The organism is Nocardioides sp. (genome assembly GCF_047607365.1).
In the GTDB taxonomy this organism is placed as follows: Bacteria; Actinomycetota; Actinomycetes; order Propionibacteriales; family Nocardioidaceae; genus Nocardioides.
Map to the genome: position 1 here is coordinate 1 of NZ_JASGDD010000219.1, position 57,265 is coordinate 57,265.

The 57,265-nt window shown below is 70.8% G+C and carries 52 protein-coding genes and 2 tRNA genes (1 of these 54 cut by a window edge); 22 read left to right on the forward strand and 32 right to left on the reverse strand.

What is annotated here, in order from left to right; translation table 11 throughout:
• A partial coding sequence (locus QM572_RS16895) for a PASTA domain-containing protein (protein ID WP_415095140.1) occupies positions 1–707 on the forward strand: 707 nt, incomplete at its 5' end.
• The gene (gene pknB / locus QM572_RS16900) at positions 704–2,473 is read left to right on the forward strand and encodes a Stk1 family PASTA domain-containing Ser/Thr kinase (RefSeq protein ID WP_415095141.1); all 1,770 of its coding nucleotides are present in this window, start codon (positions 704–706) and stop codon (positions 2,471–2,473) included. The genes QM572_RS16895 and pknB, both read left to right, overlap by 4 nt.
• A 158-nt stretch (positions 2,474–2,631) precedes the next feature.
• Here the strand turns inward: pknB and QM572_RS16905 are convergent, their stop codons facing one another.
• Positions 2,632–3,087, reverse strand: a complete 456-nt coding sequence (locus QM572_RS16905) for a cell division protein CrgA (RefSeq protein ID WP_415095142.1) — start codon at positions 3,085–3,087, stop codon at positions 2,632–2,634.
• Positions 3,088–3,106: 19 nt separating this feature from the next.
• On the opposite strand from QM572_RS16905, the gene QM572_RS16910 reads away from it, so the two are divergent.
• Positions 3,107–3,874 (forward strand): DUF881 domain-containing protein, encoded by a 768-nt coding sequence (locus QM572_RS16910; RefSeq protein ID WP_415095143.1) that lies wholly within the window; start codon positions 3,107–3,109, stop codon positions 3,872–3,874.
• Here the strand turns inward: QM572_RS16910 and QM572_RS16915 are convergent.
• The 6 genes from QM572_RS16915 to QM572_RS16940 form a co-directional block, all read right to left on the reverse strand.
• Complete coding sequence (locus QM572_RS16915) at positions 3,867–4,694, reverse strand: rhomboid family intramembrane serine protease (RefSeq protein WP_415095144.1); 828 nt, start codon at positions 4,692–4,694, stop codon at positions 3,867–3,869. The genes QM572_RS16910 and QM572_RS16915 overlap by 8 nt on opposite strands.
• A gap of 103 nt (positions 4,695–4,797) precedes the next feature.
• Positions 4,798–5,292, reverse strand: coding sequence for a peptidylprolyl isomerase (locus QM572_RS16920; protein ID WP_415095145.1), 495 nt, complete (start codon positions 5,290–5,292; stop codon positions 4,798–4,800).
• A complete protein-coding gene (locus QM572_RS16925) occupies positions 5,289–5,645 on the reverse strand; it encodes a DUF3817 domain-containing protein (protein WP_415095146.1) in 357 nt (118 codons plus the stop codon). The genes QM572_RS16920 and QM572_RS16925 overlap by 4 nt, the downstream gene beginning before the upstream one ends.
• The gene (locus QM572_RS16930) at positions 5,642–6,421 is read right to left on the reverse strand and encodes an SURF1 family protein (RefSeq protein ID WP_415095147.1); all 780 of its coding nucleotides are present in this window, start codon (positions 6,419–6,421) and stop codon (positions 5,642–5,644) included. Before QM572_RS16930 ends, QM572_RS16925 begins: the two co-directional genes overlap by 4 nt.
• Positions 6,422–6,478: 57 nt before the next feature.
• Positions 6,479–7,633, reverse strand: coding sequence for an acyl-CoA dehydrogenase family protein (locus QM572_RS16935; RefSeq protein WP_415095148.1), 1,155 nt, complete (start codon positions 7,631–7,633; stop codon positions 6,479–6,481).
• A gap of 61 nt (positions 7,634–7,694) precedes the next feature.
• Positions 7,695–11,114, reverse strand: a complete 3,420-nt coding sequence (locus QM572_RS16940; protein WP_415095149.1) for an indolepyruvate ferredoxin oxidoreductase family protein — start codon at positions 11,112–11,114, stop codon at positions 7,695–7,697.
• A 159-nt stretch (positions 11,115–11,273) separates the two neighbouring features.
• Here QM572_RS16940 and QM572_RS16945 point away from each other — a divergent pair, with 159 nt between their 5' ends.
• Positions 11,274–11,708, forward strand: coding sequence for an Lrp/AsnC family transcriptional regulator (locus tag QM572_RS16945; RefSeq protein ID WP_415095150.1), 435 nt, complete (start codon positions 11,274–11,276; stop codon positions 11,706–11,708).
• A gap of 158 nt (positions 11,709–11,866) precedes the next feature.
• Here QM572_RS16945 and QM572_RS16950 read toward each other — a convergent pair whose 3' ends face one another.
• Both QM572_RS16950 and QM572_RS16955 read right to left on the reverse strand, forming a co-directional pair.
• The gene (locus tag QM572_RS16950; RefSeq protein ID WP_415095151.1) at positions 11,867–12,283 is read right to left on the reverse strand and encodes a GNAT family N-acetyltransferase; all 417 of its coding nucleotides are present in this window, start codon (positions 12,281–12,283) and stop codon (positions 11,867–11,869) included.
• A gap of 116 nt (positions 12,284–12,399) precedes the next feature.
• On the reverse strand, positions 12,400–13,059 hold the full coding sequence (locus QM572_RS16955) for a hypothetical protein (protein ID WP_415095152.1): 660 nt from the start codon (positions 13,057–13,059) through the stop codon (positions 12,400–12,402).
• Positions 13,060–13,309: 250 nt separating this feature from the next.
• Between QM572_RS16955 and QM572_RS16960 the strand changes: the two genes are divergently transcribed.
• Together QM572_RS16960 and QM572_RS16965 are read left to right on the forward strand one after the other, a co-directional pair.
• Positions 13,310–14,227: an HNH endonuclease gene (locus QM572_RS16960; protein WP_415095153.1), complete on the forward strand. Its 918-nt coding sequence runs from the start codon at positions 13,310–13,312 to the stop codon at positions 14,225–14,227.
• Positions 14,228–14,240: 13 nt separating this feature from the next.
• The gene (locus QM572_RS16965) at positions 14,241–15,092 is read left to right on the forward strand and encodes a hypothetical protein (RefSeq protein ID WP_415095154.1); all 852 of its coding nucleotides are present in this window, start codon (positions 14,241–14,243) and stop codon (positions 15,090–15,092) included.
• Positions 15,093–15,109: 17 nt separating this feature from the next.
• Here the strand turns inward: QM572_RS16965 and QM572_RS16970 are convergent.
• From QM572_RS16970 to QM572_RS17020, 11 genes are all read right to left on the reverse strand, one after another.
• A tRNA-Ala gene (locus tag QM572_RS16970) sits at positions 15,110–15,182 on the reverse strand.
• Between the two features lie 12 nt (positions 15,183–15,194).
• Positions 15,195–15,326, reverse strand: coding sequence for a DLW-39 family protein (locus tag QM572_RS16975; protein ID WP_415095155.1), 132 nt, complete (start codon positions 15,324–15,326; stop codon positions 15,195–15,197).
• Between the two features lie 57 nt (positions 15,327–15,383).
• Positions 15,384–15,457 (reverse strand) — tRNA-Ile (locus QM572_RS16980).
• Positions 15,458–15,534: 77 nt separating this feature from the next.
• Positions 15,535–16,035: a DUF3566 domain-containing protein gene (locus tag QM572_RS16985; RefSeq protein ID WP_415095156.1), complete on the reverse strand. Its 501-nt coding sequence runs from the start codon at positions 16,033–16,035 to the stop codon at positions 15,535–15,537.
• Positions 16,035–18,674, reverse strand: coding sequence for a DNA gyrase subunit A (gyrA, locus tag QM572_RS16990; protein WP_415095157.1), 2,640 nt, complete (start codon positions 18,672–18,674; stop codon positions 16,035–16,037). Before gyrA ends, QM572_RS16985 begins: the two co-directional genes overlap by 1 nt.
• Positions 18,674–20,752, reverse strand: a complete 2,079-nt coding sequence (locus QM572_RS16995; protein ID WP_415095158.1) for a DNA gyrase subunit B — start codon at positions 20,750–20,752, stop codon at positions 18,674–18,676. The genes gyrA and QM572_RS16995 overlap by 1 nt, the downstream gene beginning before the upstream one ends.
• Positions 20,753–20,943: 191 nt before the next feature.
• Entirely contained in the window at positions 20,944–21,510 is a 567-nt protein-coding gene (locus QM572_RS17000) for a DUF721 domain-containing protein (protein ID WP_415095159.1), read from the reverse strand.
• Positions 21,503–22,681, reverse strand: a complete 1,179-nt coding sequence (gene recF / locus QM572_RS17005; protein ID WP_415095160.1) for a DNA replication/repair protein RecF — start codon at positions 22,679–22,681, stop codon at positions 21,503–21,505. The genes QM572_RS17000 and recF overlap by 8 nt, the downstream gene beginning before the upstream one ends.
• Positions 22,682–22,719: 38 nt before the next feature.
• Positions 22,720–23,610 (reverse strand): phosphogluconate dehydrogenase (NAD(+)-dependent, decarboxylating), encoded by an 891-nt coding sequence (gene gnd / locus QM572_RS17010; protein ID WP_415095161.1) that lies wholly within the window; start codon positions 23,608–23,610, stop codon positions 22,720–22,722.
• Positions 23,611–23,653: 43 nt separating this feature from the next.
• Positions 23,654–24,793, reverse strand: coding sequence for a DNA polymerase III subunit beta (gene dnaN / locus QM572_RS17015; protein WP_415095162.1), 1,140 nt, complete (start codon positions 24,791–24,793; stop codon positions 23,654–23,656).
• A gap of 353 nt (positions 24,794–25,146) precedes the next feature.
• A complete protein-coding gene (locus QM572_RS17020) occupies positions 25,147–25,563 on the reverse strand; it encodes an organic hydroperoxide resistance protein (protein ID WP_415095163.1) in 417 nt (138 codons plus the stop codon).
• Positions 25,564–25,616: 53 nt separating this feature from the next.
• Here QM572_RS17020 and QM572_RS17025 point away from each other — a divergent pair, with 53 nt between their 5' ends.
• Positions 25,617–26,060: a MarR family winged helix-turn-helix transcriptional regulator gene (locus QM572_RS17025; protein ID WP_415095164.1), complete on the forward strand. Its 444-nt coding sequence runs from the start codon at positions 25,617–25,619 to the stop codon at positions 26,058–26,060.
• Between the two features lie 4 nt (positions 26,061–26,064).
• Here QM572_RS17025 and dnaA read toward each other — a convergent pair whose 3' ends face one another.
• Positions 26,065–27,564, reverse strand: a complete 1,500-nt coding sequence (dnaA, locus tag QM572_RS17030) for a chromosomal replication initiator protein DnaA (protein WP_415095165.1) — start codon at positions 27,562–27,564, stop codon at positions 26,065–26,067.
• Between the two features lie 307 nt (positions 27,565–27,871).
• On the opposite strand from dnaA, the gene rpmH reads away from it, so the two are divergent.
• The 8 genes from rpmH (at position 27,872) to QM572_RS17070 (ending at position 33,293) form a co-directional block, all read left to right on the forward strand.
• Positions 27,872–28,009 carry a 50S ribosomal protein L34 gene (rpmH, locus tag QM572_RS17035; protein ID WP_091126038.1) on the forward strand — a complete coding sequence of 46 codons (138 nt, stop codon included), beginning with the start codon at positions 27,872–27,874 and terminating at the stop codon, positions 28,007–28,009.
• 22 nt (positions 28,010–28,031) lie between these two features.
• A complete protein-coding gene (gene rnpA, locus QM572_RS17040) occupies positions 28,032–28,427 on the forward strand; it encodes a ribonuclease P protein component (RefSeq protein ID WP_415095166.1) in 396 nt (131 codons plus the stop codon).
• Positions 28,424–28,651, forward strand: coding sequence for a membrane protein insertion efficiency factor YidD (gene yidD / locus QM572_RS17045; RefSeq protein ID WP_415095167.1), 228 nt, complete (start codon positions 28,424–28,426; stop codon positions 28,649–28,651). The genes rnpA and yidD overlap by 4 nt, the downstream gene beginning before the upstream one ends.
• A 6-nt stretch (positions 28,652–28,657) precedes the next feature.
• Positions 28,658–29,602, forward strand: a complete 945-nt coding sequence (gene yidC, locus QM572_RS17050; RefSeq protein ID WP_415095168.1) for a membrane protein insertase YidC — start codon at positions 28,658–28,660, stop codon at positions 29,600–29,602.
• A gap of 85 nt (positions 29,603–29,687) precedes the next feature.
• Positions 29,688–30,215 carry a protein jag gene (locus QM572_RS17055; RefSeq protein ID WP_415095169.1) on the forward strand — a complete coding sequence of 176 codons (528 nt, stop codon included), beginning with the start codon at positions 29,688–29,690 and terminating at the stop codon, positions 30,213–30,215.
• A 113-nt stretch (positions 30,216–30,328) separates the two neighbouring features.
• Positions 30,329–31,111 (forward strand): 16S rRNA (guanine(527)-N(7))-methyltransferase RsmG, encoded by a 783-nt coding sequence (gene rsmG, locus QM572_RS17060; protein WP_415095170.1) that lies wholly within the window; start codon positions 30,329–30,331, stop codon positions 31,109–31,111.
• 179 nt (positions 31,112–31,290) lie between these two features.
• Positions 31,291–32,280: a ParA family protein gene (locus QM572_RS17065; RefSeq protein ID WP_415095171.1), complete on the forward strand. Its 990-nt coding sequence runs from the start codon at positions 31,291–31,293 to the stop codon at positions 32,278–32,280.
• On the forward strand, positions 32,280–33,293 hold the full coding sequence (locus QM572_RS17070) for a ParB/RepB/Spo0J family partition protein (protein ID WP_415095172.1): 1,014 nt from the start codon (positions 32,280–32,282) through the stop codon (positions 33,291–33,293). The genes QM572_RS17065 and QM572_RS17070 overlap by 1 nt, the downstream gene beginning before the upstream one ends.
• Before the next feature lie 184 nt (positions 33,294–33,477).
• On the opposite strand, the gene QM572_RS17075 is transcribed toward QM572_RS17070, so the two are convergent.
• A complete protein-coding gene (locus tag QM572_RS17075; protein WP_415095173.1) occupies positions 33,478–34,794 on the reverse strand; it encodes a PLP-dependent aminotransferase family protein in 1,317 nt (438 codons plus the stop codon).
• 43 nt (positions 34,795–34,837) lie between these two features.
• Between QM572_RS17075 and QM572_RS17080 the strand changes: the two genes are divergently transcribed.
• Complete coding sequence (locus QM572_RS17080; protein WP_415095196.1) at positions 34,838–35,506, forward strand: GNAT family N-acetyltransferase; 669 nt, start codon at positions 34,838–34,840, stop codon at positions 35,504–35,506.
• Positions 35,507–35,537: 31 nt separating this feature from the next.
• Here QM572_RS17080 and trxA read toward each other — a convergent pair whose 3' ends face one another.
• Complete coding sequence (gene trxA / locus QM572_RS17085; RefSeq protein WP_415095174.1) at positions 35,538–35,870, reverse strand: thioredoxin; 333 nt, start codon at positions 35,868–35,870, stop codon at positions 35,538–35,540.
• A gap of 134 nt (positions 35,871–36,004) precedes the next feature.
• On the opposite strand from trxA, the gene QM572_RS17090 reads away from it, so the two are divergent.
• The 3 genes from QM572_RS17090 to QM572_RS17100 are packed head-to-tail and all read left to right on the forward strand — an operon-like array spanning position 36,005 to position 39,707.
• The gene (locus QM572_RS17090; RefSeq protein ID WP_415095197.1) at positions 36,005–37,351 is read left to right on the forward strand and encodes a M20/M25/M40 family metallo-hydrolase; all 1,347 of its coding nucleotides are present in this window, start codon (positions 36,005–36,007) and stop codon (positions 37,349–37,351) included.
• Between the two features lie 5 nt (positions 37,352–37,356).
• Positions 37,357–38,778, forward strand: coding sequence for an MFS transporter (locus QM572_RS17095; protein ID WP_415095175.1), 1,422 nt, complete (start codon positions 37,357–37,359; stop codon positions 38,776–38,778).
• A complete protein-coding gene (locus QM572_RS17100; RefSeq protein WP_415095176.1) occupies positions 38,775–39,707 on the forward strand; it encodes a nucleoside hydrolase in 933 nt (310 codons plus the stop codon). The genes QM572_RS17095 and QM572_RS17100 overlap by 4 nt, the downstream gene beginning before the upstream one ends.
• A gap of 115 nt (positions 39,708–39,822) precedes the next feature.
• Here the strand turns inward: QM572_RS17100 and trxB are convergent, their stop codons facing one another.
• The 4 genes from trxB to QM572_RS17120 all read right to left on the reverse strand — a co-directional run bounded on the left by trxB (position 39,823) and on the right by QM572_RS17120 (position 46,594).
• Positions 39,823–40,797: a thioredoxin-disulfide reductase gene (trxB, locus tag QM572_RS17105; RefSeq protein ID WP_415095177.1), complete on the reverse strand. Its 975-nt coding sequence runs from the start codon at positions 40,795–40,797 to the stop codon at positions 39,823–39,825.
• A gap of 174 nt (positions 40,798–40,971) precedes the next feature.
• Positions 40,972–42,699 (reverse strand): protein kinase family protein, encoded by a 1,728-nt coding sequence (locus QM572_RS17110; RefSeq protein WP_415095178.1) that lies wholly within the window; start codon positions 42,697–42,699, stop codon positions 40,972–40,974.
• A gap of 59 nt (positions 42,700–42,758) precedes the next feature.
• On the reverse strand, positions 42,759–44,381 hold the full coding sequence (murJ, locus tag QM572_RS17115; RefSeq protein WP_415095179.1) for a murein biosynthesis integral membrane protein MurJ: 1,623 nt from the start codon (positions 44,379–44,381) through the stop codon (positions 42,759–42,761).
• Positions 44,378–46,594: a DUF6049 family protein gene (locus QM572_RS17120; protein WP_415095180.1), complete on the reverse strand. Its 2,217-nt coding sequence runs from the start codon at positions 46,592–46,594 to the stop codon at positions 44,378–44,380. The genes murJ and QM572_RS17120 overlap by 4 nt, the downstream gene beginning before the upstream one ends.
• A gap of 101 nt (positions 46,595–46,695) precedes the next feature.
• Between QM572_RS17120 and QM572_RS17125 the strand changes: the two genes are divergently transcribed.
• Positions 46,696–48,123: a CCA tRNA nucleotidyltransferase gene (locus tag QM572_RS17125; RefSeq protein WP_415095198.1), complete on the forward strand. Its 1,428-nt coding sequence runs from the start codon at positions 46,696–46,698 to the stop codon at positions 48,121–48,123.
• 60 nt (positions 48,124–48,183) lie between these two features.
• Positions 48,184–48,870 carry a GntR family transcriptional regulator gene (locus QM572_RS17130; RefSeq protein ID WP_415095181.1) on the forward strand — a complete coding sequence of 229 codons (687 nt, stop codon included), beginning with the start codon at positions 48,184–48,186 and terminating at the stop codon, positions 48,868–48,870.
• Here the strand turns inward: QM572_RS17130 and QM572_RS17135 are convergent.
• Entirely contained in the window at positions 48,867–49,742 is an 876-nt protein-coding gene (locus QM572_RS17135; protein ID WP_415095182.1) for a helix-turn-helix domain-containing protein, read from the reverse strand. The two genes, QM572_RS17130 and QM572_RS17135, sit on opposite strands and share 4 nt — an antisense overlap.
• 92 nt (positions 49,743–49,834) lie before the next feature.
• Between QM572_RS17135 and QM572_RS17140 the strand changes: the two genes are divergently transcribed.
• A complete protein-coding gene (locus QM572_RS17140) occupies positions 49,835–50,317 on the forward strand; it encodes an SRPBCC family protein (RefSeq protein WP_415095183.1) in 483 nt (160 codons plus the stop codon).
• Positions 50,318–50,334: 17 nt separating this feature from the next.
• On the opposite strand, the gene QM572_RS17145 is transcribed toward QM572_RS17140, so the two are convergent.
• The 4 genes from QM572_RS17145 to QM572_RS17160 all read right to left on the reverse strand — a co-directional run.
• Positions 50,335–51,045 carry a GntR family transcriptional regulator gene (locus QM572_RS17145; protein ID WP_415095184.1) on the reverse strand — a complete coding sequence of 237 codons (711 nt, stop codon included), beginning with the start codon at positions 51,043–51,045 and terminating at the stop codon, positions 50,335–50,337.
• A gap of 10 nt (positions 51,046–51,055) precedes the next feature.
• Entirely contained in the window at positions 51,056–51,760 is a 705-nt protein-coding gene (locus QM572_RS17150; RefSeq protein WP_415095185.1) for an aspartate/glutamate racemase family protein, read from the reverse strand.
• 6 nt (positions 51,761–51,766) lie between these two features.
• Positions 51,767–53,335 carry an NCS1 family nucleobase:cation symporter-1 gene (locus QM572_RS17155; protein WP_415095186.1) on the reverse strand — a complete coding sequence of 523 codons (1,569 nt, stop codon included), beginning with the start codon at positions 53,333–53,335 and terminating at the stop codon, positions 51,767–51,769.
• Between the two features lie 112 nt (positions 53,336–53,447).
• On the reverse strand, positions 53,448–57,265 hold the 3' portion of the coding sequence (locus tag QM572_RS17160) for a PKD domain-containing protein (RefSeq protein ID WP_415095187.1). Its footprint extends 553 nt past the window's final position; only the last 3,818 of its 4,371 coding nucleotides appear in the window; the start codon falls outside the window, past its right edge — the gene reads right to left on this strand; it ends in the stop codon at positions 53,448–53,450.

The following is a 57,265-nucleotide window of genomic DNA, read 5'->3' on the forward strand; positions in this document are numbered from 1 at the left end:
CCGCCGCGACCGCGATCGCCGGGGCGGTGCCGCCGGTCGTGGCCGGCGGCGCGATGGCCGACGAGGGCCCGGCCACCCAGGCGCTGCCTCCCGTGACCGGACCGGTCACCACGACGACCCGGACGACGACGGAGGAGGACGCCGCCAAGCCGGTCGCCGCCATCGTGATCACGGTGCTCGTCGTCCTGGTCATCGCGCTGCTCGGCTGGCTGCTGCTGCGCGGCTCCTCCGACGACGACGCGCCGACGACGCCGACGACCTCCGCGACGACGCCCACCAGCACGACCACCAGCGCCTCTCCCACCGACGAGGCGTCGACGTTCGACATCGACGCCGACGACTACATCGGCGAGAACGTCGACGACGTGCTGGCGGCGCTGCGCGCCAAGGGGCTCGATCCCGATCCCCAGGTCGTGGACAACCCCGGGGACAAGACCAAGGACACGGTCAAGTCCGTCTCCCCGACCGAGGGGCTCAGCGAGGGCGACTCGGTCGAGGTCACCTACTACGGCGCGGCCGCGTCGACCGCGTCGTCGACCCCGTCGACCTCCTCGAGCTCGAGCGCGTCGGCCACCCCCAGCAGTAGCAGCGCGAGCACGTCGTCGACCCCGTCCGCCAGCGCGAGCACGCAGACCAGCTCGGCGGCGACCAGCAGCACCACCACCGCGGAGACCTCGTCTCCGGCGGCCCGGAAGGAGACGCCATGACCGACACCCCCGGAAACGCGGGAGGACCGCCGACCGTCGGTGGCCGCTACGAGCTCGGCGAGCTCCTCGGCCGCGGCGGCATGGCGGAGGTCCGCAAGGGCACCGACCGGCGGCTCGGCCGCGTGGTCGCGGTGAAGCGGCTGCGCCCCGACCTCGCCTCCGACGCGACCTTCCAGGCGCGGTTCCGGCGCGAGGCGCAGTCCAGCGCGAGCCTCAACCACCCCGCGATCGTCGCCGTCTACGACACCGGCGAGGAACCGACGCCCGACGGCGTGATGCAGCCCTACATCGTGATGGAGCACGTCGCCGGGCGCACCCTGCGCGACATCCTCCGCGAGGGCCGCAAGATCCTCCCCGAACGCGCCCTGGAGATCACCTCCGGCGTCCTGTCAGCGCTCGACTACAGCCACCGCGCGGGCATCATCCACCGCGACATCAAGCCCGGCAACGTCATGCTGACCCCGAGCGGCGACGTGAAGGTGATGGACTTCGGGATCGCCCGCGCCATCTCCGACGCGTCGTCCACGATGACGCAGACCGCCGCCGTCGTCGGCACCGCGCAGTACCTCTCCCCCGAGCAGGCCCGCGGCGAGCAGGTCGACTCCCGCTCCGACGTCTACTCGGCCGGCTGCCTGCTCTACGAGCTCCTCACGGGCCGGCCGCCGTTCGTCGGCGACTCCCCCGTCGCGGTGGCCTACCAGCACGTCCGGGAGCAGCCGCAGCCGCCGAGCGACCACGACCCGTCGCTGCCGAAGGCGATCGACGCCATCGTGCTCAAGTCGCTCGCCAAGCGGGTCGAGGACCGCTACCAGTCGGCCGCGGCGATGCGCGCCGACATCGAGCGCTACCTCGACGGCCAGCCGATCACGACCACGCCGCCGCCCGTCGTCGCCCCGGCCGCCGCGACGGCCGTCGCCGGCGCGGTCCGCGCCGACACCGGGCCGGTCCCCTTCAACGATGACGACGAGTACGACGACGCGCGCGGCCGGACGGGCCTGGTGATCGGGATCGCCGTCCTCATCCTCGCGATCATCGTCGGCGGCGTCCTGCTGTGGCCCAAGCTCTTCCCGGGGGCGCCCGACCAGGTGCAGGTGCCGCAGCTCGTCGGCCTCACCGAGGACCAGGCCCGGGTCGAGATCGGCGACGCCGGCCTGGCCGTCAACGTCTCCGGCTACGAGAACTCCGACACCGTGCCGAGCGGCAGCGTCATCTCGCAGGAGCCGGCGCAGAACTCCTACGCCGACCCCGGCTCGGCGGTCTCCATCGTGCTGTCGAAGGGGAAGCCGCAGGTGAGCGTCCCCGACGTCGTCGGGCTCTCGCTCGACGCGGCGACGAGCCGGCTCACCGAGCTCGGCCTCACCGTGAAGAGCCAGGAGGTCGAGAGCGACGAGCCCGCCGGCCAGGTGATCGAGGCCAACCCCTCGGCGGGCCAGATGGTCAACGACGGCACCGAGATCACGCTCAAGGTGTCGAAGGGCCCGAAGAAGGTGCCCAACCTCGTGGGCAGGACGCAGGAGAACGCCGAGGAGGTCATCCGCAACAAGGGCTTCGTGCCCCAGGTGACCACCGACCCGTCCTCGACCGAGCCCGCCGGCACCGTCACCGCGCAGTTCCCGGCAGCCGGCACGACCCTGCCGCAGGGCCAGACCGTCCAGATCTCGGTGTCGAGCTACACCCCCGCCCCGACGACGTCCGCCGCCACCTGCATCACGCCGACACCCGGGGTGGAGCTGCAGTCGGGCGACCTCCCCCCCTGCGCCGAATAGGGCCTCCCCGCCCGCCGAGTGGGGGCTCCCCTCAGCCCGAATAGGGCCTCCCCTCAGCCCGAATGGGGCCTCGCCCCGGAGACAGTTATCCCCACCTGTGCACACAGGTGGGGATAACTACCTCCATGTAATTCACCGCGTGGACGGTGACCTGAGGCTCACTCCCAGCGGGTGGCGTACGCGAATCCCGTCGCCATGAACGCGATGCCGACGATCAGGTTCTTCTGGCCGAGGTCGTTCATCACCCAGATCGGCGACAGGTCGTCGCTGAAGACGTAGAAGACGCAGATCCACGCGAGTCCCGCCAGGAAGCAGCCCAGCATCCCGACCACGACGCCGCGGCCGCGGCCGAGGGGGGTCGAGGGGTGCGCGGCCACGAAGAGGCCGACGAAGAAGAGCGCGAACCCGATCAGGTAGTTCCAGTGGTGCCACTCCATCATGAAGTGCGGGCCGTGCGGGTGCAGGCGCTCGGGCCGCGGCACCAGGTAGTAGTAGCCGATCCAGGCCACGCCGGCGACGACGAGGAGGAGCGCGAGGACGGAGCGGACCGTGAAGATCGGCTCCCGCGCCCCCGCCAGGACATCGATCTCGCGCTTGCGCTTCAGAGGTGACACGGCGCATACCCTAGGCCATGTGACTGAGCCGGCCAGCACTCACGGGCCCCACGCGCACCGCGCGCGGATGCGGCGCTGGCGCCTCGGCACCCCCCTGGTCGTCGCGGCGTGCGGCGCGCTCTTCGTCGTCAGCGCGCTCAACAGCCAGGGGACCGACCTGCGTCCCGGCCGCTACACCGACCTCTCCCAGCTCGTCGGCTCGGAGTCCCGGCAGTACCAGCGGCTCGAGGAGCAGGTGAAGAGCCTCAACGAGGAGGTCACCGACCTCACCAACCAGGTGGCCGACACCAGCGTGCGCAAGCTCCGCCGCGAGGCCGAGGCGCTGAAGGACCCGGCCGGCTTCGTGGAGGTCTCCGGCCCGGGCGTCACCATCACGATGAGTGACGCCCCCGACGACCTCATCGAGGCGGCCGACGCCGACGACGGCAACGCGATGGTGGTCCACCAGCAGGACATCCAGGCGGTGGTCAACGCGCTGTGGCGCGGCGGCGCCAAGGCGGTCACCATCGCCGGCCAGCGGGTGATCAGCACGACCGGGATCAAGTGCACCGGCAGCACCGTCACCCTGCAGGGCGTCCCGTACCCCGAGCCCTTCGTCATCGAGGCGGTCGGTGGCATCGACGACCTCGTCGCCTCGATCGACGGGGACGACTACGTCGCCGCCTACCGCGAGGACGCGGACGATCCGGCCATCCAGCTGGGCTGGGACATGACGCCGTCGGCGCACGTCGTCGCGCCGGCGTACGCCGGTCTGAGGGATCTCAGCTACGCCAAGCCGCTCACGTGACGGGGGTCCCGCCGCTCAGGTCGACGATCCGGACGACGGTGAGCAGCGCGATGACCACGACCACGGCGGCCACGGCACCCCACTGCACGAGCCGGCGGCGCGCTCCGCGCGGCGCCCAGGCGAACGCCGCCGCCACGAGGAAGCCGCCGACGAGCCCACCGAGGTGGCCCTGCCACGAGATGTTGGGCACCGCGAAGCTGTAGCCCATCGAGAGCACGATCCAGATCAGCATGCCCTGCGGGGGCTGCCGCGAGCGGAGTACGACGACCAGCAGCGCCCCGAGCAGCCCGAACACCGCGCCCGAGGCGCCGATGGTGTCGCCGTACTCCGGGCCGAGCCACAGCACGGTCACCGATCCGGCGAGCCCGGCGACCGCGTAGACGGCCAGGAAGCGCGCCCGGCCGAAGACGGCCTCGAGCTGCGGCCCGAGGATCCAGATGTTGAGCACGTTGAGGAACAGGTGCAGCGGCTCCACCTGGGTGAAGACCGAGGTCACCATGCGCCAGATCGCGCCGTCGGCCACGCCGGGGATCCAATCGCCGACCGTCGAGCACGACGCGCCGCTCATCCCCGAGTAGTAGCCCCCCTCGACGTCGCACCGGCCCTTGGGGAGCAGGCTCAGCCACTCGACGACCCACGAGGAGTCGCCTCCGGTCGCCTGGATGACGAGCCAGACGACCACGTTGAGACCGACGAGGACGAGCGCGACGCTGAGGCCGCGCGGCACGAGACCGCCGTACGACGTCCGCACCTGTCGCACGCCCTTGTTGCCCTCGCGGACGCACTCGGGGCACTGGAAGCCGACGGAGGCGCTGTTCATGCAGTCGGGACAGATCGGCCGATCACAGCGCTGGCAGCGGATGTGAGACTCCCGCCCCGGGTGCCGATAGCAGGTCGGCGACTCCGGGGCGGGCGAGGGAGACTCAGTCGACAATCTCGACGCTGTCGATCACGACCGGGTCGACCGGCTTGTCGCCGGGCTTGGTCGGGGTCGTGGCGATCGCGTCGACGACGCCCTGGGAGGCCTCGTCGGTGACCTCGCCGAAGATCGTGTGCCGCATGTTGAGCCACGGGGTGGCGGCGACGGTGATGAAGAACTGCGAGCCGTTGGTGCCGGGGCCGGCGTTGGCCATGGCCAGGAGGTAGGGCTTGCCGAAGGTGAGCTCGGAGGTGAACTCGTCCTTGAAGGTGTAGCCCGGGCCACCGGTGCCGGTGCCGAGCGGGCAGCCGCCCTGGATCATGAAGCCGTCGATGACGCGGTGGAAGCCGAGCCCGTCGTAGAACGGGCCGGACTTCACATCCTGGCCCTTCTCGCCCTTGGCGAGCCCGACGAAGTTCTCGACCGTCGCGGGCGCCTGGTTCTCGAAGAGCTCGATGGTGATGTCGCCGCGGTTGGTGTGGAGGATCGCTGAAGTCACGCCGGTGAGCCTACCGGGCCGTAGATGTCGGGATGCTCGCGCTTGTAGCGCTGCGACACGTGATGCTCGACGAAGAACATGAGCACCGGCACGAGGCCCGCGGCGATGATGAGGAGCACGAACGACAGCGGCCAGCCGGCCTTGCGGGTGAACGGCACCGCCACGACGAGGTAGGCCATGTAGACGTAGCCGTGGATCATCCACAGCCACCACAGGTCGGGCACCGAGTCGCTGACGAGGTGCACGAGCAGCCAGTCGATGCTCGCCACGAGGAGGAAGATGCCGACCGCGATCGCGAGGATGCGGTAGGCGGCGAAGAGCCGGGGGTGGGGCCGGCGATCCAGCTGGGTCACGCGTTCGAGGGTACGGCGGGGGCCTGGCTGTCCTGGGAGTCGGGGTCGTCCGGGTGGCGCAGCTCCTGGACGTACTTCCACCACAGGTAGATCGCGAAGCCCCCGAAGAGCCACCACTCGATCGCGTAGAGGAAGTTGCGCAGTCCCTCGCCCGCGCCGGCGTCGGGGAGCTGGGAGAGGTCGGCCGGCTCGAGGCCGGAGGTCGGCTCCTGATCGATCGCGTAGCCGCCGTACAGGTCCTGGTCGACGAACTGGATGAGGTCGGCGAGCCGCATCTGCGACAGCACCCGCGGATCGCCAGAGTCGGCGGCCGTGAGGTCGCCCTCGCCGGGCTGCAGCCATGCGGTGAGGGTGACCGCCCCCTCGACGCCGAAGGGGGCCTCCCCTGAGCCCGAGGGGGGGATCTCCTCGGTCCAGCCGCGGACGACGTAGATCGCCGAGCCGTCCGGATCGTCGCCCACCGCGACCGGGGTGGCGACCCAGTAGCCCTCGTGCCCGTCGTGCTCGCGGCCCGACACGTAGACCGTGGCGTCCGGCACCCAGGTGCCGGCGATCGTGACCGGCCGGCCGACGGCGTCGCCCGGGAACGGGTCGTCGGGGCCGAGCACGTCGTCGAGCGGCTTCGGGTTGGCGTGGGTCAGGTCGACCTTGGCGGCGGCGCGGTGGTCCTGCCAGACGCTCAGCTGCCAGTAGCCCAGCAGGATCGCCGCCGCCAGGAGCACGAGCCCGAGCAGGTGCGCCCCCCACAGGCGGCGACTCCACCACGGTACGGGCATGCCCTCAGCGTACGGCGGCGGCTCGGAGCCCCCGGGCTCCGCCCGTCGTCCCCGGGCTCAGAGGCCGAGGAACCTGCTGATGATCAGCTTCTGGATCTCCGTCGTGCCGCCGTAGATCGTCTGGATCCGGCTGTCCACGAAGGCCTTCGCGATGGGGTACTCCATCATGTAGCCGTAGCCGCCGTGGATCTGGACGCCCTTGTCGACGGTCCTCTTCTGCAGCTCGGTCGTCCACCACTTGGCCATCGACGCGAGGACGGTGTCGGCGGTCCCGGCGTTGAGCTGCGTGATGGCGTCGTTGATGAAGAGCCGCGCGATGTAGGCGTCCGTGGCCATCTCGGCGAGGTCGAAGCTCATCGTCTGGAAGCGGCCGATCGGCTTGCCGAACGCCTTCCGGGTGCGGGCGTACTCCAGGCTCAGGTCGAGCACGGCCTCGATCGCCGCGACGGCGATGGAGGCGACCGAGATCCGCTCCTGCGGCAGCAGGGTCATCAGGCTGATGAAGCCCGAGCCCTCGTCGCCGAGGCGGTTCTCGACGGGCACGCGGACGTCGGTGAAGGACAGCTCGGCGGTGTCCTGGGCCTTGAGGCCGACCTTGTCGAGGTTGCGGCCGCGCTCGAAGCCCTCCATCCCGCGCTCCACCACCAGGAGCGAGATGCCGTTGGCCCCGGCCTCGGGGTCGGTCTTGCAGACCACGATGACAAGGTCGGCGTTGATGCCGTTGGAGATGAAGGTCTTGGAGCCGTTGAGGATGTAGTGGCTGCCGTCCTCCGACAGCACCGCGCGGGTCTGGATGCCCTGGAGGTCCGACCCGGCGGCGGGCTCGGTCATCGCGACCGCGGTGATCGTCTCACCGCTCACCGTCCCGGGCAGCCAGCGCTGCTTCTGCTCCTCGGTGCCGAGGTGGGAGATGTAGGGGACGATGATGTCGGTGTGGACGAAGAAGCCCGGTCCACTGCACCCAGCGCGGGCCAGCTCCTCGTGGAAGACCGCGTTGAAGCGGAAGTCCTTGATGCCGGGGCCGCCGTACTCCTCGTCGACGTCGAAGCAGAGCAGGCCGGCCGCGCCGGCCTTGGTCCACAGCTCGCGCGGGACGATGCCGTCCTTCTCCCACTGGTCGTGAAAGGGCACGATCTCGCGCTCGATGAACGTGCGGCACGTCGTGCGGAAGTCCTCGTGCTCGGCTTCGTAGATGGACGGCTTGGCAGGCATGGGTGGGCCCTCCCCGGTTGGGCCTAGGCACGTGACCTAGGTGACAGTGACAGCGTCACTGTCACGGTAGCAGGGCTCGTCCCGCTGCGGGAGTGCTTGCCTCGGGTACGCCGGCGGCGGCCCGCTCGACCTCGGCCAGGAGCTCCGCGACGCGGGCGCGATGGCGCTCGACGTTGCGGAGCTTGACCTGCTCGTAGCCGCGGACGAGGTCGGCGGTGGCCGCCAGCTCGAGGACCAGCGGGAGCGTCGCGGGCGTGAGGTGGTCGAGCACCGCGTGGACGGCGTCGCGGTAGTCGGCGGCGAGCCGGCGCTCGGTCCGGCGGACCTCGCCGAGCCCGAACGGGTTGAGCCGGCTGCGACGCAGGCCGCGCAGGGCGTAGAGCAGGCGCAGCACCGGCAGGATCCACGCTCCGAGGGCGATCTTCCGCCTCATGCCGAGCGCACGGAGCACCGGCGGGTGCAGCAGGATCCTGACCGTGGCATCCTCCCCGAACTGGTCGGCCAGCCTGGCGCGCTCGACGCCGTCGAGGTGGAGGCGCGCGACCTCGAACTCGTCCTTGTAGGCCGTCAGCTTGAAGAGCCCCTCGGCATAGGCGCCGGCGACCTCGGCCCCGGCCCGCGCCTCCACCCCGCGTACGTCGTCGAGGAACCGCTCCGCCGTCGCCCGGTCCTGCCACGCGGTGAGCTCGGCGGCGAGCACGCCGAGCCGGCCCTCCCCTCCCGCCGAATGGGGCCTCCCCTCACGCGAGTCGGGCCTCCCCTCAAGCGAGTGGGGGCTCGCGACGGCGATCCGCCCGAGCCGGAAGGCCGCGAGGTTGGTCTCGACCGCTGTCCCGTTGAGCCGGATCGCCTGCTCGATGGCCGCGGCGCCGATGGGCAGCACACCGTGCTGGTAGGCCGCGCCGACGACGATGAGGTTGCTCGGGAGGTGGTCGGCGAAGTGCCGCTCAGCGAGGCGGTCGGCGTCGACGTACACGTTCTGGGCGGCGGTGGTGGCGGCGTCGATCCGGGAGCGGAGGTCCTGCCAGGGTGGCATCGTGACGCCGGGGTCCTGGACCATGACGGCGGTCGCGACCTCGCCGGTGTTGACGACCGCGATGGCGCTCTCGCGAAGCGCGTCGAGCATCGGCTCGGTGGATCCGCCGAGCGGGTCGAAGGCCAGCAGCACGTCGACGGTGCCCCGGCCGGCGCGGATCTGGCCGGTGACCGGGCGGTCGGAGAAGCGCAGGTCCGAGATGACCGGGCCGCCCTTCTGCGCCAGCCCGATCTGCTCGATGCCGGCCGCGAATCCGCCCTCGAGGAAGGCCGCTATCTGGAGCACCGCGGAGACCGTGACGACGCCGGTGCCCCCGATCCCGGGCATCCTCACCAGGACGTCGTCTCCCACCCTCCGCTGCGGCTCGGGCAGCGCGACATCCGGGACCGGCGCCGTCCGTGGCCTCGACGACGGGACGACCGAGACGAAGGAGGGGCAGTCGCCCGCCAGGCACGAGGCGTCCTGGTTGCAGGAGGACTGGTGGATCCGGGTCTTGCGTCCGAAGGCGGTGTCGACCGGCACCACAGAGAGACATGTCGACTTATAGCCACAGTCGCCACAGCCCTCGCAGACCCGCTCGTTGATCCAGATCCGCTCCTTCGGCGCCGCCACCTGGCCGCGCTTGCGGAGCCGTCGCTCCTCGGTGGCGCAGCGGTCGACGTGCAGCAGCACCGTGACGCCGTCCTCCCGCTCGAGCTCGCGCTGGACCTCCGGGATCCGGTCGCGGTGGAGCACCCTCACGCCGGGTGCGAAGCGGACCGCCCGCCAGGCCTCGGGATGCGCGGTCGTCACCACCGTCCGGCGTACGCCCTCGAGGGCGAGCCAGCGGGTGAGCTCGGGGATGTCCATCTGCCCCTCGGGCCGCTGGCCGCCGGTCATCGCGACCGCGTCGTTGAAGAGGAGCTTGAAGGTGATCGTGCTGCCCGCCGCGACCGCGGCCCGGATCGCCAGCGACGCCGAGTGGTAGAAGGTGCCGTCGCCGACGTTGGCGAAGAAGTGCCGGTCGTCGGTGAAGGGCTCGAGCCCGAGCCACTGCGTCCCCTCGCCGCCCATCTGGGTGATCCCGACGAGCTTGCCGCGCTTGGGGCCGTCGGCGACCTGCTCGAGCGCGACCATCGCGTGGCAGCCGATGCCGACGCCGACGAGCTGGTCCCCCTCCGCACGGGTCGAGACGCTGTGCGGGCAGCCCGAGCAGAAGGCGGGCGTGCGCGCGGGCAGCACCTCCAGCACCCGCGTACGCCGTCGCGGAGCCGGCACGCGGAAGGCCGGTGAGGCCAGGCCCGGGACGGCCCGGACCAGCGCGGCGACGATGTCGTCGGCGAGCAGCTCGCTGCGGTGGCTGAGCAGCGGGGCTCCGTGCTCGTCGTGCTTGCCGATGACCACGGGCTGATGGGAGGTGCCGTAGAGCGCCTCCTTGATCAGTCCCTCGACGAAGGCGGTCTTGTCCTCCACGACGAGCACCCGCTCGACGCCGGCGAGGAGGCGGCGGGTGAGCCCGGGCTCGAGCGGCCACGGCATGCCGAGGCGGACGAGCCGGATGCCGTGCTGGTCGAGCGCCTCGTCGGTGACGCCCAGGTCGGCGAGCGCGCGGAGCAGGGACTGGTGGCTGAGGCCGGCGGCGACGATCGCCGTGCGGGCTGCCGGCGGCTCGTGCACGATCCGGTTGAGGTCTGCGGCCTCGGCGTACTCGCAGGCACGGGCGAGCCGCTGCGTCATCAGGTCGTGCTCGGCGTCGAGGTTGGTCGGCGGGAGCAGGGTCGGAGGGGTGAAGCGTCGCTCGCGGCCCAGATCGGGGATGCGGTCGAGCAGGCCGTCGACGCTGACGATCGCGGAGGAGTCGGCGACGTCGGCCACGATCTTCACCCCGGTCCACAGCCCGGCGTGGCGCGACATGGCGACCGCATGGAGGCCGAGCTCGAGGATCTCCGCGACGCTGCCCGGGGCGAGCAGCGGCAGGTGGAGGCTGCGGCACATCGGCTCGCACGAGCTCGGCACGGTGGAGGACTTCGACGACGGGTCGTCCCCGATCCACGCCACCGCTCCCCCGAGCGGGTGGGTGCCGCTGATGGTGCCGTGCCGGATCGCGTCGGCGGCCCGGTCGAGGCCGGGGTTCTTGCCGAACCAGATGCCGGTGACCCCGTCGACGGTGCGGTGCTCGAGCTCGCCGACCAGCTGGGTGCCGGCGACGGCCGTCGCCGCGAGCTCCTCGTTGAGGCCCGGGCGGAAGACGATGCCGGCGTCGTCGGCCATCGTGTGGATGCGGGCGACCTCGCGGTCGATGCCGCCCAGCGGCGAGCCCTGGTACCCCGAGATGAAGAGGCCGGTGTCCCGCTGGTGGCGCGCGTCGAGCCGGCGCTGGTCGAGCAGGGTCCGCACCAGCGCTTGGATACCGCTGAGCATCACCTCGCCGTGGGTCGCCGTGTAGCGCTCGTCGAGGCTCGTCACCGACCGCATCCGCCACCTCCGGTTGTGTTCTGGATCACACTCCCGCGCTCACCCAGGTTGAGGCAAGATTCGCGCACGATTCCATCAGATCCCGCATCGCCGCTGCGATCATGTGCCGCCGGAAACCATGATTCGCGCTCTTGTTTGTAGGATTCGTGCGTGGACGCGATCGACCGCCAGATCCTCTCCCTGCTCACCGAGAACGCCCGCCGACCGGTGGCCGACATCGCCCAGCGCGTCGGTCTCTCGCCCGCGCCGGTCACCCGCCGGATCGACCGTCTCGAGCGCGACGGTGTGATCGAGGGCTACACGACGGTGGTGAGCAGGTCCCGCGACGGCGCCGGCATCGAGGCCTTCGTCGAGATCAGGCTCCTCGGATCGATCGAGACCTCGGAGGTGTGGGCCGACCTGGAGGCCATGCCGGAGGTGGTGCAGATGCTCACCATCGCCGGCGACCCCGACGCGCTCATCCGGGTGCGGGTCGACAACGTCGACCACCTCGCGCGCGTCGTCAACCAGATGCGCAAGACCGGCAAGCTGATCGGCACGAAGACCCTGATCGTGCTGGACGAGCTGCGACCTGATCGCTCCTAGGGCATGTCTCCTTACTCGGGCGAAGCGCATTCCGTGGTGTCCGCGCCCGGTCCGGCGAGGCGGAGGCGCGAGAGCGCAGCGTGCTGCGCCTCGCGTCGACAACGAAGCCGGGCGGGATGCGGCGCCGCGGAGGCGCCGCCCGAGTAAGGAGACATGCCCTAGCGCCTCAGCCGCATGGGGGTGTGGGGGATGTCGTCCTCGAGGAACTCCGGTCCGTCCGCGACGAACCCATGCTTGGCATACCAGCCGGCGAGCGGCGTCTGAGCGTCGAGTACGACGTCGCGCCCGGCCGTCAGCGTGAGAGCGTGCTCCATGAGGCGGTCCGACAGCCCGCGGCCGCGGGCCGCGGGCGCCAGCACGACCCGCCCGATCCGCCACTCGGGGCCGTCGTCGAGGACGCGGAGGTAGCCGAGCACCTCCTGGCTGTCCGCGTCGGGGGCGTCTTCGGTGAGCACCACGTGGCGAGTGCCGGCCTCGGTGTCGCGGCCGTCGAGATCGGGGTAGAGACACGCCTGCTCGAGGATGAAGACGGCCTGGCGCAGCCGCCAGACGGCGTACGCGGTCTCGGGGGGCATCTCCGGCAGCCTGTAGTCCGCGATCACCCCCGCACCGTAGCGGCCCGCCACGGCACGGCACGCAACTGCTGGTGAAACCGCGCGCTTCGGCCGCCGGCGCTCCTCTTCACCAGCACTTATGGACGCGGAGGACCACTCGGAGGACCACTCGTCGGCCGGCGCGGGCCGCGCACGCGGGGCGGACGCAGGCCGACGTCACGCAGCTCCAGCTCGGCCAGCCGGTCGAGCACGGCGACGTCCCCCCGGCGCCAGGCGCCGGCGGGGTCGTCGTCGATCCGGGCGAGGACGTGCAACGGCTGATGCGCCATCGCGCGCAGCGCGAAGAGATCCAGGTCGGCGCCGGAGTCGATGAACCGCTGGCCCGCCGTCGCCCGGCGTACGAACCTCACCCGCGCCGGCAGGTAGTAGATGAGCAGGAGCAGCACCGGGATGAGGAACACCGTGACGCCGATCCAGTTCGCGAAGGTCGTCGCCGCGCGGACGAGGTTCTCGCCACCGGTCGCGAGGCCCTCGGCCGCTCCGCTCGCGCCGTCGAACGGCTTGCTCGCCGCGTCGCCGACCAGCGGCACGTCGGAGAGCGTGCTGCCCGCATCCCGCAGCCGACCTGCCAGATCATTCGCCGAGGACTCGATCGTCCGCCCCGGCGCCGCCAGCTTGAGCGCCGCCTCGTGCACCTTCCGCGCGACGACGAGGCAGACCACGACGAACGCCACCGCCGCCACGTCCGTGAGCACCTGCCCCACCCGCCGCGCCGGCATGTCCGCATACAGCTTCATGGCGGGAAGGTTCCCCGGACGACCCGGCGGCATGCCTCCTCGCCGCCCGTCACCACCCGTCGACGACCGCGCTCCACCCTGAACCCGCACCCGCACGACCACCCGCCCGGGGCGCGTCACCTCGCCGCGGTCGACTCATCGGCGGGATCGTCCGGATCCGTCGCGTAAAAACCACGGAACGATCGCCACGGCCGGGCACGAGTTCAACAACTTGCCACCTATCGCAGCGGGCGGCTGCGATGATCCGGTGGTGACTCCAGCTGAGCGACTGCGTGAGCTGGCGATCAGGCACGCTGCCTTCACATGGCTCGACCGGCAGCGGGCGGCCGGCAAGGAGACATTCACCCAGGAGGACACGACTGGCCTCCAGCTGGCGGGCGAGACCATCCGATTGATGCCCACCCAGCAGGGCATTTGGAAGCCTGGACAGCTCGCCGCGGCGCCAGCCGTCAGGACCGTCTACCGCCCCGACGGAGCCGATCGCCCGTACGACGATGCGGTAGGAACCGATGGCTTCTACCGGTACAAGATGCGCGGCGACGACCCGAACCACTTCGAGAACCGCGCTTTGCGCGAAGCGATGATCGAACGCTTGCCGCTGATCTGGTGGCTCGGAGTCCAGGGCGGCGGATACAGCGCTCTCTACCCGATCTTCCTCGTGGGCGAAGAGCGACCTGATCTCCAGTTCGTGGTCGACATCGACGCCGTCCCCCAGCCCGACATCGTCTGGCCCTCCGTTGAGCTCGAGCTTGATCCCTCCTACCGGCAGCAGCTCACGAAGATCCGGCTCCACCAGCGGCCGTTCCGGGCGGCAGTCCTGCGGGCCTACAAGACTTCGTGTGCGGTCTGCTCCTTCCGGCACAGCGATCTCCTCGACGCCGCGCACATCCACGAGGACAGCACCGGCGGCCGTCCGGTGATCACCAACGGGCTCACGCTCTGCAAGATGCACCACGCCGCGTACGACCGGCAGATCCTCGGCATCACCCCCGACTACGAGGTGCGGATCAACTCCGACGTCCTTGCAGAGGTCGACGGACCGATGCTGCGCCACGGCATCCAGGAGTTCCACGGCCAACAGCTGATGGTCCTCCCTGAGCGACGCACCCAACGCCCCGACCGGCTCCTCCTCGATCAGCGCTATCAGGCCTTCCTCACCGCAGGCTGATGAGCTGAGATCGATGGCGAAGTACAGCCCGTTCCCGCGGCGTGAGTACCGGGGCCAGTTTCGCCTGTGGGTAGCGCGGCACAGGAAACTCCTCTTCGCCACAGGTTCCGGTGTCGTCGCGCTGCTCATTGTGGAGACCGCCCTCCTCCTGGCCGAGCCCCTGGGGCCGTTCCGCTGGTGGCTCCTCGGCGTGCTTCAGTGCGTGGTCGTTGCCGTACCACTGCACATCGTCTCCGTCGCCTTCCTTGTACAGGAGCAGGCCGCCATCCGACAGCTCCGCGGTGCGTGGGGCGAAGAGGCGACGCGCGACGAGCTGGAGCGAGCCCAGCGAAAAGGCCTGATCTGGGGCTGGGTCGACAGCATCAATCTCGAGATCGGCGATCTCGACCATCTCGTCGTCGCACGCGAGGGTGGGCTCGTAGCCATCGACTCGAAGTGGCGAAGCGATGGCACCGACGTGCACGAGATGGCGCGCTCAGCATCACGAGCACGGACCCGCGCCGAAGGCATCGCCATCGGGCTCCACAAACGCGAGAAGGGTTCGCACCGCGCGCGGCAACTCCCGCCGATGGTCAAGCCCCTCGTCGTCATTTGGGGCCCTGCGCAACACAGGGTGACCGAAGGCTATGAGCTGGACGGCATCCCCTTCGTCGCTGGACGGAATCTGGTCTGTTGGCTGGCGCAGATTTCGGGTGACGCGGTCGACGAGGCGACTGCGGCCGACGTGCTCCGACAGCTCCAGAACTTCCGGGCTGGCGCATGGGCGAGTAATCGAAGCCGTCAGTCGAGTCCCCCACCAGTCCCTCATAGCTGCCGGCGGCGGATCCAGAAGGAAGCCAAAGAAATGACGAAAACCCCAGGCTGACCTGGGGTTTTCCTCTGTGGAGCGTAGGGGACTCGAACCCCTAACCCCCTGCTTGCAAAGCAGGTGCGCTACCAATTGCGCCAACGCCCCGTCGTACGACGGTCAGCTCTGGGGCTCCACCGGGTCCGTGGCCTCGGCCCAGAGGGCGCGCTCGGCGTTGGACTTGTCGAGCTGCTTCTTGGCGACCACCGCGCCGGCGACGGCGGCGACGACCAGGAGGAGACGCTTCACCATGTAAGACCCCTTAACTGACTGACGACCCGCATCCTCGAGGAAGCGAGCCGTCGTGCGTGCGCTTAGGAGGACTTGAACCTCCGACCCCCACATTATCAGTGTGGTGCTCTAACCGTCTGAGCTATAAGCGCAGGTGGCCGTCGGGTGGAAGCCCCTCAGGCCGAGAGGGAACGTTACCCGAGGGTGACGCCGAGCCCCAAAACGGGGATCAGCGGTCCTCGGTCAGCGTCACGTCGATGCCGCCGACGAGGGCGGCGGCCATGTTGTAGAGGAAGGCGCCGAGGGTGGCCACCGCCGTGAGGAGTACGACGTCGATGACCGAGACGAGCACGGTGAAGCCCATCACGCGCCCGGTGCCGAGGTAGTCCTCCACATTGAACGTCGAGGTGTCCTGGCCGCCGACGATGTCCTGGACCGAGGAGTTGATCGAGTCCCACACACCGGCGGCGCCGAGGACCGTCCAGACGATGAACACGGCCACGATCGTGACGATCGCGAGCGCGATCGAGAGCAGGAAGGCCGCCTTCATCACCGACCAGGGGTCGATGCGGGACAGCGTCAGGCGCGCCCGGCGGGGCGACTTCCCGCTCGGCTTGACCGGGCCCGGCTGCCCGACCGCGGTGGTCTTGAACTCGTCCGCGGCGGCCTGCAACCGGTCCTTGATCTGCTGGCCCAGACCTGCCCGCACCGCGGTGTCGTCGTCAGCCATCAGTCCTCCGAGTCGGGGGCCGCGTCGGCGGACGCGGCGTTGTCGTCGTTCCCGCCGACATTAGCGTCGGATGCCAACGGAGTCTCATCCGCGCCGGTGTCCGGGTCGCCGTCCGGGCCGGCCTCGATGCCGGCGTCCTCCTCCTGCGCCTCGACCGAGCGGGTCACCACGACGACGCTGTCGGACTTCTTCGGCGACACGAACTTCACGCCCATGGTGGAGCGGCCCTTGGGGGCGAAGTTGTCGTCGATGGGGGAGCGGACCACCTGGCCCGTGGCGGTGATGGAGAGGATCTCGTCGCCGTCCTTGACGATGAACGCGCCCACGAGGGAGCCGCGCTTGTCGTCGGTGAGCTGCATGGCCTTGATGCCCAGGCCGCCGCGCGACTGCAGTCGGTACTCCGAGATCCGGGTGCGCTTGGCGAAGCCGCCGTCGGTGATCGTGAAGACGTACTGCACGTCGACGTCGCTGTTCTCGTGGGCCACGTCGGCCGCGCGGATGATCGACATCGACAGCAGCGCGTCGTCGTCGCGGAACTTCATCCCCGAGACGCCCGAGGTCGCGCGGCCCATGGGCCGCAGCTGGCCGTCGTCGGCGGTGAACCGGATCGACTGACCGCGGCGGGAGACGAGCAGGATGTCGTCGTCGGAGTTCACCAGCTCGGCGCCGATCAGCTCGTCGTCGTCCTCGCGGAAGTTGATCGCGATGACACCGGCCTGGCGGGGGGAGTTGTAGTCGCCGAGGCGGGTCTTCTTGACCAGGCCGCTGCGGGTGGCGAGCACGAGGTAGGGCGCCTGCTCGTAGTCGCGGATGGCGAGCACTTGGGCGATCTTCTCGTCCGGCTGGAACGAGAGCAGCCCGGCGACGTGACCGCCCTTGGCGTCGCGCGCCGCCTCCGGGAGGTTGTAGGCCTTGGTCCGGTAGACCCGGCCGGCGGTGGTGAAGAAGAGCAGCCAGTGGTGGTTGGTCGTGGCGATGAAGTGCTCGACGACGTCGTCGCCGCGCAGCGTCGCGCCGCGAACGCCCTTGCCGCCCCGCTTCTGCAGGCGGTACTGGTCGGCGCGGGTGCGCTTGGCGTACCCACCGCGGGTGATGGAGACGACGAGGTCCTCGTCGGGGATGAGGTCCTCCATCGACAGGTCGCCGTCGGCTGCGATGATCTGGGAGCGACGGTCGTCGCCGTACTTCTCCACGATGTCACCGAGCTCCTCGATGACGATCTGGCGCTGGCGGGAGACGTTGGCGAGGATGTCCTGGAGGTCGGCGATCTCGAGCTCGATCGCGGCGAGGTCGTCGATGATCTTCTGCCGCTGCAGCGCCGCGAGCGAGCGCAGCTGCATGTCGAGGATCGCCGTGGCCTGCAGCTCGTCGATGTCGAGGAGCTCGATCAGCCCGGCGCGCGCCTCGGCGACGTCGGGCGAGCGGCGGATGAGCGCGATGACCTCGTCGAGCGCGTCGAGGGCCTTGACCAGACCGCGCAGGATGTGGGCCCGCTCCTCGGCCTTGCGCAGCCGGAACTCGGTGCGCCGGCGGATGACCTCGATCTGGTGCTCGACCCAGTTGCTGATGAACTGGTCGATCGACAGCGTGCGCGGCACGCCGTCGACCAGGGCCAGCATGTTGGCGCTGAAGTTGGTCTGCAGCTCGGTGTGCTTGAGCAGGTTGTTGAGCACGACGCGGGCGACCGCGTCGCGCTTGAGTACGACGACGAGCCGCTGTCCGGTGCGGTCCGAGGTGTCGTCGCGCACGTCCGCGATGCCCTGGACCTTGCCCGAGTCGGCGAGCTCGGCGATCTTGAGGGCCAGGTTGTCGGGGTTGACCATGTAGGGCAGCTCGGTGATGACCAGGCAGGTGCGGCCGCGGTTGTCCTCGTCGACCTCGATGACCGCCCGCTGCGTGATGGAGCCGCGGCCGGTGCGGTAGGCCTGCTCGATGCCGGCGTGGCCGACGATGAGCGCACCGTTGGGGAAGTCCGGGCCCTTGATCCGCTCGATCAGGGCGTCCTGGAGCTCCTCCCGCGTGGCGTCGGGGTTCTCCAGCGCCCACGTGGCGCCGGCTGCCACCTCGCGGAGGTTGTGCGGCGGGATGCTCGTCGCCATGCCGACCGCGATGCCGGCCGAGCCGTTCACGAGGAGGTTCGGGAAGCGGCTCGGCAGGACGGTCGGCTCGGAGGAGCGGCCGTCGTAGTTGGGCTGGAAGTCGACGGTCTCCTCGGTGATGTCCCGGACCATCTCGAGCGCCAGCGGCGCCATCCGGCACTCGGTATACCGCATCGCCGCGGCGGCGTCGTTGCCCGCCGAGCCGAAGTTGCCCTGACCGTGGATGAGCGGTGCGCGCATCACCCACGGCTGCGCGAGGCGCACGAGGGTGTCGTAGATCGCGGAGTCGCCGTGCGGGTGGTACTGACCCATCACGTCGCCGACGACACGGCTGCACTTGGAGAAGCCGCGGTCGGGGCGGTAGCCGCCGTCGTACATCGCGTAGAGGACGCGACGGTGCACGGGCTTCAGGCCGTCGCGTACGTCGGGGAGGGCTCGGCCGACGATGACGGCCATCGCGTAGTCGATGTAGGCGCGCTGCATCGAGGTCTGCAGCTCGACGGGCTCGATCCGGCCGCCGGGAACGGGGGTCTCAGTCATCAGATATCGAGGAACCTAACGTCCTTGGCGTTGCGCTGGATGAAGGTGCGGCGGGACTCGACGTCCTCGCCCATGAGGATGGAGAAGATCTCGTCGGCCTGGGCGGCGTCGTCGAGGGTGACCTGCAGCATGAGGCGCTGCTCGGGGTCCATGGTGGTCTCCCACAGCTCCTTGGCGTTCATCTCGCCGAGGCCCTTGTAGCGCTGGACCGGGTTCTCCTTCGGGAGCTTCTTGCCCTGGCCGATGCCGTCGGCCATCAGCGCGTCGCGCTCGGCGTCGGAGTAGACGAACTCGTGCTCGTGCGGCTTGTTCCACCGCAGGCGGTAGAGCGGCGGCTGCGCCATGTAGACGTAGCCGTCCCGGATGAGGGAGGGCATGAACCGGAAGAGGAGGGTGAGCAGGAGGGTGTTGATGTGGTGGCCGTCGACGTCGGCGTCGGCCATGAGCACGATCTTGTGGTAGCGCAGCTTCTCGACGTTGAACTCGTCGTGCACGCCCGTGCCCAGCGCGCTGATGATCGACTGGACCTCCTGGTTGGCCAGGACCTTGTCGAGGCGGGCCTTCTCGACGTTGAGGATCTTGCCGCGGATCGGGAGGATCGCCTGGATCCGCGGGTCGCGGCCCTGCCGCGCCGAGCCGCCGGCGGAGTCGCCCTCGACGATGAAGACCTCGCACTCCTCCGGCTTGTTGGACTGGCAGTCGCTCAGCTTGCCGGGGAGCCCGCCGCCGCCGAGCAGGCCCTTGCGGTTGCGGGCCAGGTCGCGCGCCTTGCGCGCCGCGATCCGGGCCGTCGCGGCGGCCTGGGCCTTGCGGATGATGTCCTTGCCCTCGCCCGGGTTCTGCTCGAGCCAGGCTCCGAGCCGGTCGTTGACCACGCCCTGGACGAAGCCCTTGGCCTCGGTGTTGCCGAGCTTGGCCTTGGTCTGGCCCTCGAACTGCGGGTTGGAGATCTTCAGGCTGATGATCGCGGTGAGGCCCTCGCGGATGTCGTCGCCGGTGAGCCGGTCCTCGGCCTTCTTGATCAGGCCCCACTCCTGGCCCCAGCGGTTCATCAGCGAGGTGAGCGCCGCGCGGAAGCCCTCCTCGTGGGTGCCGCCCTCGGGGGTGTTGATGGTGTTGGCGAAGGTGTGCACCGACTCGTTGTAGGAGGTGCCCTGCCACTGCATCGCGAGCTCGAGGCTCATCGGGTTGGGCGCGTCGTCGCCCGTCTCGGCCTCGAAGGCGATGACGGGGGAGAGGGCCACCTTCTTCTTGTTGAGGAAGTCGACGTAGTCGGCGAGGCCGCGCTCGTAGAGGAAGACCTGCTCGATGCCCTTGCTCTCGCTGCCGTCCTCGCTCGCGACGACCTGGATCTCGTCACCGCGCGCGCTCCCGTCGACGCTGTCGTGCTCGAGCGGGTCGGAGACCAGCTCGGCGAGCTCGGCGCCCTCGGGCCGCTCGTCGCGGAGGACGATCTTGAGGCCCTTGTTGAGGAAGGCCATCTCACGGAAGCGCGTGACGATGGTGTCGAGGCTGTAGGTGGTCGTCTCGAAGATGTCGGCGCTGGCCCACCACGTGATCGTGGTGCCGGTGCGCTCGCCGTCCTCCAGCGGACGGACCTCGCGCAGCGGGTAGTCCGGGACGCCGAGGGTGAACTCCTGCTCCCAGAGCGACCCGCGGTTCTTGATCTCCATGTGCATCCGGGTCGAGAGCGCGTTGACCACCGACGAGCCGACGCCGTGGAGACCGCCGGAGACCTTGTAGCCGCCGCCGCCGAACTTGCCGCCGGCGTGGAGCACGGTCAGCGCCAGGGTGGCGGCCGGGAGCTCCTGGCCGGGAGCGGTGTCGGTGGGGATGCCGCGACCGTTGTCGACGACGCTGACCGAGCCGTCGGGGTTGAGGGTGACGAGGATGGTGTCGCAGTAGCCGGCGAGCGCCTCGTCGACCGCGTTGTCCACGATCTCCCAGATGAGGTGGTGCAGGCCGCGGGTGCCGGTGGACCCGATGTACATGCCGGGACGCTTGCGGACCGCCTCGAGGCCCTCCAGCACCTGAATCGCGGACGCGTCGTACTCAGGGCTCAGCTCGGGCTCAGTCACGGAGCCATGCTACCGGCCTGAGGCCCGGAATTCAGGGTGCACCCCACAACCAGGAGGGGTCTGTGGACAACAATGTGGTCACAGCGCCCGGGAATGGCCTCCAGAACGCCCTCTCAGGGGGTCGGCTGGGGGCCGGTACGTCCCTGAGTCCGCCAGATCGGCTCTGGCGCGCGTCCTGCGGTCAAGGCGGATCAGCCGTAGGTGTCCCGCGGCCCCCGACCGTCGCGCACCGATCGCGGGCCCTTCTTCCAGGTCGGGCCGGCCGGACCCAGCACCTCGATCTGCAGGACGGTCCCGTTCCCGAGCTCGGCGTTGAGACGTCGTACGACGTCGGGCGCGAGCAGCCGCAGCTGGGTGGCCCACGCGGTCGAGTCGGTGCGGACCACCACCTTGCCGTCGCTGAAGGACTCCGGGGTCGAGTGGTCGGCGATCTCGGGCCCGACCAGCTCCGCCCAGTTGCCGAGGACGGCGTGGACCTTGAGGTCGAGCTGCCAGCCATGCTCCTCGACGAGTCGCCCGATGGTGGCGTCGAGGAGCTGAGGGTCTCGGTCGTCGGGGTGGGCGGCGCCGACCCGGCCGCGGGAGGACTGTCCCGGCTGCCCGGGCTGGGCGCGCTTGCGCGTGCGGGTGCGGGACTTCGGCGTGGATCCGGCGGTCGCCCGGGTCAGCGCCCGCGCGAGGTCGAGACCGTCGGGCTTGATGTGCTCATCGGCGGCGCCCGCCGTGGTGCCGGCGGCCGGGTCCTCGTCCTCACTCACGGGTGACCTCCCCGCCGGCGACGCGGTAGCGAGCGCCGCGCAGCACCTCGGGCACGTCGGCGCCGACGGCGGCGGTGACGAGCACCTGCTCGGCTCCGGCCACGAGGTCGGCCAGCTGCTCGCGCCGGGTGGCGTCGAGCTCGGCGAAGACGTCGTCGAGGATGAGGATCGGGTCGTCGCCGTCGGCGCGGAGGAGGTCGTAGGCCGCCAGGCGGAGAGCCAGGGCGAAGGACCACGACTCCCCGTGCGACGCGTAGCCCTTCACCGGCAGCTGCTGCCCGCCACCAGCCAGCGTGAGGACCAGCTCGTCACGGTGCGGCCCGACGAGCGAGACCGCTCGGTCCAGCTCGTCGCTGCGGCGGCGCTCGATCTCGTCGAGGATGGCCCGTTCCAGCAGCGGTCGCAGGTCGACCCCCTCCGGCGCGGGCGCCGCGAGCTCGCCGAGGTCGAAGGAGGAGCGGTAGGCGATCTCGGCGTCGTCGCGTGAGGCGAATGCATGGGCCGACCGGCGTTGAGCGATCGCCCGGTAGCACTTCCCGACGTACGGCGCCAGCGACTCCACCAGCGCGAGCCGCTCGGCGAGGATCTCCGCGCCGGCCCGCGCGAGCTGCTCGTCCCACACGGAGAGGGTCGCCAGCATCCCGTCCCGGCCGCCGCGATGGGCGCGCGCCGACTTCAGCAGGGTGTTGCGCTGCCGCAGGACCCGCTCATAGTCAGCCCTGACGCCGGCGAGGCGCGGGGTGCGGAGCACGAGGAGGTCGTCGAGGAAGCGCCGGCGCTCGGCCGGGTCGCCCTTGACCAGCACGAGGTCCTCGGGTGAGAAGACGACCGTGCGGACGACGCCGACCAGGTCGCGGGTGCGCGGCAGCGGCGACTTGTTGATCCGGGCACGGTTCGCACGACCGGCGTTGATCTCCACCTCGAGGGTCGCCGTACGTCCCTCACGGACGACCGCGGCGCGGATGAGGGCCTGGTCGGCGCCGGCCCGGACCAGCGGCGCGTCGGTCGCGACCCGGTGGGACTGCAGTCGCGACAGGTAGTCGACCGCCTCGACGAGATTGGTCTTGCCCTGCCCGTTGAGCCCGACGAACGCGGTGACCCCGGCCTCGAGCTCGACCTCGGTCAGCTCGTAGGAGCGGAAGTCGCGGAGCGTCAGGTGGGAGACGTGCACTCAGGGCTCCGTCATCGCGGACATCGCATCGGGGAGGCTCAGGCCTCGGACTCCGAGATCACGGCGTGGCCGCCGAAGCCGTTGCGCATCGCCGCGATCGCCTTCATGGCCACGTCGTCCTCCTGGCGGGAGACGAAGCGGGCGAAGAGCGAGGCGGAGATGGCGGGCAGCGGGACCGCGTTCTCGATGGCGGCCTCGACGGTCCACCGGCCCTCGCCGGAGTCCTCGGCGTAGCCGCGGATCTTGTCGAGGTGCTCGTCGGCGCGGAGCTGGTCGACGAGCAGGTCGAGCAGCCAGGAGCGGACGACGGTGCCGGTGCGCCAGGAGGCGAAGATCTCGGGGACGTTGTCGACGATGTCGACCTTGTCGAGCAGCTCCCAGCCCTCGGCGTAGGCCTGCATCATCGCGTACTCGATGCCGTTGTGGACCATCTTGGAGAAGTGGCCCGCGCCGGGCGTGGAGCCGCAGTGGACGAGGCCGTCCTCGGTGTGGTCCGGCTTGAGGGCCAGGAGCGCGGGCATGACCTTCTCGGCGTCCTCCGCCTTGCCGCCGTACATGAGCGCATAGCCGTTCTGCAGGCCCCAGACGCCGCCCGAGACGCCGCAGTCGACGAACCCGATGCCCTTCTCGGCGAGCGACGCGGCGTTGATCGCGTCGTCGGTGTACTTCGAGTTGCCGCCGTCGACGACGAGGTCGCCCTCGCCGAGCAGCTCCTTCAGCGCCGCGATCGTCGAGCGCGTGGGATCACCTGCCGGGACCATCACCCACACCACCTTGGGCGAGGGGAGGGCCTCGACGAGCTCCTCGAGCGAGGCGACGTCGGAGATGTCGGGGTTGCGGTCGAATCCGGTGACGGTGTGGCCGGCGTTGCGCAGCCGGGTGCGCATGTTGCCGCCCATCTTGCCCAGACCGATGAGACCGAGGTGCATGGCGAACCTTCCCGTGGGAGACGTGTGAGCCGGTGTTGCGAAGTCAGGAGAGCAGGCGCCGGGGCATGAGGAGGTAGCGGAACTCCGCGGTGTCGTCACCGGTGTCCTCCGCGCCCGAGATGACGACCGGCTTGGACGGCTGGGTGAAGGCCAGCTCGACGACCGCCGCGTCGATGGCTCCCAGGCCGTCCAGGAGGTACGTCGGGTTGAAGCCCGTGGTCAGGTCCTCGCCGGTCACCGTCGCCTCGATCGACTCCGACGCCTGGGCCTCGTCGCCGGTGCCGGCGTCGAGGGTGAGGACGCCGTCGTTGAAGGCGAGCTGCACGGCCGTGTTGCGCTCGGCCACGAGCGAGACGCGCTTGACCGAGTCGACGAGGGCGGACTTGTCCACCTTGGCGATGGTGAGGTGCTCGCTGGGGAAGAGACTGCGGACCTTCGGGAACTCCCCGTCCAGCAAACGGGTGGTCGTCCGGCGTACGCCGCCGGCGACCTGGCCCTCGAAGCCGATGATCCCCTCGCCGGCTCCACCGGCGGACAGGGCGATGGTGACCTCGGAGCCGGCGGTCAGCGACTTCGCGGTGTCCGCCAGGACCTTCGCGGGGACGAGCGCGGCGAGGGTGCTGTCCGGGGTCACGGGGTTCCAGGTGAGCTCGCGGATCGAGAGCCGGAAGCGGTCGGTCGCCAGCAGCGAGATGGTGTCGCCGTCGATCTCGATCCGGACGCCGGTGAGGACCGGGAGCATGTCGTCGCGGCCCGCGGCGGTGACCGCCTGGGCCACGGCGTGGGCGAACTCCTCGCTCTTCACCGTGCCGGCGGCGGTCGGCATGTCGGGAAGGGTCGGGTAGTCCTCGACGGGCATCGTCTGGAGGCTGAAGCGCGCCGAGCCGCAGGTCAGGCTCACGCGAGCGCCGTCGAGGGTGAGCTCGACCGGCTTCGCGGGGAGGCTGCGGACGATGTCGGCGAGGAGGCGACCGCTGACCAGCGCCCGACCCTCGTCGGCGACCTCGGCCGAGAGGGTGGCGCGGGCCGAGGTCTCGTAGTCGAAGCTGGAGAGCACCAGGCCTTCGTCGGTGGCGTCGATGAGGAGGCCGGAGAGCACAGGGGTGCTCGGGCGGACCGGCAGGCTGCGCGCTGCCCAGGCGACGGCTTCGGCGAACACATCGCGGTCGACGCGGAACTTCACGATCGGGACCTTTCACGCATGGTGCGGCTCAGGGATGAGGGGTGAGTTGCATCCTGCCATGCGTGAGTTATCCCCCATAGGCCGGTCGGACGGGTTTCACGAGGGAATGGTCCGGTTGTAGGTCCATAGGAGTCATAGCAGCCGTGGAATCTGTGGAGAAGCGGCGTTTGCGCAGGTCATGCTCCGCAAACGCCGCTCACAGGGGCTGTGGACGAGTGTGGGGAGCGGCTGCCGCCCATGTGCACGCCGCGCGGCGGCTGTGGCCGGTCCGGTGGCCACTCCGCATCTCACCACCGTGTAATTCAAGGGTCGGCTCGGTGTTGTGCACAGCGGCGAGCGACCTCCGGGAGGGCTCAGGCGACGGTGATGGCCACGTCGACGTTGCCGCGGGTGGCGTTGGAGTAGGGGCAGACCTGGTGGGCGCGGTCGGCGAGCTGCTGGGCCGTGGCCTCGTCGGTGCCGGGGATCGTCACCTCGAGCTGGACGGCGAGCTGGAAGCCCCCGCTGCGGTTGTCGCCGATGGAGACGTCGGCGACCACCTCGGAGTCGGTCATGTCGACCCCGGCCTTGCCGGCGACGAGCTTGAGGGCGGAGTGGAAGCACGCGGCGTAGCCCGCGGCGAAGAGCTGCTCGGGGTTGGTCGCCCCGCCGGCGCCGCCCATCTCCTTCGGGACCCGGACGTCGAGGTCGAGGATGCCGTCGGTGGACTGGACGTGGCCGTTGCGCGCGTCGCCGGTGCTCGCGGCGGAGGCGGTGTAGATCGGTGTCATGTGAGCAACTGTATTGTGCACAACTTAATTACGCAAGAGGTAGGGTGGCGGCCATGGATGACAGCGGTATGCGTCTCGACGACATGCTGTGCTTCCCGCTCTACGCGACCAGCCGGGCGGTGACGCGGACCTACGGCCTGCTCCTGGCCGGGCTGGACCTGACGTATCCGCAGTACCTCGTCATGCTGGCACTCTGGGAGTCCTCGCCGATGAGCGTGCGGGAGCTGGGTGAGCGGCTGCACCTCGACTCGGGCACCCTGAGCCCACTGCTCAAGCGACTCGAGTCGGCGGGACGGGTGGTCCGCACGCGCGACACCGAGGACGAGCGGCGGGTGCTGGTCTCGCTCACGGCCGAGGGGCGCGAGCTGGAGGAGCGCGCCGCCGGCGTACCCGGGGAGCTGGGGCGGGCGATGGGGATCAGCCTGGCCGAGGTCGTCGAGCTGCGGGAGCGGCTGAGCGTGCTCCTGTCGCACCTCGAGGCGACGCGGCTGGACTGAGGCCTCAGGCCTGGCGGGCGGAGACCTTCACCCGGTTGGTGAGCTCGGTGACCTGGTTGAAGACCGCGCGCCGCTCGGCGAGGAGCTGCTTGATCTTCCGCTCGGCGTACATCACCGTCGTGTGGTCGCGGCCGCCGAACTGCGCGCCGATCTTCGGCAGGGAGAGATCGGTGAGCTCGCGGCAGAGGTACATCCCGATCTGACGGGCCATCACCAGGTGGCGCCCGCGGGAGGGACCCGTGATGTCGTCGATCGCCAGCCCGAAGTACGCGGCGGTCTGGGCGATGATCAGCCCGGTCGTGATCTCGGGCTCGCCCCCCTCGGGGATGAGGTCCTTGAGGACGATCTCGGCCAGCGACATGTCGACGTCCTGGCGGTTGAGGTTGGCGAACGCCGTCACGCGGATCAGCGCGCCCTCGAGCTCGCGGATGTTCGTCTGGATCTTGGTCGCGATGAACTCCAGGACGTCCGAGGGCGCGGTGAGCCGCTCCATGGCGGCCTTCTTCCGCAGGATCGCGATCCGGGTCTCGACGTCGGGCGGCTGGACGTCGGTGATGAGCCCCCACTCGAATCGGTTGCGCAGCCGGTCCTCCAGCGCCTCGAGGCGCTTGGGGCTGCGGTCGGAGGTGAGCACGATCTGCTTGTTGGCGTTGTGCAGCGCGTTGAAGGTGTGGAAGAACTCCTCCTGCGTCTGGGTCTTGCCCTCCAGGAACTGGATGTCGTCGATGAGGAGCACGTCGACGTCGCGGTAGCGGCGCTTGAACCGGTCCTGCCGGTCGTCGCGGATCGCGTTGATGAACTCGTTGGTGAACTCCTCGCTGCTGACGTAGCGCACCTTGGCGCCGTGGTAGAGCGCTCGGGCGTAGTGCCCGATGGCATGCAGGAGGTGGGTCTTGCCGAGCCCGGACTCGCCGTAGACCAGGAGCGGGTTGTACGCCCGGCCCGGTGCCTCGCTGACCGCGATGGCGGCGGCGTGGGGGAAGCGGTTGGACGAGCCGATGACGAAGGTCTCGAAGGTGTACTTCGGGTTGAGGCGCGTCTCGAGCGTGCTCTGCGCCGCCTCGTCGGCACGCTGCGGCCGGGGCGGGGTGGGCACGAGGGCCGGCGCCGGAGCGACGGGACCGGGCGTGGCATCGATCTGTCGTCTTGTCGACAAGTCTTCCTGGGTGGCGCTCAGCGGCTCCGCGGGCCGCGGGGGCTCGACGCGCTCGGGGACGTCGGTGGTCTCGATGTCGAGTGCGGGGTTCACCGTGACGGCGATCCGGACCTCCAGGCCCAGCTCGACGCTGAGGGACTCCTCGAGCTGCGAGCGCAGCGCGCCCTCGAGGCGGTTGCGCGTGAAGTCGTTGGGAACCGCGACGATCGCGGTGTCCCCATGGATCGCCACCGGCGCGCTGGTCCGCACCCAGGCCTGCTGACTCGGCTGGAGGCCCTCCACCACGGCGCGCCAGGCCCGCTCGAAGACCTCGTCGTGGTGTGTGCTGCCGGTCCCGCTCGGCTCCATGCGGCGGCCCCCTCTGTCCCAAGTCAGTCCCGCGCGACCGGCCTCCGGATCTCGCAGGCCGCCCTCATGATCTCGCGCTCTCTCCACACGTTTGTCCACAGCTTGTGGAGCCGTTTTCACGCGTGGAGAGCAGACGATGAGCCGTGAACCTAACTCCACGCGAGGGCCCGCTGCAAGCCGTTGTCCACAGGCCTGGAGAAGATCGTGGAGAGAGCCGGCGGAGGCTCGTCGCGAGGGTTTGACCCTGTCATTCGCGCACGCGTACCGTTGCTCGGTCTTCCCCAAGAACTGATCAAAGGAAATCCTCGTGAGCAAGCGTACCTACCAGCCGAACAACCGTCGTCGTGCCAAGACGCACGGTTTCCGTCTGCGCATGCGGACCCGCGCCGGTCGCGCCATCCTCTCCGCTCGTCGCCGCAAGGGCCGCAAGGACCTCGCCGTCTGAGGCCCGTCGGCCTCGGCTGACCGTGCTTCCCCGCAGCGCGCGCCTCACGGACTCGGACGGCTTCGCCGCCGTCGTACGCCGTGGGCGGCGCGCCGCCGCGAGAACCGTCGTGGTCCACGCGCTGGTCGAGTCGGCTTCGCCGGCTCCGCGCGACGCGACGCCTCCGCTGCGCGTGGGGTTCGTGGTCAGCAAGGCCGTCGGTCCGGCGGTGACCCGCAACCGCGTGAAGCGTCGACTTCGACACCAGGCCCGGGAGTTGCTTCCTCACTCGGAGGCGCTCCCGGGCTCTGCTGTGTTGGTGGTGCGCGCCCTGCCGCCGGCGGCCGGTGCCACGTCGCTGGAACTCCGCCAGGACCTCGCCCGTTGTCTCGGGCGGATCCAGGGCCTGGAGTCCCTTGCCGAGGGGATGTCGTCGTGAAGCATCTTCTCGTCGGGTTGCTGCGGGCCTACCGCTTCCTGATCAGCCCGTTGTACGGCCAGGTGTGCCGCTATCACCCCAGCTGCTCGGCGTACGCGCTCGAAGCCGTGCAGCGCCATGGTTCCCTCAAGGGGAGCTGGCTCGCCCTGCGACGCCTGCTCCGCTGTCACCCCTGGGCGGCCGGAGGCTACGACCCCGTGCCGCCCGCGAAGCAAGGAGTCTGATCCCACGTGGGAGACCTCATCGTCGCCATCGGCACGCCGCTCTACTACGCCATCTCGGCGATCCTGCTGGCGTGGCACTGGCTGTTCGGGCACCTGCTCGGCTCGAACTCCGGATGGGGGTGGGCGCTCTCGATCGTCGGTCTGACGGTCACGATCCGGGCGCTGCTGATCCCGCTGTTCGTGAAGCAGATCAACTCCAGCCGCAACATGCAGCTCATCCAGCCGAAGGTGAAGGAGCTGCAGAAGAAGTACGGTCACGACCGTGAGCGGCTCGCCCAGGAGACGATGAAGCTCTACAAGGACACGGGCACCAACCCGTTCGCGTCCTGCCTGCCGCTCCTGATCCAGATGCCGATCTTCCTGGCGCTCTTCCACCTGCTGAGCAACGCGGCGAAGAACAAGCCGAAGGGCTTCCTCGACGAGGGCGACGTCAGCTCCCTGAAGGACGGCTCCATCTTCGGCGCGCGGATCTCCGAGACCCTGACCAATCACGAGACCACCAACGTGGTCGTCCTGGCGATCATCCTCGTCATCGCGATGACGGCCACGACCTTCATCACCCAGCGCCAGCTGATGAGCAAGAACATGCCCGCCGACGCGATGTCGGGTCCGTACGCCCAGCAGCAGAAGATCCTGCTCTACGTCCTCCCGGTGGTCTTCGCGGTCGGCGGCATCGCCTTCCCGATCGCGCTGATGATCTACTGGACGACCTCGAACCTCTGGACGATGGCGCAGCAGTTCTACGTCATCCGGAACAACCCCGCCCCAGGGACGCCGGCCGCGAAGGCCAAGGAGCAGCGGGACCGCGCCAAGGCGGAGGCCAAGGGCCAGATCTACGGCGGCGTCGTGGAGACGACCGTCGTCGAGGAGCAGCGTCCGGCGACGCGCCAGCAGCCCAAGCGACAGTCCAAGGCCGCGCGGCAGAAGAAGCAGGGCCCACCCAAGCCGTAGCTGTTTCACGTGAAACATCGCGCTTCCGGGCGCAGAGACTTTCCGCCGGTACGCCGGCACCCACTCCCCTGAGAAGGACCGTGACATGACTGAACAGAACGACGTGATCGACACCGAGGCCGTGTCGGCCGACTCCGCCGACGAGGCCTCTCCCCGTGTGAAGGCGCTGGAGCAGGAGGGCGACATCGCCGCCGACTACCTCGAGGAGCTCCTCGACATCGCCGACCTGGACGGCGACCTCGACATGGACGTCGACGGCGACCGCGCCGCGGTCTCGATCGTGGGCGCGGAGCTCTCCCACCTCGTGGGCGAGGACGGCACCGTGCTCGACGCCCTCCAGGAGCTCACGCGCCTCGCCGTCTACCGCGAGACCGGTGAGCGGTCGCGCCTGATGCTCGACATCTCCGGGTATCGCGCCGGACGGCGCGCGACCCTCGAGGCGCTCGCGGCCCAGACCGTCGCCCAGGTGAAGGAGACCGGCGCCCCGGTCTCGCTCTCCCCCATGTCGCCCTTCGAGCGGAAGGTCGTCCACGACGCCGTTGCCGCCGCGGGCCTGACCTCGTCCTCCGACGGGGCCGAGCCGCGGCGCTACGTGGTCGTCCAGCCCGCCTGACGCTCACCAGCTCGTCCCCGATGCCGGGGCGCCGTTTCACGTGAAACGGCGCCCCGGCTCTTCGTTGGAGCCGGCTCGTGCCGGACCATGTTTCACGTGAAACAGGAGCACCCGTGACCTCCGAGGATCCCTTCGCCCCACCCGCCGCCCCGCCGGCTGCCGCTCATGTCGTCCCGGCCGACCGGATGGCGCTGCTCACGGCGTACGCCGGCTGGCTCGCCGACGCCGGCACCGTCCGGGGCCTGATCGGGCCGCGTGAGGTCCCACGGCTGTGGGACCGTCATCTGCTGAACTGCGCCATCCTCGAGACGATGGTCCCCGAGGGCGCCGCGGTGGCCGACGTGGGCTCAGGCGCCGGCCTGCCCGGTCTGGTTCTCGCGATCGTGCGGCCCGACCTGCGCCTGACGCTGATCGAGCCCCTGCTCCGCCGTACCGCGTTCCTCGAAGAGGTGGCCACGGCCCTGGACCTCGGCAACGTCGAGGTCGTCCGTGGCCGTGCGGACGCCCTCCACGGCGTACGCCGGTTCGACGTGGTCACCTCCCGCGCGGTGGCTCCGCTGGAGCGACTGCTGGGGTGGTCGATGCCGTTGGTGGACCCCGACGGCGCGCTCATCGCCATGAAGGGGTCGTCGGTCGACGACGAGATAGCCGCCGCGGCGCCGACGCTGGCGGCATTGGGCTGCTCGGCGCCGACGACCACCTCGCTCGGCGACGGCCTGCTCGAGTCCTCGACCGTCGCGCTTCGGGTGGCCTGGGCCGATCCGGCGCGCGTATCGTGGCCATCTGCTCCCACCGGGAGCCGCGGTGAGCGTTCGGGAGACGCCGCGCCCCGTGGAGGATCACGGACGGGCGACAGCTCCGGACGCAGGAAGCGACAGGGAAGGCGTCGGGCGTGATCGATGAGCAGGAGACGACGGATGGCGTGGCAGTCGGGGCGACGGACCGGGTCGATCCGGTGACGGACACCTACCCCGAGGCTATCGGCGGCGGAGAGTTTTCCACCGGGGAGTCCACGCTTGAGAGCGCCACTTCTCCACAGGTTGCGGGAGTTCCTCCACAGGACGTGCTCGGCGTGATGGGCGACGTTTCACGTGAAACGTCGACGGAGACGAAGCGCACCGTCCGCACCGCCGCCGACTTCGCCGAGCACGGGACGAGCATCCACGATGACGAGACCGAGACGCCCCTGGCGCGCGCGGCCGAGCACAGCATCCTTGCCCGGATGGACGCCTCCCAGCGCCCCGCCATGCCACGGCCGGACGCGACCCGGATCTTCGTGGTCGCCAACCAGAAGGGCGGCGTCGGCAAGACCACGTCGACGGTGAACGTCGCTGCGGCGCTCACCCAGCTCGGACAGCGGGTCCTGATCGTCGACCTCGATCCCCAAGGCAACGCCTCGACGGCACTGAGCGTCGACCACCGGCAGGGAACACCGGGAACCTACGAGCTCCTCGTCGAGGAGGTCCCGCTGGCCGACGTCGTCGTGTCCGCGGAGGAGGTCCCGGGGCTGGACGTCGTGCCGGCGACCATCGACCTGGCCGGTGCCGAGATCGAGCTCGTGAGCGTCGTCGCGCGCGAGCAGCGGCTGCTCAAGGCACTGCGGCAGCATCCCCGGGTGGGGGACGCGTCGTCGGTCGGCGAGGAGCGGTGGGACTACGTGTTCATCGATTGCCCGCCCTCGCTGGGACTGCTCACGATCAACGCGCTGGTCGCCGGCGCCGAGGTCATGATCCCGATCCAGGCGGAGTACTACGCCCTCGAGGGCCTCTCCCAACTGCTCAAGACCATCGACATGGTCCGCGCCGCGCTCAACCCCTCGCTCGCGGTGACGACGATCCTCATCACCATGTACGACGCCCGGACGCGTCTCGCCGCCGGGGTCGCCGCGGAGGTCAGGGAGCACTTCGGGGATCAGGTGATCAAGACGTACATCCCGCGCTCGGTGCGGGTCTCCGAGGCGCCGTCGTACGGGCAGACGGTCATGACCTACGACCCGGGGTCGCCGGGCGCGCTCAGCTATCTCGAGGCGGCTCGTGAGATCGCGTCGAAGGGGGTGGCGAGCTGATGGCCGCTCCTCAGCGTCGCGGTCTCGGTCGCGGTCTCGGGTCGCTCATTCCGACCGCACCGCCCGTCAAATCCAAGGACCAGCATCCGGACAATGCCGTAGGAGCGACGACCGGCGCGGTCCTGGAGCAGAAGGTCGCCGAGGTCACCGAGGGCTCTCAGCGCGAGAATGTCGACTTGTCTCCCGTCGCCGGAGCGTATTTCGCCGAGCTGCCGATCGATCGGATCGTCCCGAACGCGGTCAACCCGCGGACCGTCTTCGACGAGGACGAGATGGCCGAGCTGGTCACCTCGATCACCGAGGTCGGGCTTCTCCAGCCCATCGTGGTGCGTCCGGTCGCTGCCGACGCGACAGGAGACGGAGGAGCGCCGCGCTACGAGCTCGTCATGGGCGAGCGCCGCTGGCGGGCCACGCAGAAGGCCGGCCTCACCACCATCCCGGCGATCGTCCGCGAGACCGACGACACCGACATGCTGCGGGACGCGCTCCTGGAGAACCTGCATCGCAGCCAGCTCAACCCGCTCGAGGAGGCAGCGGCCTACCAGCAGCTGCTCGAGGACTTCTCCTGCACGCACGAGGAGCTCGCGACCCGCATCGGCCGGTCACGGCCGCAGATCTCCAACACCCTGCGTCTGCTCAAGCTCACCCCGGCGGTCCAGCGCCGGGTCGCCGCCGGCGTCCTCTCGGCCGGCCACGCCCGCGCGCTGCTCGGCGTCGAGGACTCCGACGCCCAGGACCGCCTCGCCCAGCGCGTCGTGGCCGAGGGCATCAGCGTCCGGGCGCTCGAGGAGATCATCGCCGTCGGCGAGCACGGCGGCCCCACCCGTCGCGCTGCTCGGCTGCCCAAGCTCAAGGCTCCCGGCCTGGCCGACATCGCCTCGCGTCTCGCCGACCGCCTCGACACGCGTGTGAAGGTCGACATGGGCAAGGCCAAGGGCCGGGTGACGATCGAGTTCGCCACTCTCGAGGACCTACGCCGCATCGTCGACCTGATCGACAGGCCTGACAACTAATCGACAAGTCGATAAAACGACTGAGGGGGCGACCGCTCTCGGGCCCCACAGCCCCGGCCGGTGACCGCTTTCACATCCGCCCCGCACGTCACACCGCCCAGGCAAGAGGGGAACTTCTCGGGGGTCCTGCCGGCCGAGAAGTTCCCCTGTCACCGGTTAACCGGTGACTCCACCCCGGGCAGCGTCAGAAGGTATTGGTGGAGGGGTTGTCGCGGCCGGTGCCGAGGCGGATCTCGGTAGTGTCGTCGATGCCGAAGGTGGTCTGGAGGTCCATCTCGGCCTCGAGGACGCCGGCGAGACGGCGTACGCCCTCGCGGATGCGCTCGGGGGTCGGGTAGCAGAAGGAGAGCCGCATCGACGACGTGCCGAAGCCGTCGGCGAAGAACGCCGTGCCGGGGACGTAGGCCACGCGAGCCGTGACGGCGCGGGGGAGCATCGCCTTGGCGTTGACGCCTGGGGGGAGGGTGAGCCAGACGTAGAAGCCGCCCTCGGGGACGTTCCAGCGGACGCCGGCCGGCATCATGTCCGACAGCGCGTGGGTCATCGCGTCGCGGCGCTCGCGGTACATCTCCCGGAAGTCCTTGATCTGGCCCTGCCAGTCGTGGTTCGAGAGGTACGCCGAGATCGCCATCTGGCTGAACTGCGGCGGACAGAGGGTGGCCGACTCCTGCGCGAGGACGAGCTTCTCCCGCACGGTGTGGGGCGCGAGCGCCCAGCCAACCCGGAAGCCGGGGGCGAAGGTCTTGGAGAACGACCCGAGGTAGACGATGTTGTCGGCCGAGAGCGAGCGCATCGCGGGGAGCGGGTCGCGGTCGAAGCCGAGCAGGCCGTACGGGTTGTCCTCGAGGATGAGGATGCCCTCGGCGGCGCAGATCTCGACGATCTCGTGGCGCCGGGCCAGGGAGAGCGTCACGCCGGCCGGGTTGTGGAAGTTCGGGATCGTGTAGAGGAACTTGATCGTCTTGCCGGCGGCCCTGGTGGCGCGGATGGCGTTGCGCAGCGCGTCGGGGATCAGCCCGTCGGCGTCCATCTCGGCATGGACGACCTCGCACTGGTAGCTCTTGAAGACGCCGAGGGCGCCGACGTACGACGGCGCCTCGCACAGGACGACGTCGCCGGGGTCGCAGAAGATCCGCGTGACGAGGTCGACGGCCTGCTGGGAGCCGACGGTCACGACGACGTCGTCGGCGTGGGCCTCGATCCCCTCGAGGCGCATGATCTCGGTGATCTGCTCGCGCAGCTCGGGGGTGCCCTGGCCGGAGCCGTACTGCATCGCGACCGGGCCCTGGGTGAGGACCAGGTCGTTGATCGCATGACCGACGATGTCGAGCGGCAGACCGCTGATGTTGGGCATGCCGCCGGCCAGCGAGACCACCTCCGGCCGGGACGCGACGGCGAAGAGGGCGCGGATCTCCGAGGCGGTCATGCCTGCGGTGCGTGCGGCGTATCGATCGACGTAGGGATCGAGGACGGGACGCGGGCGCACGGGTTCGACAGACATGGTTGTTCTAGTGTGAGGCATGTAGCCCGATTGCGTGAAGGTGATGGCGATGGCGCGCAAGGTCGTTCCGCTCACGTTGGACCTCTTCGCTGCCCTGGACGCGCCCTGCCGCGACTGCCTCTTCTGGGAGCTGGACGCCGTACGCCGGGGCCGGCTGGACCACGACGACCTCGCGACCGAGAAGGAGGCGTGGCTCTCGGAGGTCCTGCGCGAGTGGGGATCGTGCGGCCGGGTGGCGGTCGTCGACGACCAGCCGGTGGGCTACGTGATCTACGCGCCGGCCGCGTTCGTGCCCGGCTCCGCGGCCTTCCCGACGGCGCCGATCTCGGGCGACGCGGTGCAGCTGACGACGCTCTGGGTGGCGCCCGGCTGGCGTGACGCCGGCATCGGGCGGCTGCTCATCCAGGCGACGGCCCGGGACCTGCTGCAGCGCGGCGGGATCCGGGCGGTGGAGGCCTTCGGCGACAAGGGCGTCGCGAGCGGGATCCACGGGCGGCGGTGCGCCGCGCCGGAGCACTTCCTGGCCCGCGTCGGGTTCAAGACCCACCGGCCCCACCCGACCGCCCCCCGGATGCGGATGGACCTCCGCTCCATCGTCACGTGGCGCGACGAGATCGAGACCGCCCTCGAGCGGCTCGTGGGCGTCGTACGGCCCCGGAAATCACCGGTGCCCCAGCCCCGCAACAGGGCTGAGGCACCGGGAAGGACCTGATGTCCGGTCGCCGCTGACCGCGGCTACGGTTTCAGGCCTCGATGAAGGACTTGAGCTCGTTGAGGATGGCGGCCTTCGGGCGGGCGCCGACGATGCTCTTCACGACCTGGCCACCCTGGTAGACGTTGATCGTCGGGATGCCGGTCACGCGGTAGTTGCTGGGCGTGACGGGGTTCTCGTCGACGTTCATCTTGAGGAACGTGACCTTGTCACCGTGCTCACCGGCGATCTCGTCGAGGATCGGTGCGACCTGCTTGCACGGACCGCACCACTCGGCCCAGAAGTCGACGAGCACCGGCTTGTCGGACTTGAGGACGGACGCGTCGAACTCGGCGTCGGTCACAGCGGCGATGTTTCCAGCCATGGGGTGGCCACCCTTCGGATTGACCGCCTGCTCCCGGGTGGAGAGGCGGTGAACGGAACGTCTGATGACACTCAACAGCACCGGGTGGCCGCCCATTCCCGCGCCACGCGGATCGCTACCGTGGCCACGTGGAGATGACGGAGGCAGGGGACGAGATCGAGCGGCTGGCGGCGATCGTGCGGATCCCGACGGTGGCCGGGAGTCCGGGGAGCGGCGAGGACTTCCCCCGGCTGCTCGCGACGATGGCCGAGCAGTGGCCGCGCGTCCATCTCCTCGACGTCACCCGCGTGGGCGACCACGGGCTCCTGATCCACTGGCCCGGCGCCTCGGCCGAGCGGCCGGTCGTCCTCATGGCGCACCTCGACGTCGTGCCGGTGGTCGCCGGGGAGTGGAGTCGCCCGCCCTTCGCCGGCGAGGTCGTCGACGGGGAGCTGTGGGGCCGGGGCACCCTCGACGACAAGGGCTGCGTGGCGGCGATCTGCGAGGCGGTCGAGTCGCTGCTCGCCGACGGCCTCGTCCCGGCGTACGACGTCTGGCTGAGCTTCGGCTGCGACGAGGAGACGACGGGCGCCGCGGCACGTGCCGCGGTGGCGCTGCTCCGCGAGCGCGGGGTCGAGCCGTGGCTCGTGCTCGACGAGGGCGGCGCGATCGCGCACGAGGCGCTGCCCGGCCTGTCGGCGCCCATCGGGGTCGTCGGCGTGACGGAGAAGGGCACCACGTCGGTGCGGCTGAGCGTCACCGACGACGGCGGCCATGCCTCGACGCCGGTGCGTGGGGGACCGACCGCGCGGTTGGCGAAGGCGCTGCTGGCGGTGGACGGCGCCACGATGCCGTCCCGGCTGCATCCGGTGACCGCGGAGCTCTTCCGGCGGGTCGCTCCGCACCTCGACGGTCCGCTGCGGGTGGTGGCCGCCCAGATCGGGCGGCTCGGGAGGGCGCCGCGGCTGGGTCGCCTCGCGGACGCGGCGGCGCGTGCGCTCACCCTGGCCGGTCCGGAGGCCGGGGCGATGGTCCGCACGACCGTCGCGCTCACGACGCTCGAGGGGTCACCGGCGATCAACGTGCTGCCGTCGAGCGCCACGGCCGGCCTCAACGTCCGGGTCATGGTCGGCGACACGGTCGCGGGGATCGTGGAGCGGCTGCGGCGGGCGATCGACGACGATCGGGTGACGATCGAGCTGATCGACGCGAACGAGCCGAGTCCGGTCTCCCCGTGGACCGGTCCCGACGGCGAGGCCTTCGAGCATCTGGAGCGCACGATCGCCGAGGTGTACCCGGACGCGGTGCCGGCGCCGTACGTGATGCTGGCCGCCACCGACTCGCGCTTCTTCACGACGATCTGCCCGCGGGTCTACCGCTTCGCGCCGTTCCGGATGACGCGGGCGCAGCGCGCGAGCATCCACGCGGCCGACGAGAGGATCGGCGTGAGCGACTACCTGGACGGCATCCGGTGGTACCGCCGGCTCCTGGAGACGCTGTGAACGCCGTGGCCGGCCCCACGTCGGCGACCGCGCGCAGCCTGGTCGCCGTCGTCGGCTTCCTCGCCTGCGTCGAGCTCGCCAGCGGGGTGCTGCAGGGCTACTACACGCCGATCTTCACCGACCTCGCGCGCCACCTCGACGTCGAGGATGCCGACGTCAACTGGTTCGAGGCCGCGCAGCTGGTCGTCTCCGCGCTGGTCGTGCCGCCGCTCGCGCGTCTCGGCGACCTGATCGGGCACCGCCGCATCCTGCTGCTCGCCACGGCGATCACCGCGGCCGGCTCGTGGATCATGGCGTTCGCTCCGAGCTTCGGGACCTACCTCGCCGGCACCGCCCTCCAGGGCGCGTACGTCGTGTGGCTCCCGCTCGAGGTCGCGATCATCCACCGGCGGACCTCCGGCGACACCCGCCAGGAGGCGTTGACCCGCCGGGCCGCGGCGATCCTCGTGGCGGTGCTGGAGCTGTCGGTGATCGTCGGCGCGCTCACCTCCGGCGCGCTGGTCGAGTCGCTGTCGATGACGACCGTGCTCGCGATCCCCGCCGTGGTGGTGACGCTGTGTCTCCTGGCGATCTGGATCGGCGTCGAGGGCGCGCCCGGGACCTCCGGCGGCGGCTTCGACTGGCCCGGTCTTGGGCTCCTCACGCTGCTCGTCGGGCTGGTGATGGGCGGCCTCATCGCGATGCGGCTCGACGGCCCCGGATCGGTGCTGCCGTGGGCGCTGATCGCGCTCGGGCTCGCGGCACTCGTGCCGTTCTGGCGGCTCGAGTCGGACCGGGAGGCACCGCTGGTCGACGTCCGCCTCCTCGCCACCGCCGCACAGTGGCCGATCCAGCTCACGGCCTTCCTCTTCGGGATCTCGATCCTCGGAGCCCAGATCCCTTTATCGACATATCTACGAAGCGACCCCGAGGTCGCGGGCTATGGCTTCGGGCTCTCGGCGAGCGCGACGTCGGGCCGCATCGGGATGTACGTCGTCAGCCTGATGGTCGGCGCGCTGGCCTATCCGGCGTTCGCGCGCCGAGCCGGCGTCCGGGTGGCGATGCTCGTCGCCACCGTCCTCGTCGCCCTCGGGTACGCCGGCTGGATCCCGTTCCACGACAGCCGCCTGCTCACGGTGCTGGTCATGGTCGTCGCGGGGGTCGGCTCGGGCGCGATGGTGGTGGCGCTCCCGTCGGCGGCGGCAGCGGTCTCCCCGGTGGACCGGGTCGGCTTCGCGACCGGGATGACCAACGCCGCCAAGACGCTCGGCGGCGCGGTCGCCTCGGCGGTCTTCGCGATCTGCCTCGCCTCGACCGGGACGATCGGCGACCCGGCGTACGGGCATGCGGCGCTGTCGGGCTACCTGGCGGTGTGGGCGATCTGCGCGGGCGCCGCGCTGGTGGGATCGCTGAGCCTCTGGCTGGTGCGAGGGGAGGCCCGGGCATGACGCGCGGGATCATCCTCGACTGCGACCCCGGTCATGACGACGCGGTGGCGATGCTGCTCGCCTGGGGCTCGCCCGCGATCGAGCTGATCGCCGTGACGACCGTGTTCGGCAACCAGACCATCGAGAAGACGACCCGCAACGCCCTCGCCGTGGCCGCCGTGGCTGGGATCGAGGGGGTGCCGTTCGCCCGGGGCGCGGAGCGACCGCTGGTGCGCGAGATCGAGACGGCCGAGGCGACGCACGGCGAGTCGGGGCTCGACGGGCCGTCGCTGCCGCCTCCCGCGATCGAGCTCGACCGGCGTCATGCGGTGCAGCTGATCGTCGAGGAGATCATGGCGCGGCCGCCCGGGACCGTCACCCTCGTCCCCACCGCGGCGCTGACCAACATCGCGCTCGCCGCGCGCCTGGAGCCCCGGATCGTGCCGCGGGTCCGGGAGGTGGTCCTCATGGGCGGCGCGTACGCCGGAGGCAACTGGACCGCAGCGGCGGAGTTCAACATCCTGATCGACCCCGAGGCCGCGCACATCGTCTTCTCCGCAGGCTGGCCGGTGACGATGGTCGGCCTGGACGTCACCCATCACGCGCTCGCCACGCCCGACGTCGTCGACCGGATCGCCGCCCTCGGGACGCCGGTGTCGCGGTTCTTCGAGGAGCTGATGACGTTCTTCCGCGCGGCCTACCGCAACACCCAGGGGTTCGACCACCCGCCGGTGCACGACCCGGTCGCGGTGGCCTACGTCATCGACCCGGCAGTGCTGAGCGTGCGCCCCGCGCCGGTGTCGATCGAGCTGACCGGCACGCACACGCGCGGCATGACGGTCGCCGACCTCCGCGCCCCGGCCCCGCCCGGCACGCGCACCTCCGTCGCCACCGGCATCGACGCGGACCGGTTCTGGGGGCTGGTGACCGACGCGATCGCCCGGCTGTGAGGAGCGCGGACGCGGCCGACCGCCGACGTGTCACCGCGACGCTTCGGGCTGAGCGTGACACGTCGCAGGTGTCACTCGACGGGCACAGCGTCACGGTGACGCTGTGCGGAGACGCTCAGGCGGTGGTAGAGGCGTGGAGGTGGTGCTCGAGGTCGGCGAGGAAGCGCTCGGCGTCGAGGGCGGCGGCGCAGCCGGAGCCGGCGGCGGTGATGGCCTGGCGGTAGGTGTGGTCGACGAGGTCGCCCGCGGCGAAGACGCCGGTGAGGTTCGTGGCGGTCGAGCCGGTCCGGGTCAGGACGTAGCCCTCGGCGTCGAGGTCGACCTGGCCCCGGACGAGCTCCGAGCGCGGGTCGTGGCCGATCGCGACGAAGAGCCCGGTGGCGGGCAGCTCGCTCTTCTCCCCGGTGACGGTGTCCACGAGCGTGAGCGACTCGACCGACTCGGCGCCGTTGATCGACTCGACCGCGGTGTTCCACACGATCTCGAGCTTCGGGTCGGCGAACGCCCGCTCCTGCATCACCTTCGAGGCGCGCAGCTCGTCGCGGCGGACGAGCAGCGACACCTTGGAGCCGAAGCGGGTCAGGAAGGTGGCCTCCTCGACGGCCGAGTCGCCGCCGCCGACGACGGCGATGTGCTGCTCGCGGAAGAAGAAGCCGTCGCAGGTCGCGCACCACGACACGCCGCGGCCCGACAGCCGGTCCTCGTCGGCGAGGCCCAGCTTCTTGTAGCCCGAGCCCATGGCCAGGATGACGGCCTTGGCGTAGAAGGTGCCGCCGTAGGTGACGACCTTCTTGACGTCAGCGGTGAGGTCGACCTCGATCACGTCGTCGGCGATGAGCTCGGCGCCGAAGCGCTCCGCCTGGGCGCGCATGTTCTCCATGAGCTCCGGGCCCATGATGCCGTCGCGGAAGCCGGGGAAGTTCTCCACCTCGGTCGTGTTCATCAGCGCGCCGCCGGCGGTCACCGAGCCCTCGAAGACCAGCGGCTCGAGCGAGGCGCGCGCGGCGTAGACCGCAGCGGTGTAGCCGGACGGCCCGGAGCCGATGACGATCACGTTGCGCGGATCGGTGGGCTCGGTTCCCTGGGTCATCTCTGGGCTCTCTCTAGCGGGGGTGTGGACGCCGTACGCCGGCGGGGCCGGTCGCACCGGTGGTCATCTCCGGAGATTCGCCGGGTGCCCCGCACCCCGGGCGAATCTCCGAAGATGACCATTGGCAGAACACGATCCTACGGTGCGATGTTCCGGGTGCCTCACGACGTCCGATCAGGGCTGGGTGCCGGCGACCGAGGCCTCGGCGAGCTGGACGCGGTAGCCGCCCTTGACCTGCGGCAGCGCGGTGAACCACACGGTGACGTAGCGACCCGACGTGGCCTCGGGGAGGGTGACGGTGGCCTGGGTCCCGGCCTCGTCCAGTGAGGCGGCCTCCTCCGTGGCCTCGGTCGGCGCGGCGGTCGGCGCCTCGTCGGTGACGTAGACGCTCAGGCTCGTGCCCGCCTTGGCGAAGGTGAGGTCGAGCGAGGTGACGGCGTACGACTGCTGGAGGTCGAGGACGATGCCGAGCCCGTCCTTCAGCCCGCCGGGGCCGAACTGCTGGGTGTAGGTGTAGCTGTGCCACGAGGTGGCGGGGTCGCCGTCGACCGCGAGCGGCGCCAACTCGCGGAACTCGGTGAACGGCGCGTCGCCCTCCGGGTCGAAGTCCAGCGCCGTCACGCCGGGGATCGTCGCCGGCGTGGGCGCCGCGCTGCTCGTCGTCGGCGTGGTCCGCGGGGTCGCTCCGTCGTTCGAGCGGGTGAGGGCGAACGCCGTCACGGCGGCCGTCACGAGGAGCACGATGACGCCGAGCGCCGCCGCGAGGCGGAGCCACCCGGACCCCGGCGGGCGGTCCTCCTCGACCCCGGAGGGCGCGGACAGGACCCACGACGGCGCCACGTCGCTCCGGGACGGTGGGGTCGCCCAGCGCTCGCCGTCGGGGGTGAAGAGGGGCCGCTCGGGCAGCGGCTCCAGCGGCGGGACGGTCGCGACCGGGTGGTTCTCCCGCGGGGTGAACCAGCTGACGTCGCCGGACTCGTCGAAGATCGGGGTGCCGAGCTCGGTCGGGAAGTCCGTCCGCTCCAGGGGGCCGGTGCGCTCGGGATCCACCCTGGTGCCCGCCGTCGCGACGAGCAGCGCCGACGCCTGGGCGGCCGCGGCCACCTCCTCCTCGACGTCCCCCGGGTCGCCGACGTAGGCCGCGAGCACCTCGTGGATCTCCCGCGCGGTGTGCAGCCCCGCGTGGCGGCCGTGCGGCCGGTTGATCACCTCGTCGCAGAGCTCGTCCAGCACGGTGGGCACGCCGGCCTGGATCTGCCGCGGGCTGAGCACCCGCTCGCGACCGCGCTCGAGGATCGTCGCGTGCTCGCGCGGCGCCCGGGGCACGGCGGACTCCGTGATGCCCGCCCAGCGGCCGGTGAGCGCCGCCTGCAGCAGCGCGGCGAGGTCGGTGATGTCGATCGGCACGCGGTCGCCGCCGAGCCCGTGGAGGGCCGCCTCGACGGCGAAGCCGATGATCCGCACCGACCCGGCGTCGTCGATGAGCACGTTCTCGGGGTTGAGTCGGCCGTGGGCGATGCCCGCCTCGTGGGCGACCGTGAGCGCCGCGGCGACCTCGTCGACGACCCAGGCGGCTCGGCGCGGCGACAGCGGTCCGCCGCGGGCGAGCAGGTTGTCGAAGGACGTCCCCGACCCCCACTCGTTGACCACGAAGGTGAGCCCGTCGACCGTGTCGATGTCGAGCACTCGCAGGAAGCGGCTCTCCACCACGTGGGCCGAGGCCCGCGCGGCCACCAGGAGGGCCAGGGAGCGCGGGTCCTGGACGTCGATGGCGTGGATCGCGACATCGCGGGCGAGCACGGTGTCGAAGCCGCGCCAGAACTGGCCGGATCCCGACTCGCTCATGAGGTCGTCGAGGCGATAGCGCCCGGCGAGCAGATCGCCGGGTCGGTTCGTCGCCATGGCACCCCCCTTGCACGACTCGCCAGGATGACGCGCGGCGCGTCTCCCGAATGGTAGGTCTACCTACCCAGACGCGCGAGGGCTCCGTCGATGACGCCGTCCACCTCGGCGATCCTCAGTGCCCGTCCCATCCCGAGGTAGACCGCGAGGAAGACCAGCCCGATCACCCCGCCCTTGACCAGGCTGAGCGCGACCCCCGACGCGTCGCCGAGCCACGGCACGGCCAGGAGCAGGAGCGCGCAGACGCCCGCCGCGACGGCGACGGCGACGACCAGGCGCACCAGGAAGCGGACCAGCACGGGCGTCCGGAGCCCACCCAGCCGCCGGGAGAGCACGCCATAGGAGAGGCAGGCGCCGACGGCGTACGACGTCGTGTAGGCGATCACGAGGGCCGAGGCGACGTGCCGCGGCTCGACGGCGTGCACGGCGACGAGCGCGACGACGACGTTGGTCAGCGCGACAGCGCACTGGATCGCGAAGACGACGCGGTTCTCCTCGCGGGCGTAGAAGCCGCGCAGCACGAGGTAGTGGACCGTGAACGCGACGAGGCCGCCCCCGAACAGCGCGAGCGGAGCGACGTAGTTGTCGACCGTCGGCGCCGCGGCGCCCCAGCCCCAGATCACCGTGGCCATCGGCCGTGCGACGAACGGCAGCACCGCGGCGAACGGGACGACCAGCGCCAGGGCGGTCCGCAGCGTGGGTGCCAGCGTGCGGGCGAGGCCGCGCGCGTCGGCGGCGGCCGCCGCGGCGGAGAGCCGGGGGAGGATCGCCGTCGCGATCGAGACCGTGACGATCGCGTGCGGGACCATGATGATGAGGAAGGCCGAGGAGTAGACGGTGTAGCCGGCACCCTCCGACGTCCGGCCGGCGGTGCCGAGCGAGGCGAGACGGACGACGACGGCGTACGCGATCTGGTTGACGATCACGAAGAGCACGGTCCAGACCCCGAGGCGCAGGGTGTGTCCCAGTCCCGACTCGCGGAAGTCCCAGCGCGGTCGCAGTGAGACGCCGGCCGCGCGGAGGTAGGGCACCAGCACGAGGAGCTGGGCGACGATGCCGGCGGTGGAGCCGAGGCCGAGCAGCCACTCGCGTCCTGCCGAGAAGCCCTCCGCCTTCGCGTCGTCGGCACCGAACACCACGAGATAGACGACCAGGGTCCCGACGGCGACGACGTTGTTGATGATCGGCGCCCACATCATCGGACCGAACCGGCCGCGGGCGTTGAGCACCTGCCCGACCAGCACGAACATGCCGTAGAAGAAGACCTGCGGCAGGCACAGTCGCGCGAACATGACGCACGACTCGAAGGACTCCTCGCTCCAGTCGGAGGAGACGAAGATCCGCATCAGCCACGGCGCGGCGATCACGAGGAGCACCGTCACCACCCCGAGGAAGGCGCAGACGAGCGTGAGGACCCGCGACGTGTACGCCGCGCCCCCGTCCGGGTCGCGTCTCATCGCCCGGACCAGCTGCGGCACGAGCACGGCGTTGACCACGCCCCCCGCCAGCAGGATGTAGAGCATGTTCGGGATCGTGTTGGCGATGTTGAAGACGTCGGCGTGGATCAGGTTGCCGAGCGCGGCCGCCAGCAAGATCGAGCGGACGTAGCCGCTCAGCCGGGAGACGATCGTCCCGGCCGCCATGACGGCGCTGCTGCGCAGGACCGACTGCTGCTCGCTCACCCGGCGGTCTCGCTCCCGGCTTCGTCCCCGCTCGGATCGGCGGCGTCGCGGCGGGACTTGCGGATCCGGCGGACCAGGCGAGCGCCGATCGCGCCGAAGAGGAGCGCGGCGCCGACCGCGAGGAAGAGCCAGATGATCCGTGAGACCTGCGCCGCGCGCACCGGCAGCGACGTGCTCAGGCCGAAGCGCTCGCCGTCGGTGTCGGTGAGGACCAGCACCACGTTGTGCACCCCGGCGCGGGCGTGCGCGGCCTGGAGGGCGACGGTGGCCGAGGCGCCGGGCGCGATCTCGACCGGGTCGGGCGTGGAGATCGAGATGCCCTCGTCGGTGACCGGCTTCAGCCGGACGGTCACGGACTGGTCGAGCCCGTTGGTGATCGTGACGGCGAAGCGACCGCTCGAGCCCGACAGCGTCACCTGGCGCGACGTCCCCACCTGGATCTTGTCGAGGATGGCGTCGAGCACCACCCGGGAGGCGTTGCCGACGTCGGTGCGTGCGGCGCGCCGCTGGTAGGACAGCGTCGTGAGGGCCTCGTCGAGCGTGGCGTCGGCGAGCTGGTCGTTGCCGGTCAGCACCTGCTGGAGGGTCTTGCCGGAGCGGATCAGACCGGCCGCGGAGGCGAACGTCTGCTGGCCGACCGCCCCCGTCGCGGTCTGGTCGGAGACCTCCAGGTGGTCGGGCTCGACCGCCGTCGACGGCTGCCCGGAGATCGCCGCGGCCAGGGGCTGCGGGGTCAGCCAGGTCTGGCGCAGGCCGCGGCCGAGCTCGACCTGGTCCTGGGCGCTCCACCGGCTGGGCAGGGCGACGACCAGGGGCGTGGTGTCGGAGCTCAGGGAGCGGACCGCGGCCTCGGCGAGGACCCGCTGGCGGAACGACGTGCCGGCCAGGCTGTCGTCGGGCCCGGGACCGCCACTGCTGGTGGCCGCGTCGACGGCGACCATCCGGACGCCGTCGGACTGCACCAGGAGCGTGTCGGTCCCCGCGGGCAGGATCTTGTCGCTGATCAGCACCGAGCTCGCGGTGTCCGACTCGTCCAGCAGGTCCACGGTCTCGGTGTTGATCACGCCGCCGAGCGGCGCGTTGACCGGCGTCGACGCGATCCCCCACGCCTCGAGCAGCGTGCTGCTGCGCGCGCGGGCGAGGGCGTACATGTCCGAGTTGTGGGCCGCGGCCCCGGTGAGGTCGAGGTCGCCGTAGGGAAGGGCGAGTACGTCGGCGCCCTGGAGCGCCGTCGACATCCGCTGCCACCAGTCGGCCGCGAGGACGGCCAGGTGCTGCGTCTCCTCGTCGGGCGTGTCCCCGTCGTCCGGCGACGGCTCGGCGGACGGCGACGAGCTCTCGCTCTCCCCGCCGTCGGCGTCGTCACTCCCGTCGCCCTCGTCGCCGTCCTCCGCCGAGGCCGTGAGCTGTCGTGCGGGGTTGCCGGCGGCGAGCTGCTGCACGGCCGCGAGCACGGCGGGATCGACCAGCCAGCTCAGGTCGTGCCCGCCTGGGCCGCTCGCGAGGTCGGCCAGCCGGGCCAGTCGGCCGCCGGTGCCGAGCAGCGTGGCCCACCGCTCGAGCTCGGAGACGCGGCCGTCGCCGGCATGGTTGACCGCCGCGCGGATCGGCACGACGACGGTGGCGGTGACGGCGCTCGCCTTGCGCTTCATCAGGGGCAGGAAGGTCCGTGCCCGGCCGTCTGCGACCTCCTTGCCGTTGTCGTCCTCGGGGCCGCCGCCGCCGAGCGCGTGCACGCCGAACCAGTAGACCCCGGGGGCGCCGACGCCCTTCGCGGTGAGGTCCTTGCGCGGGATGGTCAGGGTGTAGCTCACCGTCTGGCCCGGGTCGATCGACGCGACGGTCAGGTAGTCGCCGGGGACGAGGATCCGCTCGCCCACCGTCGCGTCGGACTCGGTCGCCGCCGCCGCGATCAGCTGCTCCTCGGTCGTCATCGGGCTGGTGCCGACGAAGGGCGCGATGGTGACGTTCGTCCAGGTCTCGGTGTCGTCGTTGGTGACCGTGCCGCTCACCGTGATCGGCCCCTTGCGCGGCACCGAGGTGGGGGTGAGCGAGGTGATCGCGACCTGCAGCGGCGTCGTCTCCTCCACCCGTCGCTGGGCCACGGTCGCGCCGGCGGCCGCGGGGCTCACGCCCGGCAGCAGGACCGCCAGCACAGCGCCCGTCAGGAGCCCCGCCAGCACCCGGACGGGGTGCTGGCGGGGACAGGGCATGCCGGCCACGATATCGGCCGCCGTGCTCGCCTCTCCTATGCTGTCTCCCCGTGTCCGCGACCTCTGGCGACAGCCGTCCGCCGAAGCTGACCGTCGCCGCCGTGCAGCGTCAGGTGAGCGCGGAGCTCGACCGGACCGGCGAGGTGATCGACGAGCTCGGGGCGCTCTTCGCCGGGGCCGGGTTCGAGCTGGCGCTGGTCGGCGGGCCGGTCCGCGACGCGATGCTCGGACGTCCGCACAACGACCTCGACTTCACCACCTCCGCGCGCCCCGACGCGACCGAGGCCCTGCTCCGCCAGTGGATCGCGGGCACGAAGGGCAGCGGCCTGTGGGACATGGGCCGTGACTTCGGGACCATCGGCGCCCGCCGCGGTGCGTGGCAGGTCGAGGTGACGACGTACCGCTCCGAGCACTACGACCCCACCTCCCGCAAGCCCGCCGTCGACTTCGGCGACACGCTGGCCGGCGACCTCGGGCGCCGCGACTTCACCATCAACGCGATGGCCGTCCGCCTTCCCGGCCGCGAGGTCGTCGACCTGTACGGCGGCGTGGTCGACCTCGCGACCGGCGTCCTGCGGACGCCGGGCACCCCGGAGGCCAGCTTCTCCGACGACCCGCTGCGGATGATGCGCGCGGCCCGCTTCGCCGCCCAACTGGGCTTCGACGTGGCGCCGGAGGTGCAGGCGGCCATGACGGCGATGGCCGACCGCATCGCGATCATCAGCGCCGAACGCGTGCGCGACGAGCTGGTCAAGCTGATCTGCGCGCCGTACCCCCGCCGCGGGCTCACGCTCCTCGTCGACACCGGCCTCGCCGACCGGGTGCTCCCGGAGCTCCCGGCGCTGCGCCTCGAGCGCGACGAGCACCACCGCCACAAGGATGTCTACGAGCACACCCTGACGGTGCTCGAGCAGTCGATCGCGCTCGAGGAGCGGCTCGGCCTGGACGAGCCGGACTTCGTGTCGAGGTTCGCGGCGCTCATGCACGACGTCGGCAAGCCGAGGACCCGCCGCTTCGTCGAGGGCGGCGCCGTCACCTTCCACCACCACGACGTCGTCGGCGCCAAGATCACCCGCAAGAGGATGCAGGCGCTGAAGTTCTCCAACGCCGAGACCGACGCCGTCTGCCAGCTCGTCGAGCAGCACCTCCGCTTCCACGGGTACGGCGACGGCGACTGGACCGACGCGGCGGTGCGCCGCTACGTCCGTGACGCGGGCGAGCAGCTCGAGCGGCTGCACATCCTCACGCGTGCCGACTGCACCACCCGCAACCGACGGAAGGCGGAGCGGCTCGCCCGCACCTACGACGAGCTCGAGGCACGGATCGCCGTGCTCGCCGAGGAGGAGGAGCTCGCCGCGCTCCGTCCCGCCCTCGACGGCAACCGGATCATGGAGCTGCTCGGCCTCCCGCCGGGCCGCGAGGTGGGCGAGGCCTACCGGTTCCTCATGGAGCTGCGGCTGGACGAGGGCGTGCTGAGCGAGGCCGAGGCCGAGGAGCGGCTCCGGGCCTGGTGGGCCGAACGCCCCTGAGAAGGGGCTTTCCAACCCGCGCGATTTTCGTACCCTTCTCCGTGGGAGAGGGGGCTCTCGATGGATTTCGACTTCACCGTGCCGACGGGATCGACGTATCCGACGCAGCGTGACGTGGTCACGGCGCTGCGCGAGTTCATCGTCGTCCGCGGCGCGCCGCCGGGCACCGTCTTCCCGGTCACCGTGCTGGCCGAGCGGTTCGGGGTGAGCCCGATCCCGGTCCGGGAGGCACTCAAGACGCTCGTCGGCGAGGGCCTGCTGACCCACGTCCCGCACCGGGGCTATCTCGTGGAGCGGCTGCGCTGGGAGGACTTCGTCGACCGCTCCCGCGTGCTCGCCCTCCTCGAGCAGGAGGCGGCGCGCACCGCGATGACGGCGGCGGACGACGCCGACCGCGCGGCCCTGGCGGCGCTCTTCGACCAGCTCACCGAGGCGCACGCCGTGAGGGATCCGCAGCGCTACCGCGAGGCCGGGGTCGGCTTCCACAGCGCGCTCGTCTCGGCCACCCGCCGGCGGGGCCTGATCGCGACGTTCTTCCAGGTCGCGCGGTCGCTGTCGGCGTACGCGCAGGTGGGGAGCGACGCAGTCGAGCCGCTCGAGCGGACCTATCGCGATCAGGCCGCCATCTGGAGGGCGTTCAGCGACGGAGACACCGAGGGCCTCATCGAGGCGCTGGCCGCCTACGCCGAGACGCGCATCGCCGTCGTCGAGCCCTTCCGGGACGACCCGGCGTACTTCGGGGACTAGACGATGGGGTCGAGCCGGAGGCCGAGTCCGCGGATCACGGTCAGCTTCTCCGGTGCGCGAGCGGCCTCGAGCTTGTCGCGCAGGCCGTTGGCCAGCGCCTCGAGCTTCTTCCGGGCCCGTCGGTCGTCCTCGCCCCAGAGCGCGGCGGCCAGCTCCTGCGTGACGACGATCGAGCCGCGGCGCTGGGAGAGCAGGGCCAGGACCTCGAACTCCAGGCGGCTCAGGTCGGTGGGGAGGCCGTAGGCCGAGACGGTCGGCGCCGGAGGCGGCGTCGGGGCGACGACCTCGACGGCGGGCAGCGGCGGGAGGCCCTCGTGGAGCTGGGGGCGGGGCGCCGAGAACGCGAGCTCGTCGACCGGTGCGGGAGCCATGAGCGGTGCGGAGGCCGCGACGGGTGCCGGAGCCATGGCCGGTGCGGGAGCGGCGACGGGTGCGGGGGCCGCAACCTGCGTGGGAGCGGGGGCCGGAGCGGGGGGCCGCAGCCGGGCGGCCAGCTCGGTCGCCGCCTGGGGTCCGGTGAGCACCTGGTCGGCGCCGACCTCGTGGAAGGCCGCCAGGGCCAGCTCCTGGGGGGCGTCCATGAGGACGACGACCGCACCGGGGTAGCCCTGCTGGCGCAGCGACGCACACAGCGTCAGGGCGGCCTGGACGTCGCCCTCGGCGTCGATGATCACCGCGTGCGCGTAGGGGGCCTCCTCGACGGCACGATGGAAGGAGGACGTCCGGATCCGGCGACCCTCGTGCTCCAGCACGGCGGCGGTGGCCTGCGCCCGGGCGTAGGTCGAGGAGATGAGCAGGAGCTGCTCGATCGCAGCAGGCGCCGAACCGGGTGGCGGCACGGCGGCAGCAGCGCTCGCGTACATGGCTGACATGGCTGAAAGGGTAGGGGTTCTGGGACCAAAGACCCATAAGTCCGGGCCAATATATTCATGAAGCCCCACCGGCGAACGCTAGATTCCGCGGTATGAGCCATGTCACCGCAGCCGTCATCGACGACGAACTCCAGGCCACGATCGCCATCGACGCCCCGCCCGCCCAGGTCTGGGCACTGGTCAGCGACGTGAGGCGGATGGCCGAGTGGAGCCCCCAGGTGGTCCGCTCCGTGGTCCTCGGCGGTCCCGTCCGCCTCGGCACGCGGTTCGTGAACCTCAACCACCAGGGCTGGAAGTACTGGCCCACCAACGCCAAGGTCGTGCGCTTCGAGCCGCACGCCGACTTCGCGTTCCGGATCGCCGAGAACCACACCGTGTGGTCCTTCGGGCTGGAGCCGACGGCGGACGGCGGCACCCTGCTGACCCAGCGCCGCGAGACCCCCGACGGGATCACGACGCTCTCGAACCTCCTGGTCGGGGTCGTGCTCGGGGGGCAGAAGGCGTTCGTCCCGGAGCTGCTCGCCGGCATGACCCAGACCCTCGAGCGGGTCAAGGCCGAGGCCGAGTCGCTCTGAGGCCCCGGGGGACGAGCTCAGTCCGGCCGGAAGATCTCCAGGTCGTCGCGGAAGCCGGCGATCGCCTCCTTGAGGTGCTCGAAGTGGACCGCCGACTCGGTCACCAGCGCCTCGGCGTCCCGCGCGATGAACGCCGCCAGCATCCGGTCGTGCTCGCCGTGGAGGAGCACGCGTCCCTCGGGGGTGACCCGCGTCATCGGCCGGGCGGGCTCGGTGATGTTCCACGCCGCCTCGTACATGTGCAGCAGCCGCTGCATCCGCGCGGGCGCGATGAGCGCCATGTGGAACTCGCGGGAGTGCTCGTGATAGCCGCGCTCGTCGCCGACGGCGATCGCCTTCGCCAGGCAGGCGTGCGCGGCCGTCACCGCGTCGTCGTCCACCATCGACGCGTGCCGGACGGCGTTGCGCAGCGCTGAGGCCTCGAGCGCCTGGCGCACGTCGTAGAGCTCGCGGAACTCGGCGAAGGTCAGCTTGGCCACGCTGTAGCCCACGTGCGGGGTGTGCTCGACCAGCCCCTCGCCGGTCAGCAGCTTGAGCGCCTCCCGGACGGGGATCTGGCTGACGCCGAAGAACGCCGCCACGGCGTCGATCGGGATCAGCGTCCCGGGCGGCTCGTCCCCGCTGAGGATCGCCCGGCGCAGGTCCTCGATCACCCGCGGCGCCCGGCCCTCCTCGGCGGTGTTCACCAGCCGGGAGGTGAAGATCGAGCGTCTGCGGGTGCCCTGCATGGCGGCGAGGCTAGACGAACGCCTTGACCGGCGGCGTTGCGAACTCGTTGCGCTTGGAGGTCGCGAGCCCGAGCCGGACGAGCTTCTCGGCCTCGGCCGTCGCCGCGGCGACGCCGTCGACGACGGGCACGCCGAGCTCGGCCGAGATGTGCGCGCAGAGGTCCGCCATGCCCGCGCAGCCCAGGACGACCGCCTCCGAGCCGTCGCTCTCGAGTGCCGAGCGGCAGGCCTCGGTGATGGTGGCCCGCGCGAGCGGGTCGGTCTCGAGCTCGATGACCGGGATCTCGCAGGCATGGATCCCGGCGCAGCGGCCGGCGACGCCGTACTCGTGGGCGAGGTCCCAGGTGTGGCCGATCACCCGGGAGAGGGTGGTGACCACGGAGAAGCCGCGGGCGAGGTACGTCGCCGTGCGCATCGCCGCCTCGGCGATCCCGACGACGGGCGCCTCGGTGATCTCCCGGGCCGCGAGCAGGCCGGGGTCGCCGAAGCAGGCGATCACGAAGGCGTCGTACCCCGCCTCGGCGCCTGCCCGGACCGTCTCGAGGAGGTGCGGGATCGCGATCGCCTCGTCGAAGTGGCTCTCGATGGAGACCGGTCCCGACGGGGGGTTGACCGCGTCGACGGTCACGCCCGGGCTGACGGCAGCCCGGGCGCACCCCTCGATCAGAGCGGTCATCGACGCCGTGGTGTTCGGGTTGATGACCAGGATCCGCATGGTGGCTCAGGCCTCCACCGGGTCCGGCAGGCCGGCCGCCGCGCGGCGGTCGGCGCTGCCGGCGACGTTGAGGGCCAGCGCGATCACGTAGTAGGCCGCGAAGCCGGCGCCGCAGCCGATGAACCAGCTGTACTTGCTGAGCCAGTCGATCGGCGACTCGCCGCTGGAGGCGACGAGGTCCCACACCTTGGGCACGATGACCGAGCCCAGGGAGAAGACCGCGCTGATCGCCAGCGCGTAGACGGCGGCGAGGTTGTAGCCCTTGGTGTAGTAGTACTCGCCGTCCTCCTCGAGGGTGAAGAGGTCGTCCACGACGATCCTCTGCTGCCGGATCAGGTAGTAGTCCGCGATCACGATGCCGAAGAGCGGGCCGATCAGGCCGCCGAGGATGCCGAGCGTCCAGAAGATCGCGTCGTCGTTGCTGTACCAGTTCCAGGGAGTGACGATGATCGAGCCGAAGGCGGCGATCATGCCGCCCATCCGCCAGCTGATCCTCTGCGGGCTGACGTTGGAGAAGTCGAACGCCGGGCTGATGAAGTTGGCCACGATGTTGATGCCGATGGTGGCGATGACGAACGTCGCGCCGCCGAGCAGGATGACGAAGGTGTTGTCGTAGCGCTGCACCGTCTCGATCGGGTCGGTGAGCAGCTCGCCGTAGACCGGGACCGTCGCCGCCGCCGTGAGGACGGTGAGCAGCGAGAAGAGGATGAAGTTGAGCGGCAGCCCCCAGAGGTTGCCCTTCTTCACCTCGTCGAAGCTCTTCGCGTAGCGCGAGAAGTCGCCGAAGTTGAGCATCGGGCCGGAGAAGTACGACACCACCGAGGCCGTCGCCGCCAGGAGGGCCCACACCAGCGACCAGCCGCTGAGCTGGATCGAGGAGAGGTTGAGGCTGATGTCGAAGTCCGCCTTGAACAGCATCGAGACGCAGAGGACCAGCATGACGACGTACACGGCGGGGCCGGCGAAGTCGATGAACTTCCGGATCATGTCCATGCCGCGCCAGAAGAGCGCCGCCTGCAGCACCCAGAGGATCGCGTAGCTGACGTAGCCGAGCACGGAGAGCCCGAGGAAGCCGTGCACGTCGACGTCGGCCCAGTCGGCGAGCCCGGGCCAGAGCTTGAGGAAGACGATGTTGAGCGACTCGGCGGCGAGGAAGGTCTGCACGCCGTACCAGGCGACCGCGATGAGGCCGCGGATGATCGCCGGGATGTTCGCGCCGAGGACGCCGAAGGAGGCGCGGCTGGTGACGGGATAGGGGACGCCGGCGACCTGGCTCGGCTTGGCGACCAGGTTGACGAAGAACTGCACGATGACGATGCCGACGATGAGGCAGACGAAGACCTGCCAGGCGTTGAGGCCGATGGCGAAGAGCGAGCCCATCGTCACGTAGCCGCCGACGCTGTGCACGTCGGACATCCAGAACGCGAAGATGTTGTAGGCGCCCCACTTCTGCTCCTTGAGCGGGGCGAGGTCCTCGTTGGTGAGCCGCGGGTCGTACTCGCGCTGCGGCACGCCGCGGCCCGGGGGATAGCCGGCGGCCTCGACGAGGTCCGCCTGGGCAGGCAGGTCGGTCATGGGAACTCCTCGGGTGGGTGGTCGATGAGCCGACCGTAGGAATCCCGTGTTTCCGTCGCCGTGACCGCGGTTGAACCTCGTGTCACGGGAAAGATATAGGCGTCGCCGTCTCCTATCGGCTCCAGGTGATCAGCTGGTCGAAGGCGCCGGCCTTGCGCACCCTGAGGGTCAGCCGGTGCTTGCCGGGGGGCAGCGACCACGAGGCGGTGTGCCACACCGGTCGTCTGGTCGCGCCCTTGAAGCTGATCGTGCCGACCTTCCGGCCGTCGATGAACACGACGGCCGTGCCGCCGCGGGTGAAGGTGCCGTAGGTGAGGTCGAACCGCGAGCCGCTGACCGTGTGCCTCAGGACGCCGTGGCCGAGGCAGTAGTGCCGCAGGTGGGCCGTCGGCTCCTTGACCTTGCGCCAGCGTCCCTTGCTGGCGAAGCCCACGGCCCTGCCCTTCTTGCAGTTGATGTCCCGCAGGGTCCGGGTCTGCACGGTCGTGGTGTTCGTCGTGGTGTTCGTGGTGGTGCCTGTCGAGCCTCCGCCCGGGGAGCCGGTGCCGGGACCGGCCGTGACGGTGATCGTGACGGTCGCCGAGTCGCTGAGGCCCTCGGGGTCCACGACCGTCAGGACGGCCGTGTAGGTGCCGGCCTCCGTGTAGGCGTGGGTGGGGTCGGCGCCCTCGACCTTCCCGGTGCCGTCGCCGAAGCTCCAGAAGTAGTCCAGGTCGTCGGGGGTCTCGGCATCCGTGCTGCCCGCCGCGGAGAACGACACGGCGGTCCCGGTCGTCGTGCTCGTCGGCGTGGCCGAGGCCACGGCGGTCGGCGCGGTGTTCGCCTCCGGTGTCTCCTCGGCGTACCCGTAGTCGAGGGAGCCGCACCCGGCGCCCCGCGTGAACGTCACGTCGCCGGTGAGGTTGCCGGCGGGCGCGGCGTCGGTGCCGCTCATCGAGTCCACGGTGAAGGAGAGGCAGTCGTAGCCGAACTCCCAGTTGCCCGAGGCGCTGGAGGGGTCGGTGTAGTTGTCGATCCAGGGGTCGGACGAGGCGTCGCTGAAGATCGACCGCCCGCTGTCCGCGGTGAACGCGGCGTCGTTCAGGTCGGGCGTCTCCGATCCGGCCTCGGGGGTGGAGTCGAGCGGGGACTGGGCGGGCGGGTCGTCGGTGCCGACGTTGCCGTAGCCGTGCGCCTCGTCGGTGTAGGCGAGGTAGAGGCCCGCGCCGAACCCGATCGCGTCGCGGTCGTTCTCGCCGTGGCTGTCGTAGTCGAAGCCGGAGCGGTCGCGCATCTCGAGGTAGTAGGCGTGGTCCTGCTCCGACGCGGCGCCCGCCTCGAGGTACTTCCAGCCCTTGGTGCAGCTCGACGCCACCCTCAGGTCGTCCCGGCAGCCGCCGTTGTAGACGGTGGTGTCGTCGGGACCGCCGCTGGTCTCGAAGTCGCTCGACCAGAGGGTCTTCTCGACCCCGTCGACGGTCGCGACCACCTTCAGGTCGTCGATGAACCACCCCGGCCCGGCGAAGCCCGGGTCCGTCGCGTAGCTCAGCCGCAGCGCGCCGTGCTGGGCCCCTGCGAGGTCGCTGATGTCGAAGCTGTCGGAGACGAACTCCGGGTCGGTGTAGGTGCCGAGCAGCCGGTCGGTGGCCGCCGTGCCGGCGGCGTACGAGCCGCTGGATCCGGTGATGCCGTTGGAGTAGGTGGACTGGCAGGCCACCGAGTTGGGGTTGCCGGTCAGGCTCGAGGCATCGGTCGTGTAGCCGTTGTCGGAGGCGTGCGAGGTGTAGGTCGCGCCGCCGTCCTTCGTCGTGAGCACGAAGCCGTAGTCGTAGTCCCACTCGATGCTCCAGCGGGACTTCATCTCCAGCTTCACGCTCGTGCCCTCGGGGAGGCTGCTCAGGCCCGGGATCGCGAGATCCAGGTTGTGGCCGCCGGTGGGGGCGCAGCCGAAGTCGTTGCCCGAGCCCGACCACCACAGGTGACTGGGCGTGGCCTTGTCGCCGCTGTCGAACGCCGAGGAGTCCAGCAGGGTGCGGCCGGGCAGCTTGGCGACGTACATCTGCGAGTTGTGGACGGTGCCGTCGGTCCCGTCCGTGAGCGTGTACGACGTCCCGTCGGGCCTCTGCCAGGTGATCGTCCCGGTGTCGTGCTTGGACTCGGTCCAGCCGTGGACGGTCGACGTGCCGTCGGGGATCTCCTGGGGGACGACCCAGCCGAGCTCCTGGCGCCCGTAGGCGTCGATGTTCTGCGACTTGTCGGTCGCCATCAGCGTCCAGTCGCCGTAGGTCTCCCGGCTGCCGGTCGTGTAGAAGTCCGGCAGCCCGAGCGAGTGGCCGTACTCGTGGCTGATCACGCTCGCCTTGTCGATCGCGGTCTCGGGGTTCACGTTGTAGGGGCCGACCCGCACGTAGACCTTGAGGGCGTCGCCCAGGTCGGTCGTCGTCTTGGCGGTGTACGTCGTGTCGGTCCACCACAGCGGCCGGCCCTCGAGGTCCTTGAGCTGGTCGTGGGTGACGAAGCCGGGCAGGCCGGTCGTGGGGTCGGTGTAGGCGCCCGCCAGCGACGACGAGTGTGGCCAGATGTTGTCGTAGGGCAGGGCGTCCTGGGTGCTGTCGGTGCACGCGCCCAGCTGGGAGGCGCCGTTGCCGCCGCAGCCGGCGAAGACGACCATGAAGAAGTCGACGACGCCGTCCTTGTCGGTGTCGTAGTCGGAGTAGTCGATCTCCGGGTCGGCGATCGTCACCGAGTCGGCGACGAGCTTGCCGGTCGGGCCGCAGCCGGAGTCGATGTCCTGGAGCGCCCCGACTCCGGTCTCGGCGCCGACGATCGCCGAGCCGTTGGAGTCCGAGCCGTAGTAGGCGGTGTTGCCGGGCAGGTCGTAGACGCCGTTGGTGATCCGCTCGGGGTAGAGCGCCGAGCCGGTGAGGTCGGTCGGCGAGGAGGCGTAGGTGACGCCCCCCGCGCAGGTGTTCAGGTCGGTGAGCGCCGGGCTGGTGAAGTCGTAGCCCTGGCCGTCCCCGGTGAAGCCGGCGCTGGCGATGTCGGCCGACGGCACCGTGCCGTGCGGGAAGAGCTGGCCCAGCGACATCTCTTGGTAGAGGTTGTAGGTCGATCCCGCGACGCTCGGGCTGTTGATCTTCTCCGCGAGGGACTCGCCGGTGTGGCCGTCCTCGTAGGAGCGGTCGGTGTACTGCACCGGGATGATCGGGAAGGGCCGGTCCCCGTAGCGGGCGGTGTCGTAGGTCTCGTCGGGTGGGATCACCTTCGGCCCGTGGCTGACCGCGGTGACGTCGCTCTGCCCGCCGACGTGGAGGACGGCGGTGCTGGACAGGTCGCGCCAGACGACGGTGTCGAGCTGGGAGGTGGTCGCCGCCTTGGCGGTGAGCACGAGCACGGCGGAGCCCTGGGCGGCGATCGCCCCCGGCGCCCAGGTCACCGACGAGCCGGAGACCGGGTGGGAGCCCGGACCGCTGGCGGTCAGGAGGGTGCTGCCCGTGGGCACGCTGACGGAGATCGTCGGGGTGATCGGGGCGGCGGTGGGGTTGCTGAGGACGATCCGCGAGGGGTACTCGTCTCCGGGCTTCACCCAGCCGACCGAGGAGACGAAGCTGTTCTCGATCGTCAGGGTGGTCGCGGGGAAGTCGATGGTGTGGCTGGTCGCGAGGCTCGCCGGACCGGCCCAGACGCCGGTGGAGCTGTCGGTGTAGCTCGCGTCGACGATCGCGACCGAGAGGCCGGTGGTGTAGGAGCCCGTCGGCGCCGCCAGGCCCGCGGTGACGGAGGCCGGGACGGTGACGCTGTAGCTGCCGTCGCTGCCGGCGGTCTGCTGTGACGATGTCCACAGCGGGGTCGCGGAGTCCGGAGCGGTGACGGCGATCTCGAAGGTCGCGGGCACACCGGTCGTGGTGGCCGGGACGGCTCCTCCGCCTGCTCGGTGCGTCGAGAGCGTGC

Bases quoted from the DNA above. Each gene is read 5' to 3' on its own strand.
- QM572_RS16975 (WP_415095155.1), bottom strand. From the start codon at position 15,326: ATGGTGAAGCGTCTCCTCCTGGTCGTCGCCGCCGTCGCCGGCGCGGTG.
- QM572_RS17130 (WP_415095181.1), top strand. From the start codon at position 48,184: ATGGATTTCGACTTCACCGTGCCGACGGGATCGACGTATCCGACGCAG.
- QM572_RS17055 (WP_415095169.1), top strand. From the start codon at position 29,688: ATGACTGAACAGAACGACGTGATCGACACCGAGGCCGTGTCGGCCGAC.
- QM572_RS16950 (WP_415095151.1), bottom strand. From the start codon at position 12,283: ATGCCCCCCGAGACCGCGTACGCCGTCTGGCGGCTGCGCCAGGCCGTC.
- QM572_RS17020 (WP_415095163.1), bottom strand. From the start codon at position 25,563: ATGACACCGATCTACACCGCCTCCGCCGCGAGCACCGGCGACGCGCGC.
- gnd (WP_415095161.1), bottom strand. From the start codon at position 23,610: ATGCACCTCGGTCTCATCGGTCTGGGCAAGATGGGCGGCAACATGCGC.
- pknB (WP_415095141.1), top strand. From the start codon at position 704: ATGACCGACACCCCCGGAAACGCGGGAGGACCGCCGACCGTCGGTGGC.
- QM572_RS17135 (WP_415095182.1), bottom strand. From the start codon at position 49,742: ATGTCAGCCATGTACGCGAGCGCTGCTGCCGCCGTGCCGCCACCCGGT.
- QM572_RS16930 (WP_415095147.1), bottom strand. From the start codon at position 6,421: ATGCCCGTACCGTGGTGGAGTCGCCGCCTGTGGGGGGCGCACCTGCTC.
- QM572_RS16965 (WP_415095154.1), top strand. From the start codon at position 14,241: ATGGCGAAGTACAGCCCGTTCCCGCGGCGTGAGTACCGGGGCCAGTTT.
- QM572_RS17075 (WP_415095173.1), bottom strand. From the start codon at position 34,794: ATGTCTGTCGAACCCGTGCGCCCGCGTCCCGTCCTCGATCCCTACGTC.
- QM572_RS17140 (WP_415095183.1), top strand. From the start codon at position 49,835: ATGAGCCATGTCACCGCAGCCGTCATCGACGACGAACTCCAGGCCACG.
- QM572_RS16915 (WP_415095144.1), bottom strand. From the start codon at position 4,694: ATGAACAGCGCCTCCGTCGGCTTCCAGTGCCCCGAGTGCGTCCGCGAG.
- QM572_RS17110 (WP_415095178.1), bottom strand. From the start codon at position 42,699: ATGGCGACGAACCGACCCGGCGATCTGCTCGCCGGGCGCTATCGCCTC.
- QM572_RS17120 (WP_415095180.1), bottom strand. From the start codon at position 46,594: ATGCCCTGTCCCCGCCAGCACCCCGTCCGGGTGCTGGCGGGGCTCCTG.
- QM572_RS16985 (WP_415095156.1), bottom strand. From the start codon at position 16,035: ATGGCTGACGACGACACCGCGGTGCGGGCAGGTCTGGGCCAGCAGATC.
- QM572_RS17070 (WP_415095172.1), top strand. From the start codon at position 32,280: ATGGCCGCTCCTCAGCGTCGCGGTCTCGGTCGCGGTCTCGGGTCGCTC.
- QM572_RS17150 (WP_415095185.1), bottom strand. From the start codon at position 51,760: ATGCGGATCCTGGTCATCAACCCGAACACCACGGCGTCGATGACCGCT.
- QM572_RS17100 (WP_415095176.1), top strand. From the start codon at position 38,775: ATGACGCGCGGGATCATCCTCGACTGCGACCCCGGTCATGACGACGCG.
- QM572_RS17145 (WP_415095184.1), bottom strand. From the start codon at position 51,045: ATGCAGGGCACCCGCAGACGCTCGATCTTCACCTCCCGGCTGGTGAAC.
- QM572_RS16935 (WP_415095148.1), bottom strand. From the start codon at position 7,633: ATGCCTGCCAAGCCGTCCATCTACGAAGCCGAGCACGAGGACTTCCGC.
- trxA (WP_415095174.1), bottom strand. From the start codon at position 35,870: ATGGCTGGAAACATCGCCGCTGTGACCGACGCCGAGTTCGACGCGTCC.
- QM572_RS17025 (WP_415095164.1), top strand. From the start codon at position 25,617: ATGGATGACAGCGGTATGCGTCTCGACGACATGCTGTGCTTCCCGCTC.
- QM572_RS17080 (WP_415095196.1), top strand. From the start codon at position 34,838: ATGGCGATGGCGCGCAAGGTCGTTCCGCTCACGTTGGACCTCTTCGCT.
- gyrA (WP_415095157.1), bottom strand. From the start codon at position 18,674: ATGACTGAGACCCCCGTTCCCGGCGGCCGGATCGAGCCCGTCGAGCTG.
- QM572_RS16955 (WP_415095152.1), bottom strand. From the start codon at position 13,059: ATGAAGCTGTATGCGGACATGCCGGCGCGGCGGGTGGGGCAGGTGCTC.
- QM572_RS17090 (WP_415095197.1), top strand. From the start codon at position 36,005: ATGACGGAGGCAGGGGACGAGATCGAGCGGCTGGCGGCGATCGTGCGG.
- trxB (WP_415095177.1), bottom strand. From the start codon at position 40,797: ATGACCCAGGGAACCGAGCCCACCGATCCGCGCAACGTGATCGTCATC.
- QM572_RS17065 (WP_415095171.1), top strand. From the start codon at position 31,291: ATGGGCGACGTTTCACGTGAAACGTCGACGGAGACGAAGCGCACCGTC.
- QM572_RS17155 (WP_415095186.1), bottom strand. From the start codon at position 53,335: ATGACCGACCTGCCTGCCCAGGCGGACCTCGTCGAGGCCGCCGGCTAT.
- dnaA (WP_415095165.1), bottom strand. From the start codon at position 27,564: ATGGAGCCGAGCGGGACCGGCAGCACACACCACGACGAGGTCTTCGAG.